The organism is Mesorhizobium sp. WSM4906 (genome assembly GCF_029674625.1).
In the GTDB taxonomy this organism is placed as follows: Bacteria; Pseudomonadota; Alphaproteobacteria; order Rhizobiales; family Rhizobiaceae; genus Mesorhizobium.
Window position 1 is genome coordinate 954,180 of record NZ_CP121355.1, and the last position, 54,179, is coordinate 1,008,358.

General features: G+C 64.8%; 59 protein-coding genes (2 of these 59 cut by a window edge). 32 read left to right on the top strand and 27 right to left on the bottom strand.

Annotation, left to right across the window (positions count from 1 at the left end; genetic code table 11):
* Nucleotides 1-185, bottom strand: partial view of an argininosuccinate synthase gene (locus QAZ22_RS04500; protein WP_278205791.1) — the 5' end (the start) only. It extends 1,039 nt beyond the left edge of the window; the window shows 185 of its 1,224 coding nt (coding positions 1-185); its start codon is at nt 183-185; the stop codon falls past the left edge of the window.
* 449 nt (nt 186-634) lie between these two features.
* Here QAZ22_RS04500 and QAZ22_RS04505 point away from each other — a divergent pair, with 449 nt between their 5' ends.
* Nucleotides 635-1,276: a LysE family translocator gene (locus QAZ22_RS04505; protein WP_278205792.1), complete on the top strand. Its 642-nt coding sequence runs from the start codon at nt 635-637 to the stop codon at nt 1,274-1,276.
* A 16-nt stretch (nt 1,277-1,292) separates the two neighbouring features.
* Here the strand turns inward: QAZ22_RS04505 and QAZ22_RS04510 are convergent, their stop codons facing one another.
* Entirely contained in the window at nt 1,293-1,760 is a 468-nt protein-coding gene (locus QAZ22_RS04510) for a hypothetical protein (RefSeq protein WP_278205793.1), read from the bottom strand.
* Nucleotides 1,757-2,992 (bottom strand): 23S rRNA (adenine(2503)-C(2))-methyltransferase RlmN, encoded by a 1,236-nt coding sequence (rlmN, locus tag QAZ22_RS04515; protein WP_278205794.1) that lies wholly within the window; start codon nt 2,990-2,992, stop codon nt 1,757-1,759. The genes QAZ22_RS04510 and rlmN overlap by 4 nt, the downstream gene beginning before the upstream one ends.
* A gap of 302 nt (nt 2,993-3,294) precedes the next feature.
* On the opposite strand from rlmN, the gene QAZ22_RS04520 reads away from it, so the two are divergent.
* Both QAZ22_RS04520 and QAZ22_RS04525 read left to right on the top strand, forming a co-directional pair.
* Nucleotides 3,295-3,594: a hypothetical protein gene (locus QAZ22_RS04520; protein WP_278077849.1), complete on the top strand. Its 300-nt coding sequence runs from the start codon at nt 3,295-3,297 to the stop codon at nt 3,592-3,594.
* Between the two features lie 166 nt (nt 3,595-3,760).
* On the top strand, nt 3,761-5,104 hold the full coding sequence (locus QAZ22_RS04525; protein WP_278205795.1) for a chloride channel protein: 1,344 nt from the start codon (nt 3,761-3,763) through the stop codon (nt 5,102-5,104).
* Nucleotides 5,105-5,156: 52 nt separating this feature from the next.
* Here QAZ22_RS04525 and QAZ22_RS04530 read toward each other — a convergent pair whose 3' ends face one another.
* Both QAZ22_RS04530 and QAZ22_RS04535 read right to left on the bottom strand, forming a co-directional pair.
* Nucleotides 5,157-5,663, bottom strand: coding sequence for an invasion associated locus B family protein (locus QAZ22_RS04530; RefSeq protein WP_278205796.1), 507 nt, complete (start codon nt 5,661-5,663; stop codon nt 5,157-5,159).
* A 384-nt stretch (nt 5,664-6,047) separates the two neighbouring features.
* Nucleotides 6,048-6,410: a YkvA family protein gene (locus QAZ22_RS04535; RefSeq protein ID WP_278205797.1), complete on the bottom strand. Its 363-nt coding sequence runs from the start codon at nt 6,408-6,410 to the stop codon at nt 6,048-6,050.
* Between the two features lie 410 nt (nt 6,411-6,820).
* On the opposite strand from QAZ22_RS04535, the gene QAZ22_RS04540 reads away from it, so the two are divergent.
* On the top strand, nt 6,821-7,747 hold the full coding sequence (locus tag QAZ22_RS04540) for an IS110 family transposase (RefSeq protein ID WP_278202354.1): 927 nt from the start codon (nt 6,821-6,823) through the stop codon (nt 7,745-7,747).
* Nucleotides 7,748-7,907: 160 nt separating this feature from the next.
* On the opposite strand, the gene QAZ22_RS04545 is transcribed toward QAZ22_RS04540, so the two are convergent.
* A complete protein-coding gene (locus QAZ22_RS04545) occupies nt 7,908-8,201 on the bottom strand; it encodes a 4a-hydroxytetrahydrobiopterin dehydratase (RefSeq protein WP_278205798.1) in 294 nt (97 codons plus the stop codon).
* 50 nt (nt 8,202-8,251) lie between these two features.
* Between QAZ22_RS04545 and QAZ22_RS04550 the strand changes: the two genes are divergently transcribed.
* Complete coding sequence (locus tag QAZ22_RS04550; RefSeq protein WP_278205799.1) at nt 8,252-8,770, top strand: low molecular weight protein-tyrosine-phosphatase; 519 nt, start codon at nt 8,252-8,254, stop codon at nt 8,768-8,770.
* On the opposite strand, the gene thpR is transcribed toward QAZ22_RS04550, so the two are convergent.
* Together thpR and QAZ22_RS04560 are read right to left on the bottom strand one after the other, a co-directional pair.
* Complete coding sequence (thpR, locus tag QAZ22_RS04555) at nt 8,674-9,270, bottom strand: RNA 2',3'-cyclic phosphodiesterase (protein ID WP_278205800.1); 597 nt, start codon at nt 9,268-9,270, stop codon at nt 8,674-8,676. The genes QAZ22_RS04550 and thpR overlap by 97 nt on opposite strands.
* A gap of 215 nt (nt 9,271-9,485) precedes the next feature.
* On the bottom strand, nt 9,486-10,127 hold the full coding sequence (locus QAZ22_RS04560) for an arylesterase (protein WP_278205801.1): 642 nt from the start codon (nt 10,125-10,127) through the stop codon (nt 9,486-9,488).
* 82 nt (nt 10,128-10,209) lie between these two features.
* Here QAZ22_RS04560 and QAZ22_RS04565 point away from each other — a divergent pair, with 82 nt between their 5' ends.
* The 4 genes from QAZ22_RS04565 to QAZ22_RS04580 all read left to right on the top strand — a co-directional run bounded on the left by QAZ22_RS04565 (nt 10,210) and on the right by QAZ22_RS04580 (nt 15,280).
* Nucleotides 10,210-10,905, top strand: a complete 696-nt coding sequence (locus QAZ22_RS04565) for an ABC transporter ATP-binding protein (protein ID WP_278205802.1) — start codon at nt 10,210-10,212, stop codon at nt 10,903-10,905.
* 190 nt (nt 10,906-11,095) lie between these two features.
* Complete coding sequence (locus QAZ22_RS04570) at nt 11,096-13,594, top strand: ABC transporter permease (protein ID WP_278207788.1); 2,499 nt, start codon at nt 11,096-11,098, stop codon at nt 13,592-13,594.
* A gap of 256 nt (nt 13,595-13,850) precedes the next feature.
* Nucleotides 13,851-14,591: a Bax inhibitor-1/YccA family protein gene (locus QAZ22_RS04575; protein WP_278205803.1), complete on the top strand. Its 741-nt coding sequence runs from the start codon at nt 13,851-13,853 to the stop codon at nt 14,589-14,591.
* A 116-nt stretch (nt 14,592-14,707) separates the two neighbouring features.
* Complete coding sequence (locus QAZ22_RS04580) at nt 14,708-15,280, top strand: GNAT family N-acetyltransferase (RefSeq protein WP_278205804.1); 573 nt, start codon at nt 14,708-14,710, stop codon at nt 15,278-15,280.
* A 103-nt stretch (nt 15,281-15,383) separates the two neighbouring features.
* On the opposite strand, the gene QAZ22_RS04585 is transcribed toward QAZ22_RS04580, so the two are convergent.
* The 3 genes from QAZ22_RS04585 to acnA form a co-directional block, all read right to left on the bottom strand.
* Nucleotides 15,384-15,770 (bottom strand): DUF2794 domain-containing protein, encoded by a 387-nt coding sequence (locus QAZ22_RS04585; protein WP_278205805.1) that lies wholly within the window; start codon nt 15,768-15,770, stop codon nt 15,384-15,386.
* 529 nt (nt 15,771-16,299) lie between these two features.
* Nucleotides 16,300-17,049 carry a thioredoxin family protein gene (locus tag QAZ22_RS04590; protein WP_278077836.1) on the bottom strand — a complete coding sequence of 250 codons (750 nt, stop codon included), beginning with the start codon at nt 17,047-17,049 and terminating at the stop codon, nt 16,300-16,302.
* 373 nt (nt 17,050-17,422) lie between these two features.
* Complete coding sequence (gene acnA, locus QAZ22_RS04595) at nt 17,423-20,113, bottom strand: aconitate hydratase AcnA (RefSeq protein ID WP_278205806.1); 2,691 nt, start codon at nt 20,111-20,113, stop codon at nt 17,423-17,425.
* Nucleotides 20,114-20,397: 284 nt separating this feature from the next.
* On the opposite strand from acnA, the gene ccmA reads away from it, so the two are divergent.
* The 4 genes from ccmA to QAZ22_RS04615 all read left to right on the top strand — a co-directional run bounded on the left by ccmA (nt 20,398) and on the right by QAZ22_RS04615 (nt 22,736).
* Entirely contained in the window at nt 20,398-21,000 is a 603-nt protein-coding gene (gene ccmA / locus QAZ22_RS04600) for a heme ABC exporter ATP-binding protein CcmA (protein WP_278205807.1), read from the top strand.
* A gap of 193 nt (nt 21,001-21,193) precedes the next feature.
* On the top strand, nt 21,194-21,859 hold the full coding sequence (gene ccmB / locus QAZ22_RS04605; RefSeq protein ID WP_278077833.1) for a heme exporter protein CcmB: 666 nt from the start codon (nt 21,194-21,196) through the stop codon (nt 21,857-21,859).
* A 128-nt stretch (nt 21,860-21,987) separates the two neighbouring features.
* A complete protein-coding gene (gene ccmD, locus QAZ22_RS04610; RefSeq protein WP_278077832.1) occupies nt 21,988-22,161 on the top strand; it encodes a heme exporter protein CcmD in 174 nt (57 codons plus the stop codon).
* On the top strand, nt 22,158-22,736 hold the full coding sequence (locus tag QAZ22_RS04615; RefSeq protein ID WP_278205808.1) for a DsbE family thiol:disulfide interchange protein: 579 nt from the start codon (nt 22,158-22,160) through the stop codon (nt 22,734-22,736). Before ccmD ends, QAZ22_RS04615 begins: the two co-directional genes overlap by 4 nt.
* A gap of 274 nt (nt 22,737-23,010) precedes the next feature.
* On the opposite strand, the gene QAZ22_RS04620 is transcribed toward QAZ22_RS04615, so the two are convergent.
* Complete coding sequence (locus QAZ22_RS04620) at nt 23,011-23,178, bottom strand: hypothetical protein (RefSeq protein WP_278205809.1); 168 nt, start codon at nt 23,176-23,178, stop codon at nt 23,011-23,013.
* A gap of 351 nt (nt 23,179-23,529) precedes the next feature.
* Here QAZ22_RS04620 and QAZ22_RS04625 point away from each other — a divergent pair, with 351 nt between their 5' ends.
* A complete protein-coding gene (locus QAZ22_RS04625) occupies nt 23,530-24,450 on the top strand; it encodes an SMP-30/gluconolactonase/LRE family protein (protein WP_278205810.1) in 921 nt (306 codons plus the stop codon).
* Between the two features lie 187 nt (nt 24,451-24,637).
* Here the strand turns inward: QAZ22_RS04625 and QAZ22_RS04630 are convergent, their stop codons facing one another.
* The 9 genes from QAZ22_RS04630 to QAZ22_RS04670 all read right to left on the bottom strand — a co-directional run bounded on the left by QAZ22_RS04630 (nt 24,638) and on the right by QAZ22_RS04670 (nt 32,114).
* Nucleotides 24,638-25,174, bottom strand: coding sequence for an NADPH-dependent FMN reductase (locus QAZ22_RS04630; protein ID WP_278205811.1), 537 nt, complete (start codon nt 25,172-25,174; stop codon nt 24,638-24,640).
* Nucleotides 25,175-25,206: 32 nt separating this feature from the next.
* The gene (locus tag QAZ22_RS04635; RefSeq protein ID WP_278205812.1) at nt 25,207-25,827 is read right to left on the bottom strand and encodes a pyridoxamine 5'-phosphate oxidase family protein; all 621 of its coding nucleotides are present in this window, start codon (nt 25,825-25,827) and stop codon (nt 25,207-25,209) included.
* Between the two features lie 64 nt (nt 25,828-25,891).
* On the bottom strand, nt 25,892-26,566 hold the full coding sequence (locus QAZ22_RS04640; RefSeq protein ID WP_278077825.1) for a septation protein A: 675 nt from the start codon (nt 26,564-26,566) through the stop codon (nt 25,892-25,894).
* 52 nt (nt 26,567-26,618) lie between these two features.
* Nucleotides 26,619-27,599 carry a signal recognition particle-docking protein FtsY gene (ftsY, locus tag QAZ22_RS04645; RefSeq protein ID WP_278205813.1) on the bottom strand — a complete coding sequence of 327 codons (981 nt, stop codon included), beginning with the start codon at nt 27,597-27,599 and terminating at the stop codon, nt 26,619-26,621.
* Nucleotides 27,600-27,633: 34 nt separating this feature from the next.
* Nucleotides 27,634-28,557, bottom strand: a complete 924-nt coding sequence (locus QAZ22_RS04650) for a hypothetical protein (RefSeq protein WP_278205814.1) — start codon at nt 28,555-28,557, stop codon at nt 27,634-27,636.
* Nucleotides 28,558-28,570: 13 nt separating this feature from the next.
* Complete coding sequence (gene mtaB, locus QAZ22_RS04655; protein ID WP_278205815.1) at nt 28,571-29,869, bottom strand: tRNA (N(6)-L-threonylcarbamoyladenosine(37)-C(2))-methylthiotransferase MtaB; 1,299 nt, start codon at nt 29,867-29,869, stop codon at nt 28,571-28,573.
* Nucleotides 29,869-30,753, bottom strand: a complete 885-nt coding sequence (dapF, locus tag QAZ22_RS04660) for a diaminopimelate epimerase (RefSeq protein WP_278205816.1) — start codon at nt 30,751-30,753, stop codon at nt 29,869-29,871. The genes mtaB and dapF overlap by 1 nt, the downstream gene beginning before the upstream one ends.
* A gap of 112 nt (nt 30,754-30,865) precedes the next feature.
* Nucleotides 30,866-31,027 (bottom strand): DUF1328 family protein, encoded by a 162-nt coding sequence (locus QAZ22_RS04665; protein ID WP_278205817.1) that lies wholly within the window; start codon nt 31,025-31,027, stop codon nt 30,866-30,868.
* Between the two features lie 76 nt (nt 31,028-31,103).
* Nucleotides 31,104-32,114, bottom strand: coding sequence for an MBL fold metallo-hydrolase (locus tag QAZ22_RS04670; RefSeq protein ID WP_278205818.1), 1,011 nt, complete (start codon nt 32,112-32,114; stop codon nt 31,104-31,106).
* A gap of 129 nt (nt 32,115-32,243) precedes the next feature.
* Between QAZ22_RS04670 and QAZ22_RS04675 the strand changes: the two genes are divergently transcribed.
* From QAZ22_RS04675 to zapE, 3 genes are all read left to right on the top strand, one after another.
* Nucleotides 32,244-32,687 carry a VOC family protein gene (locus QAZ22_RS04675; protein ID WP_278205819.1) on the top strand — a complete coding sequence of 148 codons (444 nt, stop codon included), beginning with the start codon at nt 32,244-32,246 and terminating at the stop codon, nt 32,685-32,687.
* A gap of 190 nt (nt 32,688-32,877) precedes the next feature.
* The gene (locus QAZ22_RS04680) at nt 32,878-33,435 is read left to right on the top strand and encodes a protease inhibitor Inh/omp19 family protein (protein ID WP_278205820.1); all 558 of its coding nucleotides are present in this window, start codon (nt 32,878-32,880) and stop codon (nt 33,433-33,435) included.
* Nucleotides 33,436-33,636: 201 nt separating this feature from the next.
* Nucleotides 33,637-34,836, top strand: a complete 1,200-nt coding sequence (zapE, locus tag QAZ22_RS04685; RefSeq protein ID WP_278205821.1) for a cell division protein ZapE — start codon at nt 33,637-33,639, stop codon at nt 34,834-34,836.
* Between the two features lie 240 nt (nt 34,837-35,076).
* Here the strand turns inward: zapE and QAZ22_RS04690 are convergent, their stop codons facing one another.
* Together QAZ22_RS04690 and QAZ22_RS04695 are read right to left on the bottom strand one after the other, a co-directional pair.
* Nucleotides 35,077-35,382, bottom strand: a complete 306-nt coding sequence (locus QAZ22_RS04690; protein WP_278205822.1) for a GNAT family N-acetyltransferase — start codon at nt 35,380-35,382, stop codon at nt 35,077-35,079.
* Nucleotides 35,379-35,510: a hypothetical protein gene (locus QAZ22_RS04695; RefSeq protein WP_278205823.1), complete on the bottom strand. Its 132-nt coding sequence runs from the start codon at nt 35,508-35,510 to the stop codon at nt 35,379-35,381. The genes QAZ22_RS04690 and QAZ22_RS04695 overlap by 4 nt, the downstream gene beginning before the upstream one ends.
* 230 nt (nt 35,511-35,740) lie before the next feature.
* Here QAZ22_RS04695 and mdh point away from each other — a divergent pair, with 230 nt between their 5' ends.
* The 13 genes from mdh to lpdA all read left to right on the top strand — a co-directional run bounded on the left by mdh (nt 35,741) and on the right by lpdA (nt 48,330).
* Complete coding sequence (gene mdh / locus QAZ22_RS04700; RefSeq protein ID WP_278205824.1) at nt 35,741-36,709, top strand: malate dehydrogenase; 969 nt, start codon at nt 35,741-35,743, stop codon at nt 36,707-36,709.
* A 25-nt stretch (nt 36,710-36,734) separates the two neighbouring features.
* Nucleotides 36,735-37,928: an ADP-forming succinate--CoA ligase subunit beta gene (sucC, locus tag QAZ22_RS04705; protein WP_278205825.1), complete on the top strand. Its 1,194-nt coding sequence runs from the start codon at nt 36,735-36,737 to the stop codon at nt 37,926-37,928.
* 4 nt (nt 37,929-37,932) lie between these two features.
* Entirely contained in the window at nt 37,933-38,304 is a 372-nt protein-coding gene (locus QAZ22_RS04710) for a cupin domain-containing protein (RefSeq protein ID WP_278205826.1), read from the top strand.
* A gap of 2 nt (nt 38,305-38,306) precedes the next feature.
* Nucleotides 38,307-38,798 carry a DUF1579 family protein gene (locus QAZ22_RS04715; protein ID WP_278205827.1) on the top strand — a complete coding sequence of 164 codons (492 nt, stop codon included), beginning with the start codon at nt 38,307-38,309 and terminating at the stop codon, nt 38,796-38,798.
* 83 nt (nt 38,799-38,881) lie between these two features.
* A complete protein-coding gene (locus QAZ22_RS04720; RefSeq protein WP_278077813.1) occupies nt 38,882-39,178 on the top strand; it encodes a hypothetical protein in 297 nt (98 codons plus the stop codon).
* Complete coding sequence (locus QAZ22_RS04725; RefSeq protein ID WP_278205828.1) at nt 39,105-39,521, top strand: PIN domain-containing protein; 417 nt, start codon at nt 39,105-39,107, stop codon at nt 39,519-39,521. The genes QAZ22_RS04720 and QAZ22_RS04725 overlap by 74 nt, the downstream gene beginning before the upstream one ends.
* Nucleotides 39,522-39,548: 27 nt before the next feature.
* The gene (gene sucD, locus QAZ22_RS04730) at nt 39,549-40,451 is read left to right on the top strand and encodes a succinate--CoA ligase subunit alpha (RefSeq protein ID WP_278205829.1); all 903 of its coding nucleotides are present in this window, start codon (nt 39,549-39,551) and stop codon (nt 40,449-40,451) included.
* A gap of 127 nt (nt 40,452-40,578) precedes the next feature.
* Nucleotides 40,579-43,566 carry a 2-oxoglutarate dehydrogenase E1 component gene (locus QAZ22_RS04735; RefSeq protein WP_278205830.1) on the top strand — a complete coding sequence of 996 codons (2,988 nt, stop codon included), beginning with the start codon at nt 40,579-40,581 and terminating at the stop codon, nt 43,564-43,566.
* Nucleotides 43,567-43,636: 70 nt separating this feature from the next.
* Nucleotides 43,637-44,920 (top strand): 2-oxoglutarate dehydrogenase complex dihydrolipoyllysine-residue succinyltransferase, encoded by a 1,284-nt coding sequence (odhB, locus tag QAZ22_RS04740; protein ID WP_278205831.1) that lies wholly within the window; start codon nt 43,637-43,639, stop codon nt 44,918-44,920.
* Between the two features lie 16 nt (nt 44,921-44,936).
* Entirely contained in the window at nt 44,937-45,641 is a 705-nt protein-coding gene (locus QAZ22_RS04745; protein ID WP_278205832.1) for a DUF4241 domain-containing protein, read from the top strand.
* Between the two features lie 29 nt (nt 45,642-45,670).
* Complete coding sequence (locus tag QAZ22_RS04750; protein WP_278205833.1) at nt 45,671-46,147, top strand: hypothetical protein; 477 nt, start codon at nt 45,671-45,673, stop codon at nt 46,145-46,147.
* Nucleotides 46,144-46,899 carry an SDR family oxidoreductase gene (locus tag QAZ22_RS04755; protein WP_278205834.1) on the top strand — a complete coding sequence of 252 codons (756 nt, stop codon included), beginning with the start codon at nt 46,144-46,146 and terminating at the stop codon, nt 46,897-46,899. The genes QAZ22_RS04750 and QAZ22_RS04755 overlap by 4 nt, the downstream gene beginning before the upstream one ends.
* 24 nt (nt 46,900-46,923) lie before the next feature.
* Nucleotides 46,924-48,330 carry a dihydrolipoyl dehydrogenase gene (gene lpdA, locus QAZ22_RS04760; RefSeq protein ID WP_278205835.1) on the top strand — a complete coding sequence of 469 codons (1,407 nt, stop codon included), beginning with the start codon at nt 46,924-46,926 and terminating at the stop codon, nt 48,328-48,330.
* Nucleotides 48,331-48,682: 352 nt separating this feature from the next.
* Here the strand turns inward: lpdA and QAZ22_RS04765 are convergent, their stop codons facing one another.
* The 3 genes from QAZ22_RS04765 to QAZ22_RS04775 form a co-directional block, all read right to left on the bottom strand.
* Nucleotides 48,683-49,786, bottom strand: a complete 1,104-nt coding sequence (locus tag QAZ22_RS04765; protein WP_278203250.1) for an IS4 family transposase — start codon at nt 49,784-49,786, stop codon at nt 48,683-48,685.
* A 566-nt stretch (nt 49,787-50,352) separates the two neighbouring features.
* The gene (locus tag QAZ22_RS04770) at nt 50,353-51,417 is read right to left on the bottom strand and encodes a TraB/GumN family protein (RefSeq protein ID WP_278205836.1); all 1,065 of its coding nucleotides are present in this window, start codon (nt 51,415-51,417) and stop codon (nt 50,353-50,355) included.
* 312 nt (nt 51,418-51,729) lie between these two features.
* Nucleotides 51,730-52,668, bottom strand: coding sequence for a tyrosine recombinase XerC (locus QAZ22_RS04775; RefSeq protein WP_278205838.1), 939 nt, complete (start codon nt 52,666-52,668; stop codon nt 51,730-51,732).
* A gap of 196 nt (nt 52,669-52,864) precedes the next feature.
* Here QAZ22_RS04775 and rimM point away from each other — a divergent pair, with 196 nt between their 5' ends.
* The gene (gene rimM / locus QAZ22_RS04780) at nt 52,865-53,461 is read left to right on the top strand and encodes a ribosome maturation factor RimM (RefSeq protein ID WP_278205839.1); all 597 of its coding nucleotides are present in this window, start codon (nt 52,865-52,867) and stop codon (nt 53,459-53,461) included.
* A complete protein-coding gene (gene trmD / locus QAZ22_RS04785; RefSeq protein WP_278205841.1) occupies nt 53,458-54,159 on the top strand; it encodes a tRNA (guanosine(37)-N1)-methyltransferase TrmD in 702 nt (233 codons plus the stop codon). The genes rimM and trmD overlap by 4 nt, the downstream gene beginning before the upstream one ends.
* Here trmD and QAZ22_RS04790 read toward each other — a convergent pair.
* Nucleotides 54,141-54,179, bottom strand: partial view of a sulfite exporter TauE/SafE family protein gene (locus tag QAZ22_RS04790; protein ID WP_278205842.1) — the 3' portion only. It continues 714 nt past the right edge of the window; only the last 39 of its 753 coding nucleotides appear in the window; its start codon lies beyond the right edge, outside the window; it ends in the stop codon at nt 54,141-54,143. The two genes, trmD and QAZ22_RS04790, sit on opposite strands and share 19 nt — an antisense overlap.

Genomic DNA, 54,179 nt, shown 5'->3' on the forward strand with positions numbered 1-54,179 from the left:
TCCTTGATGCCCATCATCTCGGCCTTGCGGCGCGCCGGCTCCAGCTCGCCGCCCTGGCCGAGGTCGGCGGTGAAGGTGACGACCTCGGCGCCGAGCTCGGTCTGCAGCCATTTCAGGATGATGGAGGTGTCGAGGCCGCCGGAATAGGCGAGCACGACTTTCTTCACGTCTTTGAACTTGGACATTGTTGCGGTTCCGCGGGTAAAAGGTTTGGGGGCGAGTATCACGGGGTTTCCGGCTCATGCAAGAGACGAAGGCAGATCCAGCGCCATCACTTCAGGTTTGACTTTGCCCCCACTCATTACGGGCGTCGGCGCCGCCCCTCACCTGCCTGCCGGCATCCTCTCCCCGTATAGTGACGGGGGGAGGGGCGCTCTCATCGATGATTTCGCCAATCCCCAGCGTTGCAAGGTAAGGGCCAACGGCGCAGCCAGCCCTTTCTCCCCGTCACTATACGGGGAGAAATGCCCGGCAGGGCAATGAGGGGCGGCGCCGACCTCGACGATTGCCTGAAGCGGTTGCGCCGGACCGCTTGTCTGTTGCGATGCTGGACCAGAGGCCACGTCAGCCAGTTGCTAGCGTGCCCTGGCTGGCCGCGCTATAGGGTCTTCGATCCATCCCGCAGGGGCGAGCAATGTCCTTCATTCCCGACACCACGACGCTGATCCAGTTCGCCATCGCCACGATAATCCTGGCGATCACGCCGGGGCCGGACATGACGCTGTTCGTGTCGCGCACGCTGAGCCAGGGCCGCGCCACCGGCTTCGCCTCGATGGCCGGGGCGCTGTGCGGCACGCTGATCCACACCACGTTGGTGGTGGTCGGCGTCTCGGCGCTGATCGTGGCTTCGCCGATGGCCTTTTTCGCGCTGAAGATCTTCGGCGCCGGCTATCTCATGTTCCTGGCCTGGCAGGCGGTGACGAAGGGCTCGGCCTTCTCGCCTGAGAAGAAGGAAGGGCCTCGGATCTCGCTGCTCCGCAGTTGGGCGGCCGGGCTTGGCGTCAACCTGCTCAATCCGAAGATCATCCTGTTCTTCATGACGTTCCTGCCGCAATTCGTCTCGGCGCATGATCCCAACGCGCCCGGAAAGCTGTTTTTCCTCGGCGTCATGTTCATCGTGCTGTCGATCCCGGTGACGGCGCCGATGGTGCTGGCGGCGGAGAAGTTCTCGGCGGCGATGAAGGCGAGCCCCCGCGTGACGCGCGTGGTCGACTATCTGTTCGGCGGCGTATTTTCGGCGTTTGCGCTCAAGATCCTGACGGCGCAGGCGAAGTAGGCGGCACCTCGCGGAGTCAGGATTCCGGATCGGTCAGCGGCTCGCGGCGCCAGCTGCCGGCCCGGCGGCCGGCCGAGAGCCAGTAGAAGATGCCGCCGACCATGCCGCTGCCGATCAACGCGAGCCTGACATTGTTGTCGGCGACATCGAAATCGCCGTCGCCGAGATTATGCGCGAAGCCGAGGAAGACGATGGCGATGACGGCGCCGCCCAGCGCGTAAAACAGCCAGTCGCGCCGTCCCAGCACTTCGGCGATCAGGATGACGACCGCCGCCGGCATGAAGCCGAAATAGGCGACGAACAGCGCCAGGAAAGGCACCGAAAAATAGAGCGCGGGCGCGATCGTCGGGTGTCCTGGCTCCGGCACGTAGCCGAAATAGCCGAGGAAAAGCACGTTGAGGAAGGCGCTCGCCGCCAGCGAGGCGACGAAATAGCCGATGAGGATGGCGGCGAAGCGGACGAGATAGGCGACGATACGCCTCACGCCTCGCCGTGCCCCGCGATCATCATGGCTTCCAGCGCCAGGCGGTCCACCTTGCGCATCCGCTCCGATTCCGACTTCAGCTGGCCGCAGGCAGCCAGGATGTCGCGGCCGCGCGGCGTGCGGATCGGCGAGGCATAGCCGGCGTTGTTGATGTAATCGGCGAACTTCTCGATCGTCTCCCAGTCCGAGCACTGGTAGTTGGTGCCGGGCCAGGGATTGAACGGGATGAGATTGATCTTGGCCGGAATGCCCTTCAAGAGCTTCACCAGCGCCTTGGCGTCGTCGAGGGAATCGTTGACGTCCTTCAGCATCACATATTCGAAGGTGATGCGGCGGGCGTTCGACAGGCCGGGATAGGCGCGGCAGGCGGCGATCAGCTCCTTCAGCGGGAACTTCTTGTTGATCGGCACCAGAAGGTCGCGCAGGTCGTCATTGGTGGCGTGCAGCGAGATCGCCAGCATGACGCCGATCTCCTCGCCGGTGCGGGCGATCTCCGGCACCACGCCGGAGGTCGACAGCGTGATGCGGCGCTTCGACAGGGACAGGCCGTCGCCGTCGGAAGCGATCAGCAGCGCCTTCTTCACCGCCTCGAAATTATAGAGCGGCTCGCCCATGCCCATCATGACGATGTTGGAGACTTTTCTGCCCTCGGCCGGCACGATGGCGCCGTCCGGCGTGTCGCGGTCGGGGAAGTCGCCGAGACGGTCGCGCGCGGTGAGCAGCTGCGCCAGGATTTCCTCCGTCGTGAGGTTGCGCACCAGCTTCTGCGTGCCGGTGTGGCAGAAGGAGCAAGTCAGCGTGCAGCCGACCTGCGAGGAGATGCAGAGCGTGCCGCGACCCTCCTCCGGGATATAGACGGTCTCGATCTCGACCGGCCGGCCGGCGCCGCGCGGCGGGAAGCGGAACAGCCATTTGCGCGTGCCGTCGGAAGAGATCTGCTCCTCGACGATTTCGGGCCGGGCGACGGTGAAATGCTTGTCGAGCTCGGCGCGCAGTTCCTTGGAGATGTTGAACATGTGGGCGAAGTCGGAGACGCCGCGCACATACATCCAGTGCCAGAGCTGCTGGGCGCGCATCTTGGCCTGGCGCTCAGGCACGATGCCGGCCTCGACGAGGGCGGCGCCAAGCTCGGCGCGGGTCAGGCCGATCAGCGACGGCTTCCCCGTCGCTGCAGCACGAGCGCGCAAGGCATCGCGCGCGCCTTCGGCGGTCAGATCGAATGAAAGGGTCATGGTTGCGCCAATATAAGCGGTTTGCGGCCGATTTCAGCATCGTGCCTGAAATGAAGCGCGGCGCATAGCACAGGTTGCAAGCGGAGTCATGGGGCGGGGCTTCCCTTCTCCCACAAGGGGAGAAGGGAGAGGCGCCGATCGGCAACGACCTTACTCTTGAGTATCCGGTCTTCGGCGGTGACCGCTGACGTGCGCGCCATCTTCGGTCCGATCACATAGTCGTGTTTGGCGTAACGCTTCGCCGCCCGGCGGCGAAATCTGAAAGGGGCAATTGTGCCCCGCGCAAAACGGGAGTGAGCAGAATGCATTCGATCAAGCTTGTCGCGATTGCCGGCCTTGTCGGCCTGTCCGTCTCGCCGGCGCTTGCCGAGGACACGATGGGAACCATGACGATGATGAAGGCAGGGCAGGTGACGGCGATCATGCCCGACGGCCACATGGGCACCATGATGCCGGACGCAAAAATGAGCAGCGAAATGATGAAGTCGGCCAAGCCGATCAAGCACTGCATGATGATGATGACCGATGCCAAGGGCAAAGCCTACATGATCGACACGTCGACCAAGAAGGCACAGGCCGAATGTGAAAAAATGGCCATGTGAGCCAGCCCGGATCCCGCCAGCGCGATGCAGGCGGGATCCGGCGAGCCGATCGAGCGCTCTTGAGAAATTGCCGATGAGGGCTTGGCCGCGAGCGCGACCAGCCTGACCCACGGGCTTGATCGGCTGCATAAGTGTGCTAGGCCGGGTCATCATCAAGAGGGCGCAGATGGCCGGCATATCGCGAAGACACCCCATGCTGCGGCGCTCGCAGGCAATATGGGGGTCGCGGCGTGTCTGGCAGCCGCGACTGGTGTTCTGGGCCGGCGCCGTCTCGATCGGATTGATCAGCGTGCTGTTCGCCATGCTGGCCGACCAGGCACAGGCGCTGTTCCACGTCGTCACAGCCGGCGACGGCGGCTGGCGCTTCTACCTGCCGCTTGTCTTGACTCCGGCGGGCTTCGTGCTTTGCGCCTGGCTTGCCCATTCCTTCTTCCCGGGATCGCAAGGCAGCGGCATTCCGCAGGCGATCGCCGCCCGCCACCTGCGCGACGACGAGGACCGTGGGCACCTCCTTTCGCTTCGCCTGGCGGCAGGCAAGATCGCGCTCACCGTGATGGGCCTGTTCTGCGGCGCTTCGATCGGCCGCGAGGGGCCGACGGTGCAGGTCGGCGCCTCGCTGATGTTGCAGGCCGCGCGCTGGGGCGGCATGGCGCAGGCGCGCGGCCTGATCCTGGCCGGCTCCGCCGCCGGCGTCGCCGCCGCCTTCAACACGCCGCTGGCCGGCATCGTGTTCGCCATCGAGGAGATGGGCCGCGCTTACGAGTCGCGCACCAACGGGCTGGTTCTGACGGCGGTGATCCTGGCCGGGCTTGCCTCGCTCGGCCTGCTCGGCAACTACACCTATTTCGGCGTCGCCAAGGATACGGTGGCCTTTGCCGCCGACTGGCCGCTGGTGGTCGCCTGCGGGGTCATCGGCGGCGGCTTCGGGGCGCTTTTCTCGCTGTTGGCGTTGAAGATCACGCGGCGTATCCGGCGCTGGAACGCGCTGCAGCCATTGTGGCGCGCGCTGCTCGTGGCAGGAATCTGCGGGCTGGCGGTTGCCGCGATCGGCCTTGTCTCGGGCGGCCTCACCTTCGGCACCGGCTACGCGCAGGCCCGTGGCGCCATCGAAGGCGCGCCGCTGCCGGCATTCTTCTTCCTGGAAAAATTCGCGGCCGGGGTGCTTTCGATGGTGTCGGGCATTCCGGGCGGCATCTTCGCGCCGTCGCTGGCGGTGGGCGCCGGTCTCGGCAGCACGCTCGGCCTGGTCTTCGGCGCTAGCACCGGTCTCGCCGCGCTGCTCGGCATGGCCGGCTATTTCGCCGGCGTCGTGCAGGCGCCGATGACGGCCTTCGTCATCATCCTCGAAATGACCGGCAACCACGACAATGTAATCGCGCTGATGTGCGCGGCGGTGCTGGGCTACGGCACGGCGCGGCTGATCTCCAACGAGCCGCTCTATCACGCGCTGTCGCGCGTCTTCATCGCCGAGGCGATCCGGCGGCGGCGGGCCGCCGAGCATCCAGGCTGAAAAAGCCGGACTTGCGGTCCGGCTTTGCCTCAAGGCGGGGTTTTGCTTTCGCCTACTTGCACTTGGCGATCGAGGCCAGCGCGGCCGAGATACCCTTCAGCGAAAAGACGTAGGATGTCGGATTGCCTCGGCCCGACTTGGCCGACACTTTCATGTCGGTGCCGGTCTTCATGGCGGCGATCAGCACCGGCTCCTCGGCGGCGTTCTCGACCCAGGCCGACTTGCCGCGGGTGAACATCGAGAAGGTCTTCTTGTCGATGGTGACGGTGGCCTTGGAGCCTTCCTGGAAGTTATAGCCGGCGATGAACTGCGGCTCGTAGGAGACCTGCTGCCCCGGACGCTGGCTGACGAAGAAGAACATGTCGCCATGGTCGAGCGACGGCGGCTGCTTGTCGGTCGGCACGGTCAGCACATAACAGACCTTGCCGCCCGTCGATTGATAGCTGTAGGTGCCCCAGGCATTGTGCTGGCCGATCTTGGTCGCCTGCTGTGCCAGCGCCGGCGCCGCGAAGGCGGCCGCCAGGACCAGGCTGGAAACTGTAGCAATCAATCCGCGCATCGTTCTTCCCGTATTCCCAAATGGTGCGGAGGCGGGCCGCCTGGCGTCCTGCCGTCGCTTCATTTTGATTTAATCAGGGTTACCAAACGGTGAATTTTCCTCAAGAAAAGGAGCCTCACCCCAGGAAACCGCCACCATTCACGCCGCCGCTTCGGAGCGGCGGTCGCGATGTCCCGGCGCGAACTTGGAGGGCACGAAAGCGGCAAGAGTTTGTCTTCTCGCGCGGGCGGTTTCGCGGTCTCGTTGCAACGGCGCGGAGCCGGTCCTCGCTCCGGGGCTGAAGCGCGTCGCGATCCTTCGGATTCGTTCCGCACGCTTCAGGCTTTTGATTTTGCGCATGTCTTTGTCCCGAAACCGGTCCCCACTTCGGGAGACATGCTTTAGTTAGCCCTTGTCGGCCAGGGCGTCCCTGGCGGCCTGCCGGTGCGCGGGCGTGATGTGGGCGCTGACGGCGGTGATCGCAGCGGTCAGGACGGCAAGGTCGTCGGTGAAGCCGACACCGAGGACGAAGTCGGGAATGAAGTCCACCGGCAGCACGAAATAGCCGAGCGCGGCCAGCAGGATGCCCTTGGCGCGCAGCGGCGTGTCCCTGTCCATGGCGCAATAATAGGCGGCGACCACCTCGTCCATGAACGGGATCTGCCGGGCGGCCTTCTTGGCGGTGCGCCAGAATTTCTCGCGCACCTCGCCCTCGCCGGCGAGCTTGTCGCCAAAGCCGAAGAAATCAAAACCGGAGTCCTGCGCCATCAATGTCTCCTTGGCCGCGCGACGTTGCGTGCCGGCCCGCCGCGGGAGATGTGGTGAAAGCGGGGGGCTGCTACAAGAGTTGGGCGTTGTGCTGGCCCCAGAATCGAACTCGGCAGCATTGGCCGTGGGTAAGCCGAGTTGGCAATCGCTACGTTGGAGATTGGCCGGAATATCCCTCCCATCGTTATTCTATGGCGAAGCAAGGAGCGGAGCGACGCGGCGTAGACCATAGAATCCTGTGTGTTGGTTCCGGTGTATGGTTGAAGTGGGAAGGAGGCCGAGTGGATCCTGGTCGTCCTTTCGGACAGGCCGCGGCATGGCCCGGTCCCTTCCCACCGGTGAACCATCAACCTGAACAGTTGCACGGGGCTGTTCCAAGCAGACCCCGCACCACAGGAAGAGGCGTGGACATGATAGTGCAGAACTATGTCGGCTGCGACATCTCCAAGCAGTGGCTAGACTTTTTTGACGAGGCAAGCGGCCGTTTTCGGCGCATCGACAACCAGGCTGAGGCGATCGCTGCCTATGTGGCAGGCCTTCGTCCCGGCCAAGACTTCGTCGTCATGGAGGCGACAGGCGTGCATGACCGGCTGCTGCGCCACGCGCTGGCCAAGGCCGGCGTGCCGTTCTCGCGGCACAATCCGGCCCATACCCACCACTATGCCAAGTCGACGAGACGGCGCGCCAAGACCGATCGTCTCGACGCCAGGATGCTGAGCGACTATGGCCGTCGCTATCAGCCGGCGGCCGAGCCGGCGCCGTGTGAACAAAACGAGCAGCTTCAATCGCTTGCCCGCTACCGCGACCATCTGGTCGAGATGCGGGCAACGCTGAAGAAGCACCTCGCTGAGGCCTTCGACGAGATTGTCATTGCCGACCTTGAAGAAACGATTGCCGCCTTCGACACACGCATCCATGCGCTCGAGAGCCGGATCGCCAACGTTATTCGTCAAACCGAGGACACCGCCCGCGATTACACGCTGATGATCTCCGTGCCGGGTGTCTCCAAGGTCGGCGCGCTCTCGCTCCTGGCGCACCTGCCCGAGCTCGGCCAGCGTTCACCCAAGGCGATCGCCGCACTCGCCGGCCTTGCCCCGTTCGACAACAAGAGTGGCAAGCTCAACCGCAGGAGCCAGATCCAGGGCGGGCGATCACGCGTGCGCCGCGCCCTCTATATGGCAGCCCTCACGGCCATCCGAACCTGCGACCGGTTCAAGTCCTTCTACAGCGCACTTGCCGCCCGATCAGGCTCCAAGAAACTCGCCATCATCGCCGTCGCAAGGAAGCTCTTGGTCGTCCTCAACGCTATCATGCGCGACAAAACCACATTCGCATGAACACAGTTGCCATGCCATTACTTTCGAGAGCCGCGACGGTGCGGAATTCTGCCCCGCTGCATACTACGGCAGATGTCATGGCATGGATCCCAGGGTCTCCGCGACGCCGCTGCGCGGCTGCTTCGCCCTGGGATGACGACGTCGAGGCCGTGTCCTCGCCCTACCCGAAATACCGGTTCATCCGCTTGGCCAGCTCGACGTCGAGCGCCGTGACGCCGCCTGCATCATGGGTATTCAGCGTCACGTCGACGGTCTTGTAGACGTTCGACCAGTCGGGATGGTGGTCCATCTTCTCGGCGGCCAGCGCCACGCGGGTCATGAAGGCGAAGGCTTCTGAGAAGTTCTTGAAGCCGAAGCTGCGTTTGATGGAGGCGCCGTCGGCGGCCAGCGACCAGCCTTCGAGTTCGGTAAGCGCGGTGGCGATCGCCTCCTTGCTGAGCTTTTCCCTGGTCATGTCGGGTTCCCGTGCTATTCGAAAATTGAAACAACCATAGCGCCGGATCGATGAGCGCAAAGCCCTTAAAATCCATTCTGTTCGTTTGCCTCGGCAACATCTGCCGCTCGCCACTGGCCGAGGGTGTCTTCCGAGCCGTGTGGGCCGAGCGCGGGATGACCCGCGATATCGTGCTCGATTCGGCCGCCACCAGCGGCTGGGAGGTCGGCTCCGCTCCCGATCCGCGCGCGATCGCGGTCGCCGCAAGCCACGGCATCGACATTTCCGGACAAAGGGCGCGCAGAATAGCGCCGGAGGATTTTTCGCGCTTCGACCTGATCCTCGGCATGGACCGCTCGAATGTGCGCGATCTCAAGGCGCTGGCGCCTCGGGCCGGGCGCGACCGTATCCATCTCTATCTGAAATTTGCGACCGGAACGGAACGGGACGTGCCGGATCCCTATTACGAGGATCAGGAGGCCTTCGCCGCCGTCTACCGCATGATCCGCGAAGCGTCGGAGGCGCTGGCGAAGCGGCTGGAGGCGCGCGCGTCGGCGCCGGTCAAGGGCCACGCTTCCTCGACGATGTAAGGGCCGCCGCCGACCGAATCGCGCGACGACATCAGGACGAAGCGGCCGACGCGGAAAGGCAACGCTGAAAAGTTGCCGCGCGCCGAAAGATATTGCGCGACGTCCGCCGGGCTCGAATTGCGCAGGCGGGCGAGCGTCACGTGCGGCGAGAACTTGCGCGGATCGGCCGGCAGGCCGAGCCGCTGGCAGATGCGGTCGATCTCGCCCTGCAGCGCCGTAAGGTCCGGCGAGACGGCGACGCCGGCCCACACCGCATGCGGCTTCTTGCCGCCAAAGGCGCCGACCCCGGAGAGCGCCAGCTGGAAAGAAGGGCGGTGGATGCGATCCAGCGCGTTGGCGATCTCGTCGGCGACATGGCCTTCGACATCGCCGATGAAGCGCAGCGTCAGATGGTAGTTTTCGACATCGATCCAGCGGGCTCCGGGAAGGCCGCCCCGGAGCAGGGACAGCGAAAGAGCGGCATCACGCGGAATTTCGAGGGCGGTGAAAAGACGTGGCATGGGAAGCCTCCTGTCCTCGAATCGAAACTCTCATCCCTAGCGAATCATCGATGTCCGCGCGGGGCAAGCAGTTTGTTGTCCACAAAGTTTCCCCAAGGGAAACCGTGGTATTCCAGCCTCACCAAAGCGCATCGCGATCTTTCAGGTTCGCTCAGCGCGCTTGATTCTGCGCATGTCCTTGTCCGAAATCGGTTCCCACTTTCGGGAGACATGCTTTATGCGCCGCCATCGGCGGCAATTGCCTTCTCGACAGTGGGCAGGATGCGCTCGACGATCACTTCGACGCCCTTGGAGTTGGGGTGCAGGCCGTCCTCGAGCTGCAGGTCGGGATGGCTGGCTACGCCGTCGAGAAAGAACGGATAGAGCGGAACATCGTATTTCGCGGCGAGCCCCGGATAGATCGCATCGAAGGCCTGCTGGTAGCCGGTGCCGAGGTTGGGCGCCGCGCGCATGCCGGCAAGAAGCACGGCGATCTTGCGCTGTTTCAGCTTCGCCAGCATAGCGTCGAGGTTCTTTTCGGCGATGTCGGGCGAGACGCCGCGCAGCATGTCGTTGGCGCCGAGCTCGAGGATCACGAGCCGGGTGCCGTCCGGCACCGACCAGTCGAGCCGCGCCAGCCCGCCGCTCGTGGTGTCGCCGGACACGCCGGCATTGGCGACGGCGACGTCATGGCCTTTCGCCTTCAGCGCCGCCTGAAGCCTGTCGGTAAACCCCTGACCCGGACCGAGACCGAAGCCTGCCGTCAGGCTGTCACCGAAACCGACGATCTTGAACGTCTCGGCGCGCGCCGACGAAATGGCGCCGCAAACCGCAAGGAAAAGGATGAGGGCTGCGGCAAGAGTATGTTTGAAAGCCATGCAGCGAGCCCCATATGACCGAAACAATCCCCGGGAGGAGGCGTTCTCGTCTCCTTTTTCCACCATATAGGACGCTTTCACCGTGACAGAAGCCGTCATCGCATTGAGGGATGTCTCGCTGACGCTCGGCGAGGGAGCTTCCTCGGTCCATGTGCTGAAAGGCGTCAGTCTCGATGTGGCCGCCGGCGAAGCCACCGGCATCGTCGGCCCGTCGGGCTCCGGCAAGTCCACCTTGCTGATGGTTCTGGCCGGGCTGGAAAGGGTCGATGCGGGAACAGTGCGAATCGCCGGCGAATTGCTCAACGGCAAAAGCGAGGATCGGATTGCATCGTTCCGGGGGCGAAACATCGGCATCGTCTTCCAGTCCTTCCACCTCATCCCCAATATGACGGCACTTGAAAATGTCGCGGTGCCGCTGGAGCTCGCCGGCCATGCCGACGCGTTCGGCGTGGCGGCGCGGGAACTCGCGGCGGTCGGCCTGAGCGACCGTGTGACGCACTACCCCGGAGAGCTCTCGGGCGGCGAGCAGCAGCGCGTGGCGATCGCCAGGGCGCTGGCGCCTTCGCCGCGCATCCTGATTGCCGACGAGCCGACCGGCAATCTCGACCAGGCGACGGGAAAGCAGATCGCCGACCTCTTGTTCGCCAAGGCGGCCGAGCGCGGCATGACGCTGGTGCTGGTCACGCATGATCCGGCGCTTGCGGCCCGCTGCTCGCGTCAGGTGTCGATGCGCTCGGGGCGGATCGAGGATGCGCCGCTGCTTAAAGTGACCGCGTAACGCCATGGCGAACGGAGCCCCCTCATCCGGCCCTTCGGGCCACCTTCTCCCCGAGGGGAGAAGAGATCGCCAGCGTCGGCGCAAACCTCTTCTTCTCCCCGCCGGGGAGAAGGTGGCCGCGAAGCGGCCGGATGAGGGGGCCGCCTGGCTTCGCACGCTGAAGCTCGCCATCCGCTTCTCGCTGCGCGAGATGCGCGGCGGCCTGTCCGGCTTCATGATCTTCCTTGCCTGCATCGCGCTCGGCGTCGCGGCGATCGGCGGCGTCAATTCGGTGGCGCAGGCGATCACCGCCGGCGTCGCCAACCAGGGCCAGACGCTGCTCGGCGGCGATCTGCGCTTCCAGATCAACCAGCGCAGCGCTACGCCTGCCGAACTCGGCTTCCTCGGCAGCCTGGGCACGGTGTCGCTGAATTCGGGTATGCGCTCGATGGCGCGGCTCGAGGACGGCTCCGACCAGGCGCTGGTCGAAGCCAAGGCGGTCGACGACGCCTATCCGCTCTACGGCACGCTGGAAACCGATCCGCCGCTGCCGAAGAAGGAACTGTTCGGCGAGAGAGCGGGCATTTTCGGCGCCGCCGCGCCCGATCTTTTGTTCGATCGGCTCAATCTGCATATCGGCGACCGGCTGAAGCTTGGCGGCGCCACTTTCGAGCTGAGAGCCAGGCTGATCAGCGAGCCGGACGCGATATCCGACGGTTTTGGATTCGCGCCGCGGCTGATGATCTCGAACGACGGACTTGCCGCATCCGGACTGGTGCAGCCCGGCAGTCTGGTCGAGAACGCCTATAAGCTGCGGCTGCCCGCCGGCGCCAGCGAGGCGCGGATCAAGGAAATCCAGGCCGTGGCGGCGAAGGAATTTCCACAGTCCGGCTGGTCGATCCGCACGCGCAGCAACGCGGCGCCGGCGCTCTCCTCCAACATCCAGCGCTTCTCGCAATTCCTGACGCTGGTCGGGCTGACGGCGCTGGTGGTCGGCGGTGTCGGCGTGGCGAACGCGGTGCGCGCCTATCTCGACGGCAAGCGCGGGGTCATCGCCACCTTCAAGAGCCTCGGCGCCTCCGGCGGCTTCGTCTTCACAGTCTATCTCGTGCAGATCCTTTTGATTGCCGGCCTCGGCATCGTGCTCGGCCTGGTCCTGGGTGCCGCCATGCCGTTCGCGGCGAGCGCGCTTCTGCAGTCGGTGATCCCGGTGCCGGCGGAGGGCGGCTTCTACGCGAGCGCACTCGCCATGGCCGCGCTCTTCGGCCTCCTGGTGACGCTGGCCTTCGCGCTCTTGCCGCTCGGGCGCGCCCGCGACGTGCCGGCGACGGCGCTGTTTCGCGAGATGGGTTTTGAGAGCCGCGGCCTGCCGCGCCTGCCCTATGCCGGCGCTGCTCTCGCGATCGTGCTCGGGCTGGCGGCTTTGGCCATATTTTCCGCCGACGACCGGCGCATCGCCTCGATCTTCGTCGGCGCCACGGTCTTTGCCTTCCTGGTGCTGCGGCTGGTGGCGGCGCTGGTGCAATGGATGGCCCGGCGAAGCCCGCGCGTGCGTTTCGTGTCGCTTCGGCTGGCGCTCGGCAACATCCATCGTCCCGGCGCGCTGACGCCATCGGTGGTGCTGTCGCTCGGGCTCGGTCTGACGCTCCTGGTGACGCTGGCGCTGATCGACGGCAATCTCAGGCGGCAGATTTCCGGCAGCCTGCCGGAGCGGGCGCCGAACTTCTTCTTCGTCGACATCCAGAGCAGCGATGTCGACGCTTTCGCCGGCCTGGTCGAAAAGGAGGCGCCGCGGGGAACGCTGGTCAAGGTGCCGATGCTGCGCGGCCGCATCATGGCGCTCAACGGCGTCGACGTCGACAAGGTGAAGATCCCCGCCGACGGCGCCTGGGTGCTGCGCGGCGATCGCGGCCTGACCTATGACGCCAAGCAGCCGGAGAACGCCACGCTGACCGAAGGCGCGTGGTGGCCGCAGAATTATTCCGGCGAGCCCCTGGTGTCGTTCTCGGCCGAGGAGGGCAAGGCGATCGGGCTGAAGCTCGGCGACACCGTCACCGTCAACGTCCTCGGCCGCAACGTGACGGCGAAAATCGCCAATTTCCGTCAGGTCGAATGGGAAACCATGGGCATCAATTTCGTCATGGTGTTCTCGCCCAACGCCTTTGCCGGTGCGCCGCATGGCTGGCTGGCGACGCTGACCGACAAGGGCGCCACCACGGCAGACGACGCGCGGCTGCTCAACGCCGTCACGCGCGCATTTCCGGCGGTGACGACGGTCCGCGTCAAGGACGCGCTCGACATCGTCAACCGGCTGGTCGCGCAATTGGGCACGGCGATCCGCGCCGCCGCCGGCGTGGCGCTGATCGCCTCGGTGCTGGTGCTCTCCGGCGCTCTGGCCGCCGGCAACCGGGCGCGCATCCATGACGCGGTGGTGCTGAAGACGCTCGGCGCGACGCGCAGGACACTGATTGCGGCCTTCTCGCTGGAATATGTGCTGATCGGCCTTGCGACGGCGCTGTTCGCACTTGCCGCGGGCGGCGTCGCGGCATGGTTCGTCGTCGCGCACATCATGACGCTGCCATCGCACTTCATGCCGCAGGTCGCGGTCGCGACGATCCTCGTCTCGCTCGGCGTCACCGTCGGCATCGGCCTCGCCGGTACCTGGCGGGTTCTCGGCCACAAGGCGGCGCCGGTGCTGCGCAACCTCTGACCCGGCGAGCGCTGGAGCAGGTTCGACCTGGTTAAATCTTTGTAAGAATGCCGAGCCGAAACGGCCAAAACCCGGCCTTTTGCCTTCTCACGAAGCGTTACGCCTCGTTACCGTCTTGTCCTTGACGTCAAGAACCATCATATTTCTGCGCAGGCATGCTGGAGCCCCGCCAGCGGCGCCTGGTCCGAAGGGCACCCCAAGCGGTCGTCCGGGGCGACCTGTCACCGGACGGGGCAGAAGCAACAGAGGATTTCCAATGGCTGATCCCATTCGCAACTACCAGACGTCCGCCGCCCCCGGCGCGCGCGTCGATATCGATCAGGGCCTGCGGGCCTACATGATCAAAGTCTACAACCTGATGGGGCTTGGCCTGCTCATCACCGGCCTTGCCGCCTGGGGCGCGTTTCAACTCGCCGTCACCGGCGACGGTCAGCTCACGGCCTTCGGCCAGCTCATCTATGCAAGCGCGTTCCGCTGGGTCGTCATCCTGGCGCCGCTGGCTGCGGTGATGTTCCTGTCATTCAGGATCCAGTCGATGAGCGTGGCGGCGGCGCAGACCACGTTCTGGGTGTATGCCGGCCTTGTCGGCCTGTCGCTGTCGACGATCTTCCTCGTCTATACCGGCACCAGCATCACCCAGACGTTCTTCGCCACGGCCGCGGCCTTCGGCGCGCTGTCGCTCTATGGCTACACGACCCGGCGTGACCTGACGGCCTTCGGATCGTTCCTGATCATGGGCGTGATCGGCCTGCTGATCGCGATGATCATCAACATCTTCCTGGCGTCGTCGGCGCTGGCCTTCGCCATCTCCGCAATCGGCGTGCTGGTGTTCGCGGGCCTGACCGCCTATGACACGCAGCGGATCAAGGAGATGTATTTCGAGGGCGACGTCTCGGACGTGGCCGGCCGCAAGGCCATCATGGGCGCGCTGCAGCTCTATCTCGACTTCATCAACCTGTTCATGTTCCTGCTGCAGTTCATGGGCGACCGCCGCTAAAGGCAGTTACCCGGTCTCACTGGACCATAGACTTCGAAAGGGCGGCCCAACGGCCGCCCTTTCTTTTTGTGCAGCCCTCTGCTGTTATCAAGGCAGGAAAACGAAATGCACAAATTATGAGCAATACAGCGATCAGAGCCGCGACGGCGGCCGACCTTGACCGAATCACGGAAATCTACGCCGACGCGGTCACGCACGGCACTGCGAGCTACGAGCTGGAGCCGCCCAACCGCGCCGAAATGGGCAAACGCTTCGAGAGCTTAGCGGCAGGCGGCTTTCCCTATCTCGTGGCGGAGAAGGACGGCACCGTGCTCGGCTATGCCTATGCCGGACCGTTTCGGCCGCGCCCCGCCTATCGGTTCGTCGTCGAGGATTCGGTCTATGTCGCGCCCGAGGCCAAGGGCCAGGGCGTGGGCTTCCTGCTGATGAAGGCGCTGATCGAGGCGGCGCGTGCGGCAGGCTTCCGCCAGGTCATCGCGGTGATCGGCGACGGCCACGCGGACAGCGTCTCGGTGCGGCTGCACGAGAAGCTCGGGTTCTACCATTCCGGACGCCTGGAAGGGTCGGGCTACAAGCACGGGCGCTGGCTGGACACGGTGTTCATGCAGCTGCCGCTCAACGGTGGCGCAGAGCTGCCGCCGGATCCGGAATCGCTGCCGGAGCGGAGATTCAGGCTCGGAGGGAAATGAGGTAACGGGAATGAAGAATCGAGAAAAACAATTCATATCAGGCGTTTAGCGCCTCTTTTCCTCAATTCTTCAGTTCTTCAATTCCCCTGTTCCTCTTCCCGGCTCAGGCCTCGACCAGCTTCAGCTTGGAATCGAAGACGCCGAGCACGCGGCCGAGTTCCTGGCCGCGCTTCAGGATGCGTCCGCCCGCGGCTATGACGGCGAAAGCGCCTTGGCGACGCGCCAGTTTCGGGTCCTTGACGATCTGGAACAGCGGCACTTCGCTGGCGCGGCGGAAGACCGAAAAGACGGCGCGATCGGAGAGATGGTCGATCGCATAGTCGCGCCATTCATTGGCCGCCACCATGCGCCCGTAAAGCCTCAGGATCTGGTCGAGCTCGCGCCGGTCGAAGCGCACCGGCTGGTCGAGGCGTGCGCTGCGCGCCTCATGCAACGGGATCAATATTCCGGATGCTTCCCCATCCTCCGTCCCGCTGCTGTGATCGGTCATGCCTCGATCCTTCGATTGATCTTGCGCAGCCAAGGTTCGCGCTTTCGCAGCCGAATTGCAAGGGCCGGCGACGCAGGCAGGCGTCGCGCGGTTTCCGCAAGGTCCAGTCACGTTTGCGAAACGTGTGTTGTCATTGGTGATGCTTCGCCACATTCTCGCCACAAATTATCCGCGCTCATGCCCCAATCTCCGACGAGTTTACCCGCGTTGCCTGAGACGGTTCGGTCCGGCACCGGCTCGTAAACCCCAAGCCCCCCGCCCACGGGTCAGCGTCGGATCGAACCAACCTCGGTTTTTCCTTGGAAAAATCAGGTGCGACGATCCCAAAACCTGAATGACCGGCGTCAGAAGCAAGCTGACGCCGGTTTTTTATTGGCTCCCCCCTTCTCCCCTTGTGGGAGAAGGTGTCGCCGAAGGCGACGGATGAGGGGTGCTCCAGGGAACGCCAACGTCTCACTCCGCTGGAACACCCCTCATCCGTCTCGGCGCTGCGCGCCGATCCACCTTCTCCCACAAGGGGGAGAAGGGGTTATGGCTTGCGAATGAATGCGGCGCCCAGGATCGGACCGGGCATGCCGTCCTTGCCGACGGACTGCAGCAGCACCGCGCAGCCGCCCTTCTTGGAGATCTCGGTCATCGGCAATTCGTAGCGCTGCGCCTTGCCGTGCCACATGCCGGCGGTCTGGATGTCGGAGACGGCGTTCCAGTAGGTCAGGCTGCGGCCGCTGTTCTCGCCCTGGCCGATCTTCACCATCTGCGGCGGATCGAAATAGACGATCACCACATGGGCGTCGGCCGGGCCATTGCCGGCGTCGCCCGCGTCAATCGTGACGCGGTCGCTGGTGCGGCTCACCTTGATGCCGACCCGCATGCCCTCGCCGGTCCTGTCCATCCGGGCCAGCGCGCCGTCGACGTCCTTGCGACTGGCGCCGTTGACATGGCTGCGGCCGTTGATGACGGCCTGCGGCGTATAGACCGAGCGGCTGCCGAAGGAGCGCATGTAGTCGTACTGCCGGTCGGTGTTCTTCTTGTTGCTCAGCGTGTCCTGCCAGCCCAGATAGTCCCAGTAATTGACGTGGTAGGCGAGCGCGACGATGTTTTCCTTGGCGGCCAGCTCGGCGAAGAATTCATCGGCCGGCGGGCAGGAACTGCAGCCCTGGCTGGTGAAGAGCTCGACCACGCCCAAGGGCTTCTCGGGCTCGCTTGCCAGCGCGGCACCGGCAAACGTTGAAAGGGCCAGCGCAAATGCCGCAAGCCGCAATGGTCCTCGAGATGCCATGACTGTTCCGATTCCCGCCGGTGACGCCGGCCTTGTTCTGATTGCTAAAATATGTGGCAGAACGGACAGTCAACGGGAAGTCACGTTGCGGTGAAATTTAGGCATCGCAACCGCAGATAAGGCGGCACCAGGAGCGCGGCTGCATTTTTCGATGCGGTTCGATTTCGGAGCCGCATCATCGCCATGTGGTAAAGTTTACCAATGCCGCCCGATCTCTATTGCGTGCGAACCGGATCAGGACTTCGAGCCGGGCCGGCGAATGCTTGGCTGGCGGCGGTTTAATTAATTAGGGAATGGGCAGTAGGGCAGTAGGGCAGTAGGGCAGTAGGGGTACCTTTTCCCTACTCCCTTACTGCCCTATTCCCTTGCTGCTTTAGGCAGCAAGATCGCGCAGTACGTATTGCAGGATGCCGCCGTTCTTGAAGTAGTCGAGCTCGTCCAGCGTATCAATGCGGCAGACGATCGGCACGTTCTTCACCGTGCCGTCGCCATAGGTGACCTTGGCGACCATCTTCTGGCGCGGCTTGATCGCGTCCAGCCCGTCGATCTCGACCAGCTCGTCGCCCTTGAGGTTGAGGGAAGCCCATGAGGTGCCGTCCTCGAAGACGAAGGGGATGACGCCCATGCCGACCAAGTTCGAGCGGTGGATGCGCTCGAAGGACTGGGCGATGACCGCGCGGACACCAAGCAGATTCGTTCCCTTGGCCGCCCAGTCGCGCGAGGAGCCGTTGCCGTATTCGACGCCGGCGAAGATCACCAGCGGCACGCCTTCCTTCCTGTATTCCATCGCGGCGTCGTAGATCGACATCTCCTCCTTCGAGGGGTAGTGGATCGTGTAGCCGCCCTCGCGGCCGTTCTCGCCCAGCATGTGGTTGCGGATGCGGATGTTGGCGAAGGTGCCGCGCATCATCACCTCATGGTTGCCGCGCCGCGTGCCGTACTGGTTGAAGTCGGCGACGCCGACGCCATGCTCGGTGAGATACTTGCCGGCCGGCGACGCCGCCTTGATCGAACCCGCCGGCGAGATGTGGTCGGTGGTGATCTTGTCGCCGAAGAGACCGAGCACCCGCGCGCCCTTGATGTCGCCGACCTTGCCGAAGGCGCGGCCCATGCCGGCGAAATAGGGCGGGTTCTGCACATAGGTCGAATGGTCGTCCCAGGCATAGGTCTGGCCTTCCGGCGCCTTGACCTTCTGCCAGTACGCGTCGCCTTTGAAGACGTCGGCATATTTGCGGGCGAAGAGCTCGCGCGTGACGTTCTTCTCGATGAACTCCTGGATCTCGGCCGAGGTCGGCCAGATGTCCTTGAGATAGACCGGCTTGCCGTCGCTGCCTTCGCCGAGCGGCTCGGTGGTGAGGTCCTTGGTGACGGTTCCGGCCAGCGCATGCGCCACCACCAGCGGCGGCGAGGCGAGGTAGTTGGCCTGCACGTCCGGCGAGACGCGGCCTTCGAAGTTGCGGTTGCCGGACAAGACCGCGGCAGCGATCAGGCCCTTGTCATTGATGGTTTTCGAGATCGGCCCCGGCAGCGGGCCGGAATTGCCGATGCAGGTTGTGCAGCCGAAGCCGACCAGGTTGAAGCCGATCTGGTCGAGTTCCTTCTGCAGTCCGGACTTCTCCAAATATTCGGCCACCACCTGGCTGCCGGGGGCGAGCGAGGTTTTCACCCACGGCTTCTGCTTGAGACCGCGCCGGTTGGCATTGCGAGCCAAAAGCCCGGCGCCGATCAGCACGCTCGGATTCGAGGTGTTGGTGCAGGAGGTGATGGCGGCGATGACGACGTCTCCATGGCCGAGATCGTAGGAGGCGCCTTCCACCGCGTAGCGCTTCGAAATCTCGGCGGCCTTCTTGTACTCGGTCTCCATCGCCTTGGCGAAGCCGGCGGGAATGTCCTGCAGCGCGACGCGACCCTCGGGGCGCTTCGGGCCGGCCATCGACGGCACGACGTCGCCGAGGTCGAGCTCGAGCAGGTCGGTGAAGACTGGATCGGGCGAGCCGGCGTCGCGCCACATGCCTTGCGCCTTCGAATAGGCCTCGACCAGCGCGATGCGGTTCTCGTCGCGGCCGGACATCGTCAGATAGCGGACAGTCTCGCTGTCGACCGGGAAGAAGCCGCAGGTGGCGCCATATTCCGGCGCCATGTTGCCGATGGTCGCGCGGTCGGCCAGCGTCATGTTGGAGAGGCCGGGACCGAAGAATTCGACGAACTTGCCGACGACGCCCTTCTTGCGCAGCATCTGGGTGACGGTGAGCACGAGGTCGGTGGCGGTGACGCCTTCCTTCAGCTTGCCGGTGAGGCGGAAGCCGATGACTTCCGGCAGCAGCATGGAGACCGGCTGGCCGAGCATCGCGGCCTCGGCCTCGATGCCGCCGACGCCCCAGCCGAGCACGCCGAGGCCGTTGATCATGGTGGTGTGCGAATCGGTGCCGACGCAGGTGTCGGGATAGGCGGTGGTCTCGCCGTCCTCGCTATTGGTCCACACCACCTGTCCCAGATATTCGAGGTTGACCTGGTGGCAGATGCCGGTGCCGGGCGGCACGACGCGGAAGTTGCGGAAGGCCTGCTGGCCCCATTTCAGGAATTTGTAGCGCTCTTCGTTGCGCTCATATTCCAGCTCGACGTTACGGGCGAAGGCCATCGGCGTGCCGAACTCGTCGACGATGACGGAATGGTCGATGACGAGGTCGACCGGCACCAGCGGGTTGATCTTCTCCGGATCGCCGCCGAGCGCCTTGATGCCGTCGCGCATGGCCGCGAGGTCGACCACGGCCGGAACGCCGGTGAAATCCTGCATCAGCACGCGGGCCGGGCGGTACGCGATCTCGACACCGGCGGTGCCCTTGTCGCTCAGCCACGCGGCGACCGCCTGAATGCTTTCCTTGGTGACGGAACGGCCGTCTTCGTTACGCAAGAGGTTCTCCAGCAGCACCTTCATCGAATAGGGCAGCTGGGCGATACCGTTAAGGCCGTTCTTCTCGGCCTCGGCGAGGTCGAAATAGACATAGTCCGCGCCACCCACGGTCAGGGTGCGGCGGCATTTGAAACTGTCGAGGGATTTTGACACGTGCGATCCGTCCTTGTCTGTTCAGCCTGAAAGGGAACGGACGCCGATGGCATGCAATCACGCGCAAAGGTGCGGGTACGGCCATTTCCGCTGTCCGCTCCCAAGCAACCCGAGCCGTTCAAGGCGGCGCGTGCGCTGGTTCGGCGCTAATTCTTCTCCCGCGCCGACCGCTGGCACGGATGAACCGCATATAGAGAATTTCCTGGAATAGTTCTAGACAGTCGAAAGGCAAATTTGTGCGATGCGGCGGCGGCCGCGAAACGGTGCTTTCGGGACAGGCAAGAATGCGGCTGATCGCCGAAAATCTGGGCGGCGAGCGCGGCGGCGAGATGGTCTTTTCCGGCATCGGATTCGCGCTCGAAAAGGGCGAGGCGCTCATCGTCACCGGGCCGAACGGCGCCGGCAAGTCGACGCTTCTGAGGGTCGTCGCCGGTCTGCTGCCGACAGCCGAAGGCAAGGTGAAGATCGAGGGCGGCGGCGAGGATTTTCCCTCGGTCGCTTCGGCCTCGCACTATCTCGGCCATCTCAATGCGATGAAGACGGCGCTCACGGTGGAAGAGAATCTGGGCTTCTGGCGCGCTTTCCAGGGTGAGCCGGGGTTGGATGTGGAGGAGGCGTTGGAGACGGTCGGGCTGGGAGGAATTGGCCACCTGCCGTTCGGCTATCTTTCGACCGGGCAAAGGCGGCGGGCTTCGATCGCGAAGCTTCTGGTCAGCCGCCGGCCGATATGGCTTCTCGACGAGCCGACGGCCGGACTGGACAAGGCGTCGGAGGAAAGGTTTGCAGGGTTGATGAGGGAGCATCTGCGGGATGGAGGAATCGTGGTGGCAGCGACGCATCTGCCGCTGGGGCTCGAAGGGGCGAAGGCGTTGAGGATGGGTGACTGATGTTGGCGCGAGGTACCCCCCTCTGGCCTGCCGGCCATCTCCCCCTCAAGGGGGGAGATCGACAGTTCGGGCGCCGCGCTAGCCTTGCTACGTTGGAGATTGGCGAAGGCCGGGGTGACATCCAATCTCCCCCCTTGAGGGGGAGATGGCCGGCAGGCCAGAGGGGGGTGCCCGGGCGGAGACATCTCAAATCATGCTAGCCCTCTTCCTGCGCGATATCCGCCTTTCCATCCGCGCTGGCGGCGGGGCGCTGATCGGCGTCATCTTCTTCCTGGCGGTGATCGCCACCATCCCGTTCGGCGTCGGGCCCGACCTCAACCTTCTGTCCCGCATCGGCCCGGCGATCCTGTGGATCGCGGCCTTGCTCGCCTGCCTGCTCGGCCTCGATCGCCTGTTCCAGGCCGACCGCGAGGATGGCTCGCTCGATCTGCTCGTGCTCAACAGCGACCGCCACATGCTGGCGCTGACGGTGCTGACCAAGTGCCTGGCGCACTGGATGGGCAGCGTACTGCCGCTGGTGATCGCGGCGCCCTTGCTCGGCCTCTTCATGAACATGGAGCCGCTTGGGATCGGCGCCACGGCGCTGACGCTGCTCGTCGGCACGCCGGCCATCACCTTCATCGGCGCCGCGGGCGCCGCGGTCGCAGTGGCGCTGCCGCGCGGCGGGCTCTTGATCTCCGTGCTGGTGCTGCCGCTCACCATCCCGGTGCTGATCTTCGGCGTCTCGGCGAGCTACGGCGCTGTGGCCGATCCGGCGCCGTTCCTGCAGCCCTTCCTCATTGTTGCCGCGCTGACGCTGTTTCTTGCCGTGGTTGGGCCGCTGGCGGCCGCGCTGGCACTGCGTCACGGGACGGATTGAGGCCGGAAGGACGTTTTCAACTGCGGCGCGGCGGCTGATTGCGCGGCCTGCGCTGCAGGGTTAAGGGAAGGCATGATCGAACGGATTGGCGTCGCAGGCGCGGAAGGCACGCACACGGGTACGCGGACATGAGCGCGCACGCCCTCTATGTCACCGCGGCCTATGCCATCACGGCGATCGTGCTGGTCGGGCTGATCGGCTGGATCCTGCTCGACCAGCGAGCGCGCAAGCGCGAACTCGCCGCGCTCGAGGCCGCGGGCGTACGGCGCCGTTCGGACAAGGCCGGGACGACGAAGCCGTGAGCACCGAAACCCAAACACCGGCCCCTCGTCGCCGCCTGTTCGTGATTTTGCCGCTGCTGGTTTTCCTTGGGCTGGCCGGGCTGTTCCTGTCGCAGCTCCTGTCCGGCCGTGACGAGTCGGAAATCCCCTCGGCCCTGATCGGCCTGCCGGCCCCGCAGACGAACCTGCCGCCGCTCGAAGGGTCGAACCTGCCGGGTCTCGATTCAAAAGCCTTCGCCGGCAAGGTGACGCTGGTCAACGTCTTCGCGTCATGGTGCGCGCCGTGCCGGGAAGAACATCCGGTGCTCTTGGCATTGTCGCAGGACAAGCGCTTCACGCTTGCGGCGCTGAACTATAAGGACCAGCCGGAGAATGCCCGCCGCTTCCTCGGCGATCTCGGCAACCCGTACCAGGCGATCGGCGTCGATCCGGCCGGGCGCGCGGCGATCGACTGGGGCGTCTACGGTGTGCCGGAGACCTTCGTCATCGGCAAGAACGGCAAAATCGCCTACAAGCATGTCGGGCCGCTGACGCCCGACTCTGCAAAGACGCTGTTGTTGCCGCAGATCGAGAAGGCGCTGGCTGCGCCGGGCTGAGGCGACCCCCCTTACGTCGTCATTCTAGGGCGAAGCAAGGAGCGAAGCGACGCAGCGCAGACCCTAGAATCCATGCCGTGGCGTTGATCGAGGAATGCGACCGCCCAGAATAAAAGCTTGGCTAGTACGCGAAATCACGGACTACGGCAAATAGGCTTTCTGCACCGCTGCGACGCTCGAAAGTCACGGCATGGATCCTTGGGTCTTCGCTCCGCTTCGCGTCGCTACGCCCAAGGATGACGAACGTCACAGACCGCACCCGGCCGCCTAAAACTCAGCCGTAGATCTGCTTGCGGATCTGGTAGAGCATCTCGGAGCGGTCGGCGCGCAGATCGGCGAGATCACGGCTCGACAGGTTCTCGATTTCGGCGACGAGACGGTTGTACTGGCGGCGCTTGGCGATGTTGGTGCGGGCGCGGGCGACGATGTTGTCGAAGATCATGACGAGGTTCCTTTGCTGCCGCATTCACGCGGCGGGTTTGTTCCTCCCTGATCGATTGCGAGCATGACATAGGAATGGTGCGTTGCAAAAGAAAGATGTTGCAATGCACCATTGCAGCCAGCGCATAGCCGGTTAACCCGATCCTAATGCCGTGCGCGGCGTTCATGATGTGGTGAAGGCAATCATCGATCTTGCCTTTGCGTCCTCCTGCTGTCTTGATCTCCCTACAGCGTCGAGCGTCCTTCCGGACGCGCAAAGAACGCTGTAGCACTTTGACTTTGAGCATGGTCCCTTTCCGAAAATCGATTCCGACTTTCGGGGCCATGCGCACGTGAATGCCGGGAGGAAAGCATGGCGGCCGCCGACTATTACGAAATTCTCGATCCACGCTTCGCGCGGCTGTTCAATGGCGGCGCGCAGGTTGAGAAGCTGTTCACCGGGTGCCGGTGGGCGGAAGGCCCGGCCTGGTTCGCGGCCGGCCGCTATGTCGTCTGGTCCGACATCCCCAACAACCGCATGCTGCGCTATGACGAGACCGACGGCAGCGTCAGCGTCTTTCGCCAGCCCTCGGGCAATTCCAACGGCAACACCGTCGACCGGGAAGGGCGGCTGGTGACCTGCGAGCATTCGGGCCGCCGCGTCAGCCGCACCGAGCATGATGGCTCGGTCACCACCGTAGCCGACACATGGAACGGCAAGCGGCTGAACTCGCCCAACGACGTGGTGGTGAAGTCCGACGGCTCGATCTGGTTCACCGACCCGACCTACGGCATAGACACCGATTATGAAGGCGACAAGGCCGAGAGCGAGATCGGCGCCTGCTATGTCTACCGCGTCGATCCCGGCACGGGCGAGGTCGAGGCCGTCATCACCGACATGGTCAGGCCGAACGGGCTCGCCTTCTCGCTCGATGAAAGCCTGCTCTATGTCGCCGACACCGGCCGCACGCATGGGGCCGAGAACCCTGCGCATATGCGGGTATTCAATGTCGGCGAGGGCGGAAAGAAGGTCTCGGGCGGCAAGGTGTTCGCCGACTGCACGGCCGGCCTGTTCGACGGTTTCAGGCTCGACGATGCCGGACGCATCTGGACGAGCGCGGCCGACGGCATCCACTGCTACGATCCGGACGGCACGCTGATCGGCAAGGTCAAGGTGCCGGAGGTGACCGCCAATTGCGTGTTCGGCGGCGCCAAGCGCAACTGCCTCTACATCGCCGGCACCACCTCGCTCTACATGGTCCGGCTGATGGTGAACGGAGCGAAGACGTATTGAGGCTGCTGCAGTTGCGTCCTTTCGTTCGTCATCCTCGGGCTTGACCCGAGGATCCATGCCGTGACCTTCGACGTCGGATGCAGCGGTGCAGAATTCTGTAACCATTGCAATGCCTTAGCGTAACGGCATGGATCCTAGGGTCTACGCTGCGTCGCTTCGCTCCTTGCTCCGCCCTAGGATGACGATCTCATGTTTGACCGCGTATAAACGCCGCGAAACTCTGGATCGCATTTCGCATCGCCAGCCGGTTCTCGGCCTCCGCCAGGATCGCCTCCACCTCCGGCGGCTTCTTGCCGAGCAGCGCGATCTCCATTGCCTCCTCCTCATACATCGCGAACGACATGGTGCGCATGATCTCGGCAAGCGCGGCGCGGGCATAGAGCGAGCGCGGCGAGGCGTGCACCAGCATCGCCGGCTTGCCGACCGCCGCATCGCGCGACACCAGCCAGTCGAGAGCGTTCTTCAGGCCGCCCGGCACGCCATGCGCATATTCGGGGCAGGAGACGATGAGGCCGTCGGCGCGGGTGACGGCGTCGATCAGACGTGCGGCTTCGCGCGGCGTGCGCTCGCCCTCGTCGTCCGGATTGAAGATCGGCAGCCGGCCAAGTCCGCCATAGACGACGACGCGGCGATCCGCGGGCGCGTTGGCGGCTAAAGCCGCGATCAGCGCCGAATTGGTCGAAGCGGCGCGCAGGCTGCCGGAGATGGCGAGGATCTCGATCAAGGGGATGAGCCGGGGTGAGTCGTCCCCGAATGCTACCACATGGTCTGCCTGTAATCGTCGTCCAGCTCGCGGTCGATCTCGCCGGCGCTCTCGGCCAGCGCCAGCTGGTCGCGGATGATCTGGCCGAGCGTCGGCAAGCCCGCGCGGTCGTACCAGGTCTCCGGCTTCCACAGTTCGGAGCGCATGAAGGCCTTGGCGCAATGCATGTATGCGGCCTTGACCGTCACCACGATGACGCTCTGCGGCTCCTTGCCGTCGACGGCCAGGCGCTCGCGCAGGCCGGCATCGACGGTGATGCGGGCGTCGCCATTGACGCGCAGCGTCTCGTTCATGCCGGGAATGAGGAAAAGCAGCCCGACCGAAGGATTGCGGATGATATTCTCCAGCGTGTCCAGCCGGTTGTTGCCCGGGCGGTCGGGAATGGCGATGGTGCTGTTGTCGAGGATGGCGGTGAAGCCGGGCTTGTCGCCTTTCGGCGTCACATCGGCATTGCCGTCGCCGTCGGAGGAACCGACCAGCACGAAAGGGCTCTTGCCGATGAAGGAGCGGCAGTGGCCGTCGAGCGCCTTGAGTTCCTTGCGGATCGAGCCGTCGGTCGGTCGAGGCGTCTTGTAGATCGTCCTCAGCTCGTCGCGCGTGGTGAGGAATTCCATCCCCGTCCCCCTGTATTCACGCAATTCCGTACGGAAGGCTACGGCGAGTCGCCGAGCCCAACCGTTACACACTTTTCCTGGAATTGCTTTCCTTGTCCTCGTCCTTGGCTTTTTCCTCCAGCGAATGGCGCATGATCAGCGGCATCTGGCTGAAGGTGAAGAGCAAGGTTATGGGGATCGTGCCCCAGACCTTGAAATACAGCCAGGTGGCCTCGGAGAAATTCCGCCACACCACCTCGTTCAGCACGGCCAGGAACAGGAAGAAGAGCCCCCACCGGAAGGTCAGCTTGCGCCAGCCTTCCGCGTCGAGCTGGAAGGCGGAATCGAAGACATAGCCAAGCAGCGATCGGCCGAAGACCAGGCCGCCGAGCAGCGCGACGCCGAACAGGGAGTTGATGATCGTCGGCTTCATGAAGGCGAAGGTCTTGTCCTGCAGGTACAGGGCAAGCGCGCCGAACACGAAGACGACGATCGCCGAGACCAGCGGCATCAGCGGCAGGCTGCGCGTCAGCGCCCAGGACGCGCTGAGCGAGAGGGCCGTCGCGACCATGAAGAATGCGGTGGCGATCAGGATCGGTTCGCCGAGATGGGTAAGGATCGGGAACTTTTGCGCAAGCCATTCGCCGCGGATGGTGGTGAAGAAGAACACCAGGCCCGGTCCCAGCTCGAGCAGGAACTTCAAGCCGGGATTGAGCGGCTTGCGGCGCGGGTCGGACGGGTCGCGTTCGAGGATATTCATAAGGTCCTTCTTGCGCATGATCTGGCCGAAAAGCAGGCAGATCACGCCATGTTCAAGCCACGCCGGCGATCGCCCTGGCGAATTCGCTTGCGGAAAACGGTTCGAGGTCGTCGACCTGCTCGCCGACGCCGATGAAATAGACCGGCAATCTGTGCTTGGCGGCGATCGCCACCAGAATACCGCCACGCGCCGTGCCGTCCAGCTTGGTCATCACCAGGCCGTTGACGCCGGCGACATTGCGGAAGATCTCGACCTGGCTCAGCGCATTCTGGCCGGTGGTGGCGTCGACCGTCTGCAGCACGGTGTGCGGCGCTTCCGGATCGAGCTTGCCGAGCACGCGAACGATCTTTTCCAGTTCCGCCATCAGCTCGGTCTTGTTCTGCAGGCGGCCGGCGGTGTCGATGATCAGCACGTCGGAGCCGGCCTCCTTCGCCTTTTCGAAGGCGTCGTAGGCGAGGCCGGCGGCATCGGCGCCGAGCTTGGTGGCGACGACCGGAGACTTGGTGCGCTCGCCCCAGATCTTGAGCTGCTCGATCGCGGCGGCGCGGAAGGTGTCGCCGGCCGCCAGCATCACCGAAAGGCCGCCCTCGGTCAGCTTGGCCGCCAGCTTGCCGATGGTCGTGGTCTTGCCGGTGCCGTTGACGCCGACGACCAGGATGACATGCGGCTTGTGGCTGAGGTCGAGCTCGAGCGGCTTGGCGACCGGCGTCAGGACCTTTTCCACCTCGGCAGCCATGACGGCGCGGACTTCCGAGTCGGACACGTCCTTGCCATAGCGGCTGGAAGCAAGTGAATCGGTGACGCGCAGCGCCGTCTCGACGCCGAGGTCGGCGCGGATCAGCACGTCCTCCAGATCCTGCAGCGTGTCTTCGTCCAGCTTGCGCTTGGTGAAGACGCCGGCGATGTTGCCGGTGAGCTCGCGCGAGGAACGGGCAAGCCCGTCCCGCATGCGCTGGAACCAGGAGCGCCGCGGCGCCGGCTCCGGCGCCTTTTGCGGCTCGGCCTTCTGCTCGACCTTCTTCGCGACCGTCACCTTGCCGGCGGAGGGGGCGGGCTTTGGGGCGCCCCTACCTCCCCCTCGAGGGGGAGGTCCCGAGCGCAGCTCGGGGGTGGGGGTGATCGGCGCCGGCGCTGTCACCCCGCCCCGCCGCTTCGCGTCGACCCTCCCCATCGAGGGGAGGGTGGGGCGTTGGCGCGGCTTCGGGCTCAGGCGCGATCTCGGCGCGCACCGGCTGCGGCTCGATCGGCGCCGGCTGGCGAAGAGGCTGCAGAATTTCCTTCGACGTCTCGGGGGTCGGTGCCGAATCCTCTATAGGTTGGCGCTGCCCCTCACCCTTACCCTCTCCCCGTGAAGGACGGGGAGAGGGGGGCGCGGGCGTTGGCGCCTCATCCTTCTCCCCGTCTCTATACGGGGAGAAGGTGCCGGCAGGCGGATGAGGGGCGGCGCTGACCTCGGAGGTTGGCTGCGCCGGGGATGGAGTCGACGGCGGGATTTCAGGAGGCACCGGCGTCTCTGTCGGAACCTCACTTGGCGGCGTCGGCACTTCGACCGGCGCCGGTTCGGGCTGCCGCTCCGGCCGTGACGGCACGATGTCCGGCTCGCTCGGCGCGGGGGGCGGGATTTCCTGCGGCTTCGGCTCGGGCGCCGGGCCTGGTGTGGGCTCGGGCCGGGCCGGCGGCACCGGCACTTCTTCCGGCGCCGGCGGTTCGGGTGTCCCCGGCGCCGGCTGCGGTTCTTCTTCCGGCTTGGGCTCGGGCAGCGGTTCCGGCTCGGAGGGAACAACCGGCTCCGGCGCCGGCGGGATGCCCGGGGTAGGCTCGGGCTTCGGCTCTTCGGGCGCCGGCTGGGGCGCAGGCTCCTGCTCGGCTCCCGGCTTCAGCGCCTCCAGCGCGTCCCATTTGATCGGCGGCAGCGGCGCTGTCTCGTCGACGCGCTCCTCGACGACCTCTTTCCTGCCGAACGAAAATATCTTCTTGAAGAAACCAGCCATGCGTCTCGCAGTCTCAGGCGGCTTGGGCGGCAATGGGAGCCGCGATCAGGCGGGCGCCGTCATGGCCGGTGACAACCGCCTCGACGATCTCGCCCGGCGCGCCAATGGTTATCGCGGCAAGGGTAAAACCTTCGGTGCGGCCGAGGCCGTCGCGCTCGACCAGGATCGACTGGCGGGTGCCGGCAAGGGACGCTAGATGGCGGCGATAGGCGGCTTCGCCGGCGGCGCGCAGCCTGGCGGCGCGCTGCTTGATCACCTCGCGGCGCAGCTGCGGCATGCGCGCGGCCGGCGTGCCTTCGCGCGCGGAAAACGGGAAGACGTGCAGATGCGTGAGGCCGCATTCCTCGACTATTCTTTCCGAATTTTCGAACATCGCCTCGGTCTCTGTCGGGAAGCCGGCGATGATGTCGGCGCCGAAGACGATGCCTGGACGGAGCTTGCGCACGTCCTCGCAGAAGCGGATCGACTGATCGCGCAGATGGCGGCGCTTCATGCGCTTCAGGATCATGTCGTCGCCCGACTGCAGCGACAGATGCAGATGCGGCATCAGCCTGGGCTCGGTGGCGATCGCATCCAGCAGGTCGTCGTCGGCTTCGATCGAATCGATCGAGGAGAGCCTCAGTCGTTTCACATCGGGCACCTGGCGCAGGATCGTCTTCACCAGTTTTCCCAGTTTCGGACTGCCCGGCAGGTCAGCGCCAAAATTGGTCATGTCGACGCCGGAGAGCACGATCTCGGCATAGCCGTTGCCGGCCAGCCGCTTGACCTGCTCGACCACGGCGCCCATCGGCACCGAGCGCGAATTGCCGCGGCCGTAGGGGATGATGCAGAAGGTGCAGCGATGGTCGCAGCCATTCTGCACCTGCACGAAGGCACGCGCCCGGCCCTCGATGGCGTCGACCATATGGCTTGCCGTCTCGCGCACCGAGAAGATGTCGTTGACGCGCGCCTTCTCGGTGTCGTTGACGCCGAAATCGGGCAGCGCACGGTAGGAGTTCGCCTTCAGCTTCTCCTCGTTGCCGAGGACGAGGTCGACCTCGTCCATGGCGGCGAAGTTCTGCGGCTCGGTCTGCGCCGCGCAGCCGGTGACGATGATGCGCGCCTCAGGGTTCTCGCGGCGGGCCTTGCGGATCGCCTGCTTGGCCTGACGCACCGCCTCGGCGGTGACGGCGCAGGTGTTGAAGATGACAGCGCCGCCTTGGAGCGCGCCCAGGCCTGCGCTTTCGGCCTCGCGCCGCATCACCTCGGATTCATAGGTGTTGAGGCGGCAGCCGAGCGTGACGACGTCGACACCTTTGGCGAGAGCGGACATCAGGCGGCGCTTTCGGTGTCGCGTGCCCAGGCGCCGGTCGAGGGGTCGAAGCTGCCGGAAAACTCCCACTCGGCGGCGCCGGTCAGGATGACGTGGTCGTCGTCGCGCCACTCGACATGCAGTTCGCCGCCGCCCGGCGTGATCAGCGTCACGCTGCGGCCGGTGCGCTTGGTGCGGGCGGCGGCCACCACGGCGGCGCAGGCGGCGGAACCGCAGGCCCTGGTGAGACCCGCGCCGCGCTCGCAGGTGCGGACGATCATGGTTTGCGGCGAGGTGACCTGAGCGATGGTGATGTTGGCGCGCTCGGGAAAGATCGGATGGTTCTCGAGCAGCGGGCCGAAGCGGTCGAGCTCGTAGGACCAGACGTCGCGGTCGACCCAGAAGATGGCGTGCGGATTGCCCATCGAGACGACAGAGGGCGAGTGCAGCACCGGCGCGTCGATCGGGCCGATCTGCAATTCGATCATGCGGGTGTCGCGGAATTCCTCGGCGAGCGGGATCTCCTGCCAGCCGAAGCGCGGCTTGCCCATGTCGACCGAGATCGAGCCGTCGGCATGTTCCTCGGCGTTGAGGATGCCGGCGCGGGTCTCGAAGGTGAATGTCTTCAGGCCGGTCTCGGCGGCCAAAGCCTGTACCACACAGCGCGTGCCGTTGCCGCAGGCCTGCGCGCTGGTGCCGTCGGAATTCAGGATGTCGATGTAGTAGGCGGTGCCCGGCGTCCGCGCATCGTGGATCGCCATGATCTGGTCGAACTTGGTCGCGGCGTCGGCGTTGAGCGCGATCGCGGCCGACGCCGTCACGTGGTCGGCACGGCCGCGCATATCGGCAACGATGATCTCGTTGCCGATGCCGTTCATCTTGGCGAAGGGGGCGGTGCCTGCCATCGATCCCGTCATTTCCGTGTCCGTTTCGCGCTATATGGCGGAAACGGGCGGGAATTACCAGTCCGGCGCGGTCACGGAGACGCCGCGCCCGGCGACGACCAAGAGGTCGCGCCTAGGTTACAGCGAAGACACCGAGCACGAGCAGCAGGAAGAGGATCAGCACGATGCCGATCAGGATCCGCGCGCCCAAGGCGGCGGCGCCGGCAAGCGCCGGCATGCCGAGCAGGCTCGCCGCGGCGGCGACAATTAGAAGAATGATGATCCACTTGATCATGAGACCGGCTCCCTGCCGAAATTGTGTCAAGGAAGCAACGCAAGCCATGCGTTTCGGGTTCCGCTACCCGAGCGGGCTACGCGGGCGGCACATCCCACACTTCGCCCGGGCGCATGGCGCGAAAACGCTCCGGCGAAATGCCCTCGGCGGCCAATGCCTCGGCCAGCCTTTGCGCCGGCTCCTCGATCGGCTCGTCGGTGAGCTGGAAGGTGCCCCAGTGGCAGCCGGCGGCATGGGCGGCGTTGCACAGCCTCATGCCCTGGACGGCTTCCTCCGGGTTCTGGTGCTGCGGCGCCATGAACCAGCGCGGCTCGTAGGCGCCGATCGGCAGGATGGCCAACCGGAAGCCGCCGTGTCTTTCCGCCATCCGGCGGTAGTTTGTCCCGCCGTGGAAACCGGTGTCGCCGGCGAAATAGACCTTGCCTCCCGCCGTTTCGATCACGAAGCCCGCCCATAGCGCCATACGGCGGTCGCGCGCGCCGCGCGCCGACCAGTGATGCACCGGCTCGATGTGAATGACGGCGCCGTTGCCGAATTCGACCCGTTCGCTCCAGTCATGCGTCGAAAGCCGCATGTCGGGAACGGCAGCGCCGACGATCGCGTCATTGCCGAGTGGCATGACCGCCAGCGGATTGTGGCTCTGCTTCAACCGTCGCAACGTGGCGAGGTCGAGATGGTCATAGTGGTTGTGGCTGACCAGCACGAGATCGATCGGCGGCAGATCGGAAAAGGCGACGCCTGGCGCGTTGACTCGCTTCGGCCCGGCGAGGGCGAAGGGCGAGGCGCGCTCCGACCAGACCGGGTCGGTCAGGATGTTCAATCCGGCGGTCTGGATAAGCAGCGAGGCGTGGCCGACCATGGTGAGCCGAAGTGCCGCGCCCTCGATCCTTTTGTCTGGCTTCGCCTGGCGGTAGGGGCTTGGGAAAGCCGCCGGCCATTTCGAGCGTGCCCCGCTCAACTGCCATCTCAGCAAATCGCTGAAGCGCGCGGGCGGCCTGCCGTCGGGATTGAAAAAGAGCGCGCCGTCGAAATGATCGCTGGGCGGGCCGCTATAGTAGCGGTTGGCTGCTTTCTTTCCCGCGGCCATCGGTTCTCCGTCCGCTCTGTTGCTTTTTCCTGAAATAAGGATGCCGCCGCCTGGCGCAAGCATTTTGCTGACGAATGCCAAGGGCCGGAACATTGCTTGGTCTACGATCGGGACCGGAGGACGAGCGCCATGGCGATGAAGCGGACCAAGACACCATGGATGAAGGCCGGGGATTTCGGCCGCTCGCTGCCGCGCGGGCTGGGCGTCAACCTTCTGGTCACCGACATGGCGGCGATGGAAGCCTTCTTCCGCGATGTGCTCGGCGCTGAAATCATCTATGCCGACGAGGATTTCGCCGCGATCGCGCTGCTGGGCTCGATCCTCATGCTGCATGCCGATCATTCTTATCTCGACAATCCGATGACCGGCGTGACTGCCGGTGCCGAAACGCGCGGCGCCGGCATCGAATTGCGCCTCTATGGCGCCGATCCGGATGCGGTGGAGGAAAAGGCGGCGGCGCTCGGCCATGTCGTGCTGGCAGGCTCGATCGACAAGCCGCATGGCCTGCGCGAATGCTATGTCGTCGGCCCCGACGGCTATGTCTTCGTGCCTAGCGCACGGCTGCAAGCCTGAAATTTCAATAAGTTACGGCCGAGACGCCCGGCGTGTCTCCGGCAGCAGACACCCTTGAGATAAATTTGCAACACGAGCTCCGAAAACCCTATTTTAACCATATCGGGTTGAAATTCTGCCACCTTCGCCATCTTGGTGAAGCGAGTGTTTACGCGGACGGCGCCCCCCACCGGATCCGACGGAGGTTGGAATGACTTTTTCGAAGACCCGCACTTTTTCGAGAACGGGCCTTTTGGCCGTATCGCTGGCCGCGCTCGTCGCGAGCGGCTGCTCGACCTCGCGCTTCTCGTCGATGGATGACCAGCAGCCGGCGCCGCTCACGCCGGCGCCGTCCGGCACGGTGACGCAGAACCAACTGCCGCCGCCGGCCGCTCCGGGCACCACCGACCCGTCGCAATTCCCGACCGCGCCGAAGAACACGCAGGTCGCCTCGCTGCCGCCGGACGGCGCCGCGCCCGCGGGCGCCACGGACCTGACCGCGGCCAGCGTCGCCGGCGTCTGGAACGTCAGCGTCGGAGGCCAGGGCTGCAAGGTGGCGACGCCTCAGACCAAGTTCGGCGCCGGCTATCGCGCCGGGCCGCTGCACTGCCCGGCCCCGATCGACGGGATCAAGTCGTGGAACGTCGCCGGCAAGCAGCTCACGCTCTATGACGAAAACGGCGGCGCGCTGGCCAGGCTCTATTCTTCCGGCGGCGAAAAGTTCGACGGCCAGACTTCCAACGGGCAGCCGATCTCGCTTACAAGGTAAAGCCATAGGGTGTGCTGATATTCAGGTGATGCCGGCCTGCGAACGGCGGGCTCCTGCGCTTCCGGTGCTCACGTACTTCAAGTACGCTCCGCTCCGGTTCTCGCAAGCCGCCATTCTCGGCTCGGCCTGACCTGAATCTCAGCACACCCTTGGCACCTTGGCACCCCTAGAGCATTCCGCTCAGAGCAAACGACGTGACCTATGCATCTGCGTGACGGCCTCCAGACCCATGTGACCGTCAGGCAGCGCTATGACCACCTGGTAGAAACCGGCGCGGTCGGACGCGACCCGGCGCAGGAGCGTGTCGTCGCCGCGCTCGACCGGCTGACCAACGAGATCTCGGCAAAAAGGCTGGCGCAGAAATCCAGCGCGCTGGGCTGGCTGTTCGCGCGCAAAAGGCAGCCGCGGGAGCCAGTCAAGGGCCTTTACATCCATGGCGGCGTCGGGCGCGGCAAGACCATGCTGATGGACATGTTCTTCGAGCTGCTGCCGGTCAGGCGCAAGCGCCGCGTCCATTTCAACGACTTCATGGCCGACGTGCAGGACCGCATCCAAAAACACCGGGCGGCGCGCAAGAACGGCGACGTGAAGGAGGACGACCCGATCCCGCCGGTGGCGCGGGCGCTGGCCGACGAGGCCTGGGTATTGTGTTTCGACGAGTTTTCCGTCACCGACATCGCCGACGCGATGATCCTGTCGCGCCTGTTCTCGGCCCTGTTCGCCAACGGCGTCGTGCTGGTCGCCACCTCCAACGTCGCGCCGCAGGACCTTTATCGGGATGGCCTCAACCGGCAGCTCTTCCTGCCATTCATCGGCCTGCTCGAACGCAATGCCGAAGTGCTGACGCTGAATGCCGAAAAGGACTACCGGCAGGAAAAGCTCAATCGCCTGCCGGTCTATGTCACGCCTGCCGACGAGGCGGCCGACCGCGCGCTCGACGAGGCCTGGACGGCGATGACGCAAGGCAGGCCGACGGCGGAGACGACGATCGCGCTAAAAGGGCGTCATATCGCCGTGCCGCGCGCCGCCGGCGACGCCGCGCGCTTTTCCTTCGCCGAGCTTTGCGAAAAGCCGCACGGGGCGCGCGACTATCTGGCGATCGCCAACCGCTTCTCGACGATCTTCATCGACCATGTGCCGGTGCTCGGCGAAGGCAAGCGCAACGAGGCCAAGCGCTTCATCCTGCTGATCGACACGCTTTACGATCACCGCATGCGGCTGGTGATGAGCGCCGACGCGCCGCCCGAAGGGCTCTACACCGCCAAGCGCGGCACGGAAGTGTTCGAATTCGAGCGCACCGCCTCGCGACTGATCGAAATGCAGAGCCGAGATTGGCTGGAAGGCTGGGCGGAGCGACGGCAGGTTGAGGCGCCGGCAGAGGCAAGGCAGGCGCAGGGGTAGATAGGGGTTAGCTTCGTCATTCTAGGGCGGAGCGACGCAAAGCGTCGCGGAGACCCTAGAATCCATTCGGTGACCTAGGACGTGGAACGCAGCGGTTCAGAATAGGACTCTTGTCGACACTTCTCTTCATATCGTTCTGCCTCGTGACATCGCTTCTATGTCACGGCATGGATTCTAGGGTCTATGCGCGTCGCTTCGCTCCTTGCTCCGCCCTAGAATGACGAGGCGGAGGGTCTTCGGCTAATCTCGAAGCCTGTACACGTACATGACGAAATCCTCCGCCTTGCCATGCTGCTCATTCCGCGCTTCATAAAGCGCCCGCGCCGGCTCGTTATCGGGCTCGGTGCCGACCCAGGCCTCTTCGCAGCCGTGCTCGCGGCCGATCTCGAACACAGCATCGAGCATCTTGCTCGCAATGCCTTGCCGCTGGAAAGGCGGCGCCACGCCGACTTCGTCGATGTAGAGTTCGCTCACCTTGTCGGGATGGCGGTGGATGACCGCGGCACACTGGCCGACCACCATTCCGTCGACAACCGCCACGATCATGAAATGCCAGGCGAGGCGAGATAGGCGGCGAGGCGGTCGGGTCGGACCGGCTCGTCGAACACATCGTTCGCCATTCGCATCACAAGGGCGTCATTGCCGGGATGGAGCCTTCTGATTTCGACGTTCATTGTGTAAATTCTCCTCAGTCGGCTCACGAACTTTGACGTTTACGTAATTCCCAAACCATCTAACCGATTGAAAACACTAAGCTCGAAATAATCGTTTGAATTTCTTCCGCACCGGAGCTATTGGGTGCGGCGAAATCTCGCGGGTTCCCGCATCCTTCCGGCCTTCCCGGCCCCGTCGTCAATTCTGCCAAGATTTGGGCATCGTCACAGACAAGGGAAAACATCCTGACATGGCACGCAACAAGATAGCGCTCATCGGCTCTGGCATGATCGGCGGCACGCTCGCCCATATGATCGGCCTCAAGGATCTCGGCGACGTGGTGCTGTTCGATATCGCCGAAGGCATTCCGCAGGGCAAGGGCCTGGACATCGCGCAGTCCTCGCCGGTCGACGGGTTCGACGCCAGGCTGACCGGCGTCAACGACTATGCCGGCATCGAGGGCGCGGATGTGTGCATCGTCACCGCCGGCGTGCCGCGCAAGCCCGGCATGAGCCGCGACGACCTGCTCGGCATCAACCTCAAGGTCATGGAACAGGTCGGCGCCGGCCTGAAGAAATACGCGCCGAAGGCCTTCGTCGTCTGCATCACCAACCCGCTCGACGCCATGGTCTGGGCCTTGCAGAAGTTCTCCGGCCTGCCAACCAGCCATGTCGTCGGCATGGCCGGCGTGCTGGACAGCGCCCGCTTCCGCTACTTCCTGGCCGAAGAGTTCAAGGTCTCGGTCGAGGACGTCACCGCCTTCGTGCTCGGCGGCCACGGCGACTCGATGGTGCCGATGATCCGCTATTCGACGGTGTCGGGCATCCCGCTGCCCGACCTCGTCAAGATGGGCTGGACCTCGAAAGAGAAGCTCGACCAGATCGTGCAGCGCACCCGTGACGGTGGCGCCGAGATCGTCGGCCTCTTGAAGACCGGCTCGGCCTATTACGCGCCGGCCGCCTCTGCGATCGCCATGGCCGAATCCTACCTGAAGGACAAGAAGCGCGTGCTGCCCTGCGCGGCGCATCTGTCGGGCCAATATGGCGTCAAGAACACCTATGTCGGCGTTCCGGTGGTGATCGGCGCCGGCGGCGTCGAGCGCGTCATCGAGATCGACCTGTCCAAGGCCGAGCAGAAGATGTTCGACAATTCGGTGGCCGCCGTTCAGGGCCTGACCGAGGCCTGCACCAAGATCGCCCCGCATCTCGCTAGCAAGTAATCGCCCCTCCCCGGAGACCAAGCGCATGAACATCCATGAGTATCAGGCCAAGGCGCTGCTGAAGGGCTTTGGCGCTCCGGTCGCCGAAGGCGCGCCGGTGTTCAACGCCAGCGAGGCGGAAGCCGCCGCCAGGGCGCTGCCCGGCCCGCTCTATGTGGTGAAGAGCCAGATCCACGCCGGCGGCCGCGGCAAGGGCAAGTTCAAGGAACTCGGCCCCGACGCCAAGGGCGGCGTTCGGCTGGCGAAGTCCGCCGCCGAGGTGGCCGCCAACGCCAAGGAAATGCTCGGCCATACGCTGGTCACCAAGCAGACCGGACCTTCCGGCAAGCAGGTCAACCGCCTCTATATCGAGGACGGCGCCGACATTGCCCGCGAGCTCTATCTGTCGATCCTCGTCGACCGCTCGGTCGGCCGCGTCGCCTTCGTCGTCTCGACCGAGGGCGGCATGGACATCGAGGCGGTCGCGCATGACACGCCGGAAAAGATCCTTACCATCGCCATCGACCCGGAAAAGGGCGTGACGGCGGAAGACGTGAAGACGCTCAACGCTGCGCTGAAGCTCGACGGCGATGCGGCCAAGGACGGCGCCGCGCTGTTCCCGACGCTCTACAAGGCCTTCGTCGAGAAGGACATGAGCCTGCTCGAGGTCAATCCGCTGATCGTCATGAAGGACGGGCATCTGCGCGTGCTCGACGCAAAGGTGTCGTTCGACAACAACGCGCTGTTCCGCCATCCGGACGTGATGGAGCTGCGCGACACCACCGAAGAGGACGAGAAGGAGATCGAGGCGTCGAAATACGACCTCGCCTATGTCGCGCTCGACGGCAATATCGGCTGCATGGTCAACGGCGCGGGCCTCGCCATGGCGACGATGGACATCATCAAGCTCTACGGCGCCGAGCCCGCCAACTTCCTCGACGTCGGCGGCGGCGCTTCGAAGGAGAAAGTGACGGCGGCGTTCAAGATCATCACCAAGGATCCGGCGGTCGAAGGCATACTGATCAACATCTTCGGTGGCATCATGAAATGTGATGTCATCGCCGAGGGCGTGATCGCGGCGGTCAAGGAAGTCGGGCTGAAGGTGCCGCTGGTCGTGCGGCTGGAAGGCACCAATGCCGAGCTCGGCAAGAAGATCATCAACGACAGCGGCTTGAACGTCGTCTCGGCCGACGACCTCGACGACGCGGCCAAGAAGATCGTCAAGGCGGTGAAGGGCTGAGCGGATGCCTCCGCGCAAGATCAATCTGGTCGAGGCGGCGGACGCGAAGATCGCCAAGGTCTTCGATCCGCACATCGCCGGCGACGTCAACGACGCCCAGGCGAAGGTAGCCAAGTTCGGCGAGGTCTTCGACTGGCACGCGCATGACAATGAGGACGAGGCCTTCCTGGTGCTGCGCGGCCGGATCGCCATCGATTTCCGCGACGGGGCGGTCGAGCTCGGCGAAGGCGACTTCATCGTCGTGCCGCGCGGCGTCGAGCACCGGCCGCGTTCGCTGGCCAAGGAGCCGGTGGTGCTGATGTTCGAGCCAGCGACGACTTTGAACACCGGCAACGCCAAGAGCGACCTCACCGTCACCGATTTGAAGCGGCTCTGACCATGAACGCCTTCTCTTCCCTCTCGGCCGATCACCAGCGCCTGCAGGCGCTGGTCGGCGCGTGGCGCGGCGAGGAAGAGGTGGCGGCGACGCAATGGACCGATGCGGGCACGGCGACCGCGGAAGTGCTGGCGCAGCCTGAGTTCGGCGGCCTGTTCGTGGTGCAGCGCTATCGCCAGCGTCGCGACGGCACCGTCTCGTTCGGCGCGCATAATGTGTTCGGCTTCGACCAGCCGAACGGTCTCGTCACCATGCATCAGTTCGACTCGATGGGGTTCGTGCCGGCCTCGCCCGCAACTGGCGTGTGGGACGGCAGCCAGCTCACTCTGGAGCGCTCGTCGCCGCGCGGCGCCGCCCGCGTGACCTACGATTTCGACGGCGGCGACACCTATCGCATGCGGCTGCAATTCCAGCCGGTTGGCGGTGATGGCTGGCTAGACATGGTGCGCGGCGTCTATCGGCGCGTTTCGCCTTCCGAGATGAAGGAAGGCTGAGCGATGGAAGCGGCGGTCAGGGCGGTTGAAGGATTACACATAATCACACATATTATGGCTGTGTATTTATGTGGAGACGGACAATGAAAAACGTCACCCTGGCCATGGACGAGACCCTGCTTGAGCAGGCGCGAGGCCTTGCCGCGCGCCGCAAGACGACGCTCAACGCCCTCATTCGTTCACTGCTTGCGCATGAAGTCGAGCAGGAAGACAGGATTGCCTGGGCGCGGGAAGGGATGCGCAGGCTGATGGCCGAAAAACCTCTCGACCTGGGCCCTGCATACAAATGGAACCGGGACGAGATCTATGCCGAACGAGAAGATAGAATGCTTTCTCGACTCGAACGTCCTCCTTTACGCGGCTTCGGAGAGGACAAGTGATCCCCGCCGACATGATATCGCGCAAAGCCTTGTGCTCGAGACTGTGTTCGGCGTCTCGGGCCAGACCTTGGCCGAATTCGCGAATGTCGCGAGACGGAAGTCGGTCTTCGCCGATGCTGTGGTCGACGAGTGGCTGGTCTTTCTCGGCACGCTTCCGTTTGTCCCGGTCGACCAGGCCTATGTCATCGCGGGGCTCCGTCTCGCGCGCCGCTATCAACTCAAATATTACGACGCGGCATTGCTCGCGGCGGCGGAGCGGCTCGGCGCGCCGGTTTTCTACACCGAAGATCTCAACCATAACCAGGTCTATGGCTCGGTCCGGGCCGTCAATCCTTTCTTGTAATCGCTGAATTCAGAGGCGTTCTCTCCCATGTCCATTCTCGTCGACAAGAACACCAAGGTTCTCGTGCAGGGCCTGACCGGCAAGACCGGCACGTTCCATACCGAGCAGGCGCTGGCCTATCACGGCACCAAGATGGTGGGCGGCATCCACCCGAAGAAGGGCGGCGAGACCTGGACCGGCTCGAAGGGCGAGACCCTGCCGATCTTCGCTTCCGTCGCCGAGGGCAAGGAAAAGACCGGCGCCAACGCCTCCGTCGTCTATGTGCCGCCGGCGGGTGCGGCCGAGGCCATCATCGAGGCGATCGAGGCCGAGATCCCGCTCATCGTCTGCATCACCGAAGGCATCCCGGTGATGGACATGGTCAAGGTCAAGGCACGGCTCGATCGCTCGAAGTCGCGGCTGATCGGCCCGAACTGCCCGGGCGTGCTGACGCCCGACGAATGCAAGATCGGCATCATGCCCGGCAACATCTTCCGCAAGGGCTCGGTCGGCGTTGTTTCCCGCTCGGGAACGCTTACCTATGAAGCAGTCTTCCAGACCACCAATGTCGGCCTCGGCCAGACCACCGCGGTCGGCATCGGCGGCGACCCGGTCAAGGGCACCGAGTTCATCGACGTGCTCGAAATGTTCCTCGCCGACGACGAGACCAAGTCGATCATCATGATCGGCGAGATCGGCGGCTCGGCCGAGGAAGACGCCGCGCAGTTCCTCAAGGACGAGGCCAAGCGCGGCCGCAAGAAGCCGATGGCGGGCTTCATTGCCGGGCGCACGGCGCCGGCCGGCCGCACCATGGGCCACGCGGGCGCGGTGATCTCCGGCGGCAAGGGCGGCGCGGAAGACAAGATCGCGGCGATGGAATCGGCCGGCATCAAGGTTTCGCCGTCGCCGGCGAGGCTCGGCACGACGCTGGTCGAGGCGATCAAGGGTTAAGGGAGTAGGGGAGTAAGGCAGTAGGGGAGTAGGGAAAGATGGCGGCAGCACGTGCCCTACTCCCTTACTCCCCTATTCCCCTACTCCCCTCCAACTAAGGAGACGGAGCCAGGCTCCGCAGACGAAAATGGCAAGACAAGATCAGGCCAACGACCAATTCTCGCTCACCTCGTTCCTCTATGGCGGCAACGCCGACTACATTGACGCGCTCTACGCCGCCTATGAGGACAATCCGGCCTCCGTCGATCCGGAGTGGCAGGATTTCTTCGCGGCGCTGAAGGACGACGCTGGCGACGTTCGCAAAAACGCCACCGGCGCTTCCTGGGCGAAGCCCTCCTGGCCGCTGCAGGCCAATGGCGAGCTGGTCTCGGCACTCGACGGCAATTGGGGCCTCATCGAGAAGCACATCGAAAAGAAGGTGAAGGAAAAGGCGGTCGTCAACGGCGCGGCCCTTTCCGACGCCGACGTGCACCAGGCGACGCGCGATTCCGTGCGCGCCATCATGATGATCCGCGCCTACCGCATGCGCGGCCATCTGCACGCCAAACTCGATCCGCTGGGCATCGCCAATCCGCTCGAGGACTATAACGAGCTGTCGCCGGAAAATTACGGCTTCACAACAGCCGACTACGACCGGCCGATCTTCCTCGACAATGTGCTGGGCCTCGAGTTCGGCACCATCCGGCAGATGCTGGATATCCTCACCCGCACCTATTGCTCGACGCTCGGCGTCGAATTCATGCACATCTCCGATCCCGAGGAGAAGGCCTGGATCCAGGCGCGCATCGAGGGCGCCGACAAGGAGATCACCTTCACCGCCACCGGCAAGAAGGCGATCCTGTCGAAGCTGATCGAGGCCGAAGGCTTCGAGCAGTTTATCGACGTCAAGTACAAGGGCACCAAGCGCTTCGGCCTCGACGGCGGCGAATCGCTGATCCCGGCGCTGGAGCAGATCATCAAGCGCGGCGGCCAGCTAGGCCTGAAGGAAGTCGTGCTCGGCATGGCGCATCGCGGCCGCCTCAACGTGCTTTCCCAGGTCATGGCCAAGCCGCACCGCGCCATCTTCCACGAGTTCAAGGGCGGCTCGGCCGCGCCCGACGACGTCGAGGGCTCTGGCGACGTGAAGTACCATCTCGGCGCCTCGTCGGACCGCGAGTTCGACGGCAACAAGGTGCACCTGTCGCTGACCGCCAATCCCTCGCATCTGGAGATCGTCGACCCCGTCGTGATGGGCAAGGCGCGTGCCAAGCAGGACCAGCTCGCCGGCCGCGAGCGCGGTGAGATCGTGCCGCTGTCGGAGCGCGCCAAGGTGATGCCGCTGCTGCTGCATGGCGATGCCGCCTTTGCCGGCCAGGGCGTCATCGCCGAGATGTTCGGGCTCTCCGGCCTGCGCGGTCATCGCGTCGCCGGCACGCTGCATTTCATCATCAACAACCAGATCGGCTTCACCACCAATCCGCGCTTCTCGCGCTCGTCGCCCTATCCGTCGGATGTGGCCAAGATGATCGAGGCGCCGATCTTCCACGTCAACGGCGACGATCCGGAAGCGGTGGTGCACGCCGCGAAGGTGGCGACCGAATTCCGCATGAAGTTCCACAAGCCGGTGGTGGTGGACATGTTCTGCTACCGCCGCTTCGGCCACAACGAAGGCGACGAGCCGTCCTTCACGCAGCCGATCATGTACCGCAACATCCGCAGCCATAAGACGACGGTGCAGGTCTATGCCGACCGGCTGATCGCCGAAGGCCATATCACCCAGGCCGAGGTCGACAAGATGCGGGCCGACTGGCGCGCGCATCTCGAGTCTGAGTTTGAAGTCGGCCAATCCTACAAGCCGAACAAGGCCGACTGGCTGGACGGCGCATGGTCGGGCCTGCGCACGGCCGACAACCAGGACGAACAGCGCCGCGGCAAGACCGCGGTGCCGGTCCGCACGCTCAAGGAAATCGGCAAGAAGCTGACCGAGGTGCCGAAGGATTTCGAGGCGCACAAGACGATCCTACGCTTCCTCGAGAACCGCCGCCAGGCGATCGAATCCGGCGAAGGCATCGACTGGTCGACGGCCGAGGCGCTGGCCTTCGGCGCCATCCTGCTCGACGGCAACCCGATCCGCCTCTCCGGCCAGGATTCGGAGCGCGGCACCTTCTCGCAGCGCCATTCCGTGCTCTACGACCAGCGCGACGAGACCCGCTACATCCCGCTCAACAACCTGTCGGCGGCGCAGGCCGGCTACGAGGTCATCAACTCGATGCTCTCGGAAGAGGCCGTGCTCGGCTTCGAATATGGCTACAGCCTGGCCGAGCCGAAGGCGCTGACGCTCTGGGAAGCGCAGTTCGGCGATTTCGCCAACGGCGCCCAGGTGGTGTTCGACCAGTTCATCTCGTCCGGCGAGCGGAAGTGGCTGAGAATGTCGGGCCTGGTCTGCCTGCTGCCACACGGCTACGAGGGCCAGGGGCCGGAGCATTCGTCGGCACGCCTCGAGCGCTTCCTGCAGCTCTGCGCCGAGGACAACATGCAGGTCGCCAACGTCACGACGCCGGCTAACTATTTCCACATCCTGCGCCGGCAATTGAAGCGCGACTTCCGCAAGCCGCTGATCCTGATGACGCCGAAGTCGCTGCTGCGCCACAAGCGGGCGGTGTCGACGCTGTCGGAGATGGCGGGCGAAAGCTCGTTCCACCGGCTGTTGTGGGACGACGCGCAGCTGTTGGCCGACCAGCCGATCAAGCTGGTCAAGGACTCCAAGATACGCCGCGTCGTGCTGTGCTCGGGCAAGGTCTATTACGACCTCTACGAGGAGCGCGAGAAGCGCGGCATCAACGACATCTACCTGCTGCGCGTCGAACAGCTCTATCCGTTCCCGGCCAAGGCGCTGATCACCGAGCTGTCGCGCTTCCGAAATGCCGAGATGGTGTGGTGCCAGGAAGAGCCAAAGAACATGGGCGCCTGGTCGTTCATCGACCCCTATCTCGAATGGGTGCTGGCGCATATCGACGCCAAGCATCAGCGGGTGCGCTATACCGGCCGGCCGGCCTCGGCCTCGCCGGCGACCGGACTGATGTCGAAGCATCTCAGCCAGCTCGCTGCCTTGCTCGACGACGCGCTTGGTGAATAGGCAGGCCTTGGGCGAATAAGCAGACCCGAACGAAACAGATCTCAAGAAGAGAAGAGAACGGACAGGCACAATGGCTACCGAAATCCGCGTCCCCACTCTCGGCGAATCCGTCACCGAGGCGACCGTCGGCAAGTGGTTCAAGAAGGTCGGCGACGTGATCGCCGCCGATGAGCCGCTGGTCGAGCTCGAAACCGACAAGGTGACGGTGGAGGTGCCTGCCGCGGGCGCCGGGACGCTCTCCGAGATCACCGTCAAGGAAGGCGAGACGGTCAATGTCGGCGCGCTGCTCGGCTCCATTTCCGCCGGTGGCGAAGCGGCTGCTCCCGCCGCCGCCAAGCCGCACGCGGTGGCGCAGGCCTCGAGCCCAGACGCCGCCTCCACGACCAAGCAGGCCGCGGCCGAAACCGCCAAGGTTGCCGGCGGCGGTGGTCCGATCGAACAGCGCACCATGCCGCCGGCGCCGGCCGCGGCGAAGCTGATCGCCGAGCACAATCTCGCTGTCGACCACCTGCCGGGTTCGGGCAAGCGCGGCCAGGTGCTGAAGGGCGACGTGCTCGATGCGATCGCCAAGGGCGCGCCCTCGCAGCCGGCCGAGACGCCGAAAGCGGCACCTGCTCCCGTCGCGGCCCGCGCGCCGTCGACGACCGACGACGCCGCGCGCGAGGAGCGCGTGCGCATGACGAAGCTGCGCCAGACGATCGCGCGGCGGCTGAAGGAGGCGCAGTCGACCGCCGCCATGCTCACCACCTTCAACGAGGTGGACATGAGCGCGGTAATGGCGCTGAGGGCGAAGTACAAGGACGTGTTCGAGAAGAAGCACGGCGTGAAGCTCGGCTTCATGGGCTTCTTCACCAAGGCGGTGACACACGCGCTGAAGGAGATCCCGGCCGTCAATGCCGAGATCGACGGCACCGACATCATCTACAAGAACTTCGCCCATGTCGGCGTCGCCGTCGGCACGGACAAGGGCCTGGTGGTGCCGGTGGTGCGCGACGCCGACCAGATGTCGATCGCCGAGATCGAGAAGGAGATCGGCCGGCTCGGCCTCGCCGCGCGCGACGGCAAGCTGTCGGTCGCGGACATGCAGGGCGGTACGTTCACGATTTCCAATGGCGGCGTTTACGGGTCGCTGATGTCGACGCCGATCCTCAACGCGCCGCAGTCCGGCATCCTCGGCATGCACAAGATCCAGGAGCGGCCGATGGTGGTCGGCGGCCAGATCGTGATCAGGCCGATGATGTATCTGGCGCTCAGCTACGACCACCGCATCGTCGACGGCAAGGAAGCGGTGACCTTCCTGGTGCGCGTCAAGGAAAGCCTGGAGGATCCCGAGCGGCTGGTGCTCGATCTGTGATCGGAGCTGGTCCGCAATGAGCGGCTGGTCAGATGCCTTACGCCGATTCCTTCGGCGTGGACGCGTCTGGCTTTTCTCCGACTTGCCCGTGGTCGCTTCGCCCGCCGATTGGGGCGCCTCCGAGATCAGCAGCAATCTCGGTGTCTTCGCTCTCAGCGATGGGGAAATGGCACAGCGACAGATCGGTGCTATCACGATCGGTGAGCTTGAGTTGCCAACCGGCGAAATCGTCGCCTGCGATCCGTTGATCACTGGATTGGGACGGCCTCCGTTCAGCCGTAAGGTAAAGCCGGGACGCTATCCGGTCATACTGCTTCAAGTGCGGGGCACCGTTGCCGTGGCGGCGTTGCGATTCGGCTCTGGCTTGCCGGTGCGGTGGGAATTGGCCACTTTCGCCCGCGATCGCCCGTCGGCCTATGAGTTTGAGTTTATCGTTGATGACGCGGTTGCGTCGTTTATCGACAAGTCGGTCCTGACGCTAATGTCTGACCAAGAGGAACTTGACGATTATCTAGCTGACGTCGCGTGCACTATCGACAGGTTTTGTATCGCTAGTCCGCTTGAAGGCAACCCGATCAATGTAGCCATGTTCGACACTGGCTATGGCGACGGCGCGTATCGGTCTTTCTGGGGGTTGGACGCATCCGGCGAACCACTGCTCCTGATGACCGACTTCGAAGTGCTCGAAAACGCCGATGGCCGTAACGAGGCCGATCGATGAGGATACTTGCCTCACTCATAATCCGGTGGATGGCTAGATCGGCGGTTTTGTTGTCGGCTTCCGCCGCACAGGCCGCCTGCCCGATCCAGCTCGCCGTCTGTGGCGAGGCGAAAAGCGGGGCCGAGATCGACTTCACCCCAGCCGGCACCTCGGCGACGATCACCAACAGCTTCCGCATGATCCTCGACAACAATGTCGTGCTCGACGGCATCGCGATGTGGACCGAGGGCTCCGCCTCGCGCCCGCACGGCTCGCTGATGTACAAATGCCCGACCGGCGACGTCACCGGCGAGGAGCTTGCCGCCTGCACGGTCTGGGAAGGCGTGATCTACAGCGCCGATGACAAGGGCACCCTCGGGCTGCTGCCGGCCGAGGGCACCGACGCGCCGAAAAGCCTGATCTTTCCCGATCTCGGGCCGTCGCTCGAAATGTCGGCCGCTTACGGTCCCGCCGGCTTCTCCAAGGTGCCGTGGGACGTCTTTGCGCTGAAAGGCTGCCAGGAATGAGCACCGACAACAAGACGCTGCTGGTCACCGGCGGCAGCCGCGGCATCGGCGCCGCCATCTGCCGGCAGGCAAACCAGGCCGGCTATCGCGTTGCGGTCAACTATGTCTCCAACCAGGCTGCGGCCGAGGCGCTCGTCGCCGAGCTCCAAGCCGCGGGCGGCGAGGCCTTCGCGGTCAAGGGCGATGTCGGCAGCGAGGCCGATGTCGTGGCGATGTTCGAGGCGGTGGACCGCGCCTTCGGCCGGCTCGACGCCTTCGTCAACAATGCCGGCATCGTCGACGCCAAGGCGCGTGTCGACGCGATGAGCGTCGAGCGTGTCGAGCGCATGATGCGCATCAACGTCGTCGGCTCCTTCCTCTGCGCGCGCGAGGCGGTGAAGCGCATGTCGACCCGCCACGGAGGCCAGGGCGGCGCCATCGTCAACATCTCGTCCGCCGCTGCCAGGCTGGGCTCGCCCGGCGAATATGTCGACTACGCCGCCTCCAAGGGCGCGATCGACACGCTGACGATCGGGCTCGCGCGTGAAGTCGCGCTCGAAGGCATTCGCGTGAACGCGGTCAGCCCCGGCATCACCGAGACCGAGATCCATGCCTCGGGCGGACAGCCCGATCGCGTGGCGCGGATGCAGGACATGCTGCCGATGAAGCGCGCCGGCACGGCCGATGAGGTCGCGAGCGCGGTTCTCTATCTTCTGTCGGACGCGGCCTCCTATATAACGGGCGCGATCCTCAATGTGAGCGGCGGCCGCTGAAGGCCAGACCAGAAGGACACCATCATGGCTTATGACGTCGTAATCATCGGATCGGGGCCGGGCGGCTATGTTTGCGCCATCAAGGCGGCGCAGCTTGGCCTGAAGACGGCGGTGGTCGAGAAGAACGCCACCTTCGGCGGCACCTGCCTCAACATCGGCTGCATCCCGTCGAAGGCGCTGCTCCACGCCTCCGAGATGTTCGCCGAAGCTGCGCATGCCTTCGACACGCTGGGCGTCGAGGTCGGCGCGCCGAAGCTCAACCTCAAGAAGATGCTGGCGCACAAGGATGCGACCGTGGCCTCGAACGTCAGCGGCGTCGCCTTCCTGTTCAAGAAGAACAAGATCGACAGTTTCCGCGGCACCGGCAAGGTGATCGGCGCCGGCAAGGTGTCGGTGACGGGCGACGACGGCAAGGTCGAGGAGATCGAGACCAAGAACATCGTGATTGCCACCGGCTCCGACGTCGCCGGCATTCCGGGCGTCAAGGTCGACTTCGACGAGAAGGTGGTCGTGTCCTCGACCGGCGCGCTGTCGCTGGCCAAGGTGCCCGCCAGCCTCGTGGTGGTCGGCGGCGGCGTCATCGGGCTGGAGCTCGGCTCGGTGTGGGCCAGGCTCGGCGCCAAGGTCACGGTCGTCGAGTTCCTCGACACCATCCTCGGCGGCATGGACGGCGAGGTCTCGAAGCAGTTCCAGCGGCTGCTGTCCAAGCAGGGTTTCGAGTTCAAGTTAGGGGCCAAGGTCACCGGCGTCGCCAAGTCCAAGAAGGGCGCCAGCGTGACCTTCGAGCCGGTCAAGGGCGGCGCGGCGGAAACCATCGAGGCCGATGTCGTGCTGGTCGCGGCCGGGCGCCGCCCCTACGCCGACAGCCTGGGACTGAAGGAAGCGGGCGTCGAAACGGACGAGCGCGGCCGGGTCAAGACCGACGGGCATCTCAGGACCAGCGTGCCCGGCATCTATGCCATCGGCGACGTCATCGCCGGACCGATGCTGGCGCATAAGGCCGAGGACGAGGGCGTGGCGGTGGCCGAGATGATCGCCGGCCAGGCCGGCCACGTGAACTATGACGTCATCCCGAGCGTCGTTTATACCAGCCCGGAAATCGCCTCCGTCGGCAAGACCGAGGAAGAGCTGAAGAAGGCCGGCATCGACTACAAGGTCGGCAAATTCCCGTTCAGCGCCAATGGCCGCGCGCGCGCCATGCTGCACACCGACGGCTTCGTGAAGATCCTTGCCGACAAGGCAAGCGACCGCGTGCTCGGCGTCCATATCGTCGGCTTCGGCGCCGGCGAGATGATCCACGAAGCGGCAGTGCTGATGGAATTCGGCGGCTCCTCGGAGGACCTCGCCCGCACCTGCCATGCGCACCCGACCATGTCGGAAGCGGTGAAGGAAGCGGCGCTGGCGACGTTCTTCAAGCCTATCCATATTTAGCTGCGCTTGGCGCCGAACCTCCACTGCTTTCGTCATCCTAGGGCGAAGCAAGGAGCGAAGCGACGCGCGTAGACCCTAGGATCCATGCCGTGACGCTAAGGCGTTGCAACGGTTGCGTAATTTTGCGCTGTTGCGCTCTGCGGCAACGGTTTCGGCATGGATCCTCGGGTCAAGCCCCATAGGCGCTAACTTAGCAATCGATGTGCGATGGCGCGTCGTCGTCGGGGTGGTTCGCGCAAGCGGTGGAGCAGCAGGTCGAGGGAGATCAACCTGGTAGGCCCCAGTAATACAGCCATCGAGATGTTGGAGATTGCCAAGGCCACGAGACGCCAGATCGGCAGGGCGGATCGGTTCAGGCGGCCAGGGGGAGAGAGTCCGGCGCCTCGGGATCGAGGGCCGGCAGGTCATCTTCGGCCAGCAGGGCGGCCAGCAGAGCGGTGTTGATCCACAGGCGAGCCAGGTCGGGATCCTTTGCGCGGAGATCTTCCAGACCCACCAGCGACTTCATGCGTTTGAACGCCAGCTCGATCTGCCATCGCAGACGATAGGTCGAGGCGAGCCGCTCAGGCGGCCAGTCATCCGGCGGCAGCGATGTCAACAGCACCAGATAGCCGGCCATCTCGATGCCGGCCTGGCTGGGTTTGTATCTCGCCTTGGCCGCCAAACGGCGCGCCGCTCGTCTGGCCTTCTCAGCCGCCTCGGGCGGCATGGGCAGGATCACCACCCGAGCGGGTATCGCGACCCTGGACTTGCCGTCCTGGACGCCCACCGAAAGATCGAGCACGCCCTTCTTGCCCGCTTCACGGCACAGCGCCAAGCGATCCAATAGCCGGCCTTGGCCATCCAGCAGGCGTGGATAGTTTGAAGGGGCACGAACCAGAAAATCAGCCCCTGCCTCGATTACCCGAGCCAGATCGTCGGCCTTGGCGTGGGCACGGTCGGCGATCCGAAGCTCTCCGGCCCTGGCGCCGCGCGACAGCCGCTCGGCTTCATGGCGATCCGTGACCTCCACCGAACAGAGCTTCAGCGTTGCAAGATCAAACACCGTGTGCACCATCCAATAGACCCGCTTGGGACCAGGCGGCGCAACTACCGTGGCGTCCACCGCCATCATCCGCAGGCCTCCGTACAAGCCGGCGAAGGCTTCGGGGCAGCGCTCGGCAAGCAATTCCGAAACCAGGCCGCCCACCCAATCAGCACTGGCCTTCAGACGCTTCAGCATCGCCACGTCCGACATCGACGCCACTCCCCGCTGCTCGGCCCAACCAGCCAGCATCCGAAGCGAGAAGCGACCCAGCACATAGGCAAAACACAGCCGCAGCAGGTCAGCAGCGCTAGCCACCTGCCGTTTGCGCAGCAGCGCCCCAGCCTCCCGCGCGCTGGTCTCCAACTCTTCCGCCGAGCCCAATCGTCCGACCAGCTCGTCCCAATCCAAGGCTTGCAGCGAATCGCTCATGACCACGGTGAATCACTCACCACGATCACCGTCAAGCCTAAGTTAGCGCCTATGGGGCGAAGCCCGAGGATGACGAAGGCGCGGTTACCCGAAACAAAACGGCCCGCCTTTTGGCGGGCCGTTTGTCGTTGAGCTGTAGCTTGTTATTGAGCCGGCGCAGGTGCTGGAGCAGGCGCAGGTGCCGGAGCCGGAGCCGGGGCTGGCGCGGGCGCCGGAGCAGGTGTTGCGGGCGCCGGTTCAGGGGCCGGGGCCGGCGTGGTGGCGGCCGGCGGCTCGGCGGGCGCCGGGGCCTTTTCGCCGCCGCTTCTGCCAAAAACATAATACGCAACGATGGCCAGGATAATGACAACAAGGGCGATCAGCCACCCGCTGCCGCCGCCACCCGACGAGGGAGGGGTGCTCGGAGGGGTGAAGGGGTCGTTAGGGTTCGCCATGAAACGTGTCCTCCTTGGAAAGAAAGGCTTCAATCAACAGCCATCAAACGCGCAACCCTGAATTGGGTTTCACGCGGGCGGGCGGAAAGCGCTGAAAAACCGGCGTTTTCAGTCCGCCAGCCGCCAGACGACTCAGTTGACGGCGGTAACAGTATACCCCGCCTTGCGGAAATCTTCGACCAGTCCGTCAGGACCGGGCAGATGCAGCGCGCCGACCGCCATGAAGGCATTGCCCTTGGCCAGAATCGGCATGGCGTGGTCGACCATCACCTTATTGCGGCTGGTGATCATGGTCTGCTCGAAAGCGGCATAGTCGGCCTGGTCGTTCCCGGCATCAGGCAGCACGGCGCGGAACAGCGGCCAGAACATGCCGACCTCGCCGCGCTGGTAGAGCACGATCATCGTCTCGTTGACGTCGTTCACCTTGTCGCCGAGCTTCAGCGTCTCGACCAGCCCCTTCATGTGGTACGAAAGCGGCAGCGAGGCCATGGCGCGCAATTGGTCGGCGGCGGTTTCCAGTCCCTCGACGTCCTTTCCCGACGCCTTGGCGTCGGAGGCCAGCTTGACGTCCAGCACCGGCGCGCCGGCTGCCTGGCGTGCCACCTCGCAAGCCGGCAATGCCACCATGGCCGACAGGATCCATGGCTTCATCTTGGCGACGGTCAGGGGCGGGATGCCGCGTGCGTCGAGCCCCTTGTTCAGCACGGCCGCGTCTTCCGGCGACAGCAGCGAGGACAGCGTCGTGTTGTCGGTGAACATCATCAGGCCGGGCTCGGCGGCCATGGCGGCCATCATCTTGGCCTTGTCGAGGGCGTCGGTGGTTTCGATGATGATGGTGCCGGCGCCGTCATAGGCCTTCCGCGCGGCGGCCGGCAGCGTGGTGACGCGCGCGTCGGTCATATGCATGGTGCCGAAGAGATAGGACGGCGTTTCGCCCGGTTTCTCCAGCTTCCACAACAGGCTCTTGCCGTTCGGAACGGCGGCCGCCTCGGCCTCGACCTTCTCGAAGGCGGCGGGATCGCTCTTTGCAAGACCTGCCAGCAGATCGGTGCCGGCGCAGGCGGGAGCTTCGGCATGCGCCCTGCCGGCCAGCAGCAGGACGACGAGGAATGACAGGAAAAACAGCACGTTGAGTGCTGCAAGCAGCTTCAACGAGACGAGAGCCGCGCGGTCGGCGATGGCGATGACGCGTTTCATGAGGAGCTTCTTAACCGCCAAAAGCGGCAAAACCGTTAATCGGCGGAATGAAATTGTTCCCGGCGTGGTGAGCTGTCGGATGGAATACCCCTTATGGTAAGCGGAAACGCCCATCGGGGTCGTCATCCACGGGCGGAGCAAGGAGCGAAGCGACGCCGCGCAGACCCGAGGATCCATTCCGAGACGTGAGCCGTGGAATGCGACGATGCAGAATCCTACACCGTTGCGAAGCGTCGAGGTCATGGCATGGATACCAGGGTCTCCGCGACGGAGCTCCGCTCCTGCTTCGCCCTGATATGACGAAGTCTGGGTTCATGCCCTTGGATGAGCGGATTCGTAGATATCCAGCAGCCTTGCAGTGTCGACGCCCGTATAGACCTGCGTGGTCGACAGGCTGGCATGGCCGAGCAGTTCCTGGATGGTGCGCAGGTCGCCGCCGCGGCCAAGCAGATGCGTGGCGAAGGAATGGCGCAAGGCATGCGGCGTGGCGGTGTCCGGCAGGTTCAGCGCCGAGCGCAGCTTCGCCATCTCGCGCTGCAGGATCGCCGGGTTGAGCGGTCCGCCGCGGGCGCCGCGGAACAGCAGCTCCTTCGGATCGATATGGAAGGGACAGAGCCGCCGGTATTCGGCGACCGCACGTGACGCCACCGGCAGCACCGGCACCAGCCTTGTCTTGCCGCCCTTGCCGGTGATGCGCAGCACGGTTTCGGTTTCCGTGGCGAGATCGGCGCCGGTCAGGCCGAGCGCTTCCGAGATGCGCAGGCCGGAACCATAGAGCAGCGTCAGCACGGCGGCGTTGCGGGCGGCGATCCATGGCTCTTCCGCCAACTGGCCTTCCACGGCCACGACCTGTTTCGCATCGCTCGCGGTCAGCGGCTTGGGCAGCGATTTCGGCTGACGCGGCGCGCGCAGCGCTGCCGCACCTGCCGCGTTGGCGAGACCGCGCTTTTCGAGAAAGCGCAGCAGCGAACGGATGCCCGCCAGGCCGCGGCCGAGCGTGCGGGCGCCGGCGCCGTCGTTGCGGCGCGCGGCGAGGAAGCCGCGCAGATCGGCAGGCCGCAGGTCGGCGATGTCGGCGATGCCGGGCGGGCCGCCGCAATGTGCCGTCAAAAAATGCAGGAACTGGCGCGTGTCGCGCCCATAGGCTTCGACCGTCTCCGGCGAGAGCCGGCGCTCGCGCGCCAGCGTCTTCAGCCAGGTTTCGCGCGCCGCCTGAAGGTCGGGCTTTGCCGGGATGAGGAATTCCTGCATGGCCGCATTTTCCGCCCGGCAGGTTAGGAAGCGGTGAAGAGGCGATCATTGAAATGGCGACTTGAGGGCGTTAGAGCAGTTCAGCGATTGGTAAAATCGCTGAACTGCTCCAGCTATTGTTTTTTCGCAATTCCGACCGGAAAACCGTTACACACTTTTCCTGGAATTGCTCTAGAGCAAGGCAAAGGATCCGCCGATGTCCAAGCTCCAGAACCCCGTACAGATGGCTGTGATCGGTGCCGCGCACGGCATCAAGGGCGAATTGCGGGTGAAGACCTTCACCGGCGATCCGCTGGCGCTGGCCGATTACGGGCCGCTCTACGCCAAGGATGGCCGCGCCTTCCAGATCCTCGATATCAGGCCGGCCGGCACGGTGGTCGTGGTGCGCCTCAAGGGGGTCAACGACCGCAACGCCGCGGAGGCGCTTGCCGGCACCGAACTGTTCGTCGACCGTTCGGTGCTGCCGGACGATGGCGAGGAGGACGAGTTCTACCATGCCGACCTCATCGGCCTGGAGGTCAGGGACGAAACCGGGGCCATCGGCAGGGTTGTCGCCGTTCACAATTTTGGCGGCGGCGACATACTCGACGTCACGCTCGCCGGCCGCAAGGGCGTCCTGATCCCGTTCACGCAAGCCGCCGTGCCGCATGTGTCGATCGCCGACGGTTTCGTCCAGGTCGATCCGCTGGCGGCGGGGCTGGTCGACGACGAGGAGAGCGAGGCGCCGGGCCATTCCGACTTCGATCCGAAGGGCAGGCCGCGCGGACCGAAGGATGCCGGGGGCAACCGGTGAGCTTTGCCGCCTCGGTGCTGACGCTCTATCCCGAAATGTTTCCGGGCGCGCTCGGCCTGTCGCTCGCCGGCCGCGCGCTGGAAACCGGCACCTGGTCGCTGGAGGCGATACAGATCCGCGACTTCGCCACCGACAGGCACCGTACCGTCGACGACACGCCGGCCGGCGGCGGCGCCGGCATGGTGATGCGCGCCGACGTGCTGGCCAAGGCCATCGACTACGCCTCGCCGCCGGGCGATCCGCGTCCGCGTCTTTTGATGAGCCCGCGCGGCAGGCCGCTCACGCAGTCCCGGGTGCGGGACCTGGCCGCCGGGCCGGGCGCCGTCATCCTTTGCGGCCGCTTCGAGGGCGTCGACCAGCGGCTGATCGAAGCGCGCAGCCTGGAAGAAGTCTCGATCGGCGATTTCATCCTGTCGGGCGGCGAGCCGGCGGCGCTGGTGCTGCTCGACGCCGTGGTTCGGCTCTTGCCCGGCGTCATGGGCAACGCCGTCTCCGGCGAGGAGGAAAGTTTCGAGAACGGCCTGCTCGAGCATCCGCACTACACACGGCCGCAGGAATTCGAGGGCAGGCCGATCCCGGACGTGCTGATTTCCGGAAATCACAAGAGGATCGCGGAATGGCGGCGCGCCGCGGCCGAGAAGCTGACCAGGGAACGGCGGCCGGATCTGCTGGCGCCAGGTCAACCCTTGGTAAAATAGTAGAAGGCCAAAAGCAGGCC

Excerpts from the sequence above, each read along its gene's own strand:
- QAZ22_RS04745 (WP_278205832.1), top strand. The coding sequence starts at position 44,937 with ATGAGCGGCTGGTCAGATGCCTTACGCCGATTCCTTCGGCGTGGACGC.
- QAZ22_RS04590 (WP_278077836.1), bottom strand. The coding sequence starts at position 17,049 with ATGGCATCTCGAGGACCATTGCGGCTTGCGGCATTTGCGCTGGCCCTT.
- QAZ22_RS04735 (WP_278205830.1), top strand. The coding sequence starts at position 40,579 with ATGGCAAGACAAGATCAGGCCAACGACCAATTCTCGCTCACCTCGTTC.
- QAZ22_RS04505 (WP_278205792.1), top strand. The coding sequence starts at position 635 with ATGTCCTTCATTCCCGACACCACGACGCTGATCCAGTTCGCCATCGCC.
- QAZ22_RS04550 (WP_278205799.1), top strand. The coding sequence starts at position 8,252 with ATGAGCGCAAAGCCCTTAAAATCCATTCTGTTCGTTTGCCTCGGCAAC.
- QAZ22_RS04520 (WP_278077849.1), top strand. The coding sequence starts at position 3,295 with ATGCATTCGATCAAGCTTGTCGCGATTGCCGGCCTTGTCGGCCTGTCC.
- thpR (WP_278205800.1), bottom strand. The coding sequence starts at position 9,270 with ATGCCACGTCTTTTCACCGCCCTCGAAATTCCGCGTGATGCCGCTCTT.
- QAZ22_RS04775 (WP_278205838.1), bottom strand. The coding sequence starts at position 52,668 with ATGCAGGAATTCCTCATCCCGGCAAAGCCCGACCTTCAGGCGGCGCGC.
- QAZ22_RS04710 (WP_278205826.1), top strand. The coding sequence starts at position 37,933 with ATGCCTCCGCGCAAGATCAATCTGGTCGAGGCGGCGGACGCGAAGATC.
- QAZ22_RS04695 (WP_278205823.1), bottom strand. The coding sequence starts at position 35,510 with ATGAACGTCGAAATCAGAAGGCTCCATCCCGGCAATGACGCCCTTGTG.
- QAZ22_RS04575 (WP_278205803.1), top strand. The coding sequence starts at position 13,851 with ATGGCTGATCCCATTCGCAACTACCAGACGTCCGCCGCCCCCGGCGCG.
- QAZ22_RS04560 (WP_278205801.1), bottom strand. The coding sequence starts at position 10,127 with ATGGCTTTCAAACATACTCTTGCCGCAGCCCTCATCCTTTTCCTTGCG.
- QAZ22_RS04625 (WP_278205810.1), top strand. The coding sequence starts at position 23,530 with ATGGCGGCCGCCGACTATTACGAAATTCTCGATCCACGCTTCGCGCGG.
- QAZ22_RS04750 (WP_278205833.1), top strand. The coding sequence starts at position 45,671 with ATGGCTAGATCGGCGGTTTTGTTGTCGGCTTCCGCCGCACAGGCCGCC.
- sucD (WP_278205829.1), top strand. The coding sequence starts at position 39,549 with ATGTCCATTCTCGTCGACAAGAACACCAAGGTTCTCGTGCAGGGCCTG.
- QAZ22_RS04665 (WP_278205817.1), bottom strand. The coding sequence starts at position 31,027 with ATGATCAAGTGGATCATCATTCTTCTAATTGTCGCCGCCGCGGCGAGC.
- mtaB (WP_278205815.1), bottom strand. The coding sequence starts at position 29,869 with ATGTCCGCTCTCGCCAAAGGTGTCGACGTCGTCACGCTCGGCTGCCGC.
- sucC (WP_278205825.1), top strand. The coding sequence starts at position 36,735 with ATGAACATCCATGAGTATCAGGCCAAGGCGCTGCTGAAGGGCTTTGGC.
- ccmB (WP_278077833.1), top strand. The coding sequence starts at position 21,194 with ATGCTAGCCCTCTTCCTGCGCGATATCCGCCTTTCCATCCGCGCTGGC.
- lpdA (WP_278205835.1), top strand. The coding sequence starts at position 46,924 with ATGGCTTATGACGTCGTAATCATCGGATCGGGGCCGGGCGGCTATGTT.
- QAZ22_RS04675 (WP_278205819.1), top strand. The coding sequence starts at position 32,244 with ATGGCGATGAAGCGGACCAAGACACCATGGATGAAGGCCGGGGATTTC.
- QAZ22_RS04765 (WP_278203250.1), bottom strand. The coding sequence starts at position 49,786 with ATGAGCGATTCGCTGCAAGCCTTGGATTGGGACGAGCTGGTCGGACGA.
- rimM (WP_278205839.1), top strand. The coding sequence starts at position 52,865 with ATGTCCAAGCTCCAGAACCCCGTACAGATGGCTGTGATCGGTGCCGCG.
- QAZ22_RS04580 (WP_278205804.1), top strand. The coding sequence starts at position 14,708 with ATGAGCAATACAGCGATCAGAGCCGCGACGGCGGCCGACCTTGACCGA.
- QAZ22_RS04525 (WP_278205795.1), top strand. The coding sequence starts at position 3,761 with ATGGCCGGCATATCGCGAAGACACCCCATGCTGCGGCGCTCGCAGGCA.
- QAZ22_RS04755 (WP_278205834.1), top strand. The coding sequence starts at position 46,144 with ATGAGCACCGACAACAAGACGCTGCTGGTCACCGGCGGCAGCCGCGGC.
- QAZ22_RS04640 (WP_278077825.1), bottom strand. The coding sequence starts at position 26,566 with ATGAATATCCTCGAACGCGACCCGTCCGACCCGCGCCGCAAGCCGCTC.
- QAZ22_RS04715 (WP_278205827.1), top strand. The coding sequence starts at position 38,307 with ATGAACGCCTTCTCTTCCCTCTCGGCCGATCACCAGCGCCTGCAGGCG.
- QAZ22_RS04725 (WP_278205828.1), top strand. The coding sequence starts at position 39,105 with ATGCCGAACGAGAAGATAGAATGCTTTCTCGACTCGAACGTCCTCCTT.
- QAZ22_RS04635 (WP_278205812.1), bottom strand. The coding sequence starts at position 25,827 with ATGGAATTCCTCACCACGCGCGACGAGCTGAGGACGATCTACAAGACG.
- QAZ22_RS04670 (WP_278205818.1), bottom strand. The coding sequence starts at position 32,114 with ATGGCCGCGGGAAAGAAAGCAGCCAACCGCTACTATAGCGGCCCGCCC.
- QAZ22_RS04650 (WP_278205814.1), bottom strand. The coding sequence starts at position 28,557 with ATGGCTGGTTTCTTCAAGAAGATATTTTCGTTCGGCAGGAAAGAGGTC.
- ccmD (WP_278077832.1), top strand. The coding sequence starts at position 21,988 with ATGAGCGCGCACGCCCTCTATGTCACCGCGGCCTATGCCATCACGGCG.
- QAZ22_RS04540 (WP_278202354.1), top strand. The coding sequence starts at position 6,821 with ATGATAGTGCAGAACTATGTCGGCTGCGACATCTCCAAGCAGTGGCTA.
- QAZ22_RS04570 (WP_278207788.1), top strand. The coding sequence starts at position 11,096 with ATGCGCGGCGGCCTGTCCGGCTTCATGATCTTCCTTGCCTGCATCGCG.
- QAZ22_RS04535 (WP_278205797.1), bottom strand. The coding sequence starts at position 6,410 with ATGGCGCAGGACTCCGGTTTTGATTTCTTCGGCTTTGGCGACAAGCTC.
- QAZ22_RS04690 (WP_278205822.1), bottom strand. The coding sequence starts at position 35,382 with ATGATCGTGGCGGTTGTCGACGGAATGGTGGTCGGCCAGTGTGCCGCG.
- QAZ22_RS04530 (WP_278205796.1), bottom strand. The coding sequence starts at position 5,663 with ATGCGCGGATTGATTGCTACAGTTTCCAGCCTGGTCCTGGCGGCCGCC.
- QAZ22_RS04770 (WP_278205836.1), bottom strand. The coding sequence starts at position 51,417 with ATGAAACGCGTCATCGCCATCGCCGACCGCGCGGCTCTCGTCTCGTTG.
- ccmA (WP_278205807.1), top strand. The coding sequence starts at position 20,398 with ATGCGGCTGATCGCCGAAAATCTGGGCGGCGAGCGCGGCGGCGAGATG.
- QAZ22_RS04545 (WP_278205798.1), bottom strand. The coding sequence starts at position 8,201 with ATGACCAGGGAAAAGCTCAGCAAGGAGGCGATCGCCACCGCGCTTACC.
- QAZ22_RS04620 (WP_278205809.1), bottom strand. The coding sequence starts at position 23,178 with ATGATCTTCGACAACATCGTCGCCCGCGCCCGCACCAACATCGCCAAG.
- QAZ22_RS04585 (WP_278205805.1), bottom strand. The coding sequence starts at position 15,770 with ATGACCGATCACAGCAGCGGGACGGAGGATGGGGAAGCATCCGGAATA.
- QAZ22_RS04720 (WP_278077813.1), top strand. The coding sequence starts at position 38,882 with ATGAAAAACGTCACCCTGGCCATGGACGAGACCCTGCTTGAGCAGGCG.
- rlmN (WP_278205794.1), bottom strand. The coding sequence starts at position 2,992 with ATGACCCTTTCATTCGATCTGACCGCCGAAGGCGCGCGCGATGCCTTG.
- dapF (WP_278205816.1), bottom strand. The coding sequence starts at position 30,753 with ATGGCAGGCACCGCCCCCTTCGCCAAGATGAACGGCATCGGCAACGAG.
- QAZ22_RS04680 (WP_278205820.1), top strand. The coding sequence starts at position 32,878 with ATGACTTTTTCGAAGACCCGCACTTTTTCGAGAACGGGCCTTTTGGCC.
- mdh (WP_278205824.1), top strand. The coding sequence starts at position 35,741 with ATGGCACGCAACAAGATAGCGCTCATCGGCTCTGGCATGATCGGCGGC.
- zapE (WP_278205821.1), top strand. The coding sequence starts at position 33,637 with ATGCATCTGCGTGACGGCCTCCAGACCCATGTGACCGTCAGGCAGCGC.
- odhB (WP_278205831.1), top strand. The coding sequence starts at position 43,637 with ATGGCTACCGAAATCCGCGTCCCCACTCTCGGCGAATCCGTCACCGAG.